The sequence below is a fragment of the Serratia marcescens genome (assembly GCF_029846115.1).
GTDB lineage: Bacteria > Pseudomonadota > Gammaproteobacteria > Enterobacterales > Enterobacteriaceae > Serratia > Serratia marcescens_L.
In genome coordinates this window covers 2,234,440-2,290,693 of the sequence record NZ_JARVZZ010000001.1, presented here as the reverse complement: position 1 = coordinate 2,290,693, position 56,254 = coordinate 2,234,440, and the positions used below count along the sequence as shown (strand labels likewise).

54 protein-coding genes and 1 riboswitch are annotated in these 56,254 nt (G+C 62.7%); of the genes, 25 read left to right on the top strand and 29 right to left on the bottom strand.

Annotated elements, in window-relative coordinates; all coding sequences use genetic code 11:
• Positions 1–94: 94 nt before the first annotated feature.
• The gene (ansP, locus tag QDT79_RS10715) at positions 95–1,561 is read left to right on the top strand and encodes an L-asparagine permease (protein ID WP_063991199.1); all 1,467 of its coding nucleotides are present in this window, start codon (positions 95–97) and stop codon (positions 1,559–1,561) included.
• Between the two features lie 38 nt (positions 1,562–1,599).
• Here ansP and QDT79_RS10710 read toward each other — a convergent pair whose 3' ends face one another.
• The gene (locus QDT79_RS10710; RefSeq protein ID WP_308316476.1) at positions 1,600–2,379 is read right to left on the bottom strand and encodes a HalD/BesD family halogenase; all 780 of its coding nucleotides are present in this window, start codon (positions 2,377–2,379) and stop codon (positions 1,600–1,602) included.
• A 116-nt stretch (positions 2,380–2,495) separates the two neighbouring features.
• Between QDT79_RS10710 and QDT79_RS10705 the strand changes: the two genes are divergently transcribed.
• Positions 2,496–3,395 carry a LysR substrate-binding domain-containing protein gene (locus QDT79_RS10705; protein ID WP_308316475.1) on the top strand — a complete coding sequence of 300 codons (900 nt, stop codon included), beginning with the start codon at positions 2,496–2,498 and terminating at the stop codon, positions 3,393–3,395.
• A 197-nt stretch (positions 3,396–3,592) separates the two neighbouring features.
• On the top strand, positions 3,593–5,413 hold the full coding sequence (locus QDT79_RS10700; protein ID WP_107227333.1) for a putative phage tail protein: 1,821 nt from the start codon (positions 3,593–3,595) through the stop codon (positions 5,411–5,413).
• Positions 5,414–5,444: 31 nt separating this feature from the next.
• Here the strand turns inward: QDT79_RS10700 and QDT79_RS10695 are convergent, their stop codons facing one another.
• Positions 5,445–6,197 (bottom strand): SDR family NAD(P)-dependent oxidoreductase, encoded by a 753-nt coding sequence (locus QDT79_RS10695; protein ID WP_107227332.1) that lies wholly within the window; start codon positions 6,195–6,197, stop codon positions 5,445–5,447.
• A gap of 151 nt (positions 6,198–6,348) precedes the next feature.
• On the opposite strand from QDT79_RS10695, the gene QDT79_RS10690 reads away from it, so the two are divergent.
• The 8 genes from QDT79_RS10690 to QDT79_RS10655 all read left to right on the top strand — a co-directional run bounded on the left by QDT79_RS10690 (position 6,349) and on the right by QDT79_RS10655 (position 16,245).
• On the top strand, positions 6,349–7,113 hold the full coding sequence (locus QDT79_RS10690; RefSeq protein WP_308316474.1) for an arylamine N-acetyltransferase family protein: 765 nt from the start codon (positions 6,349–6,351) through the stop codon (positions 7,111–7,113).
• Between the two features lie 827 nt (positions 7,114–7,940).
• Positions 7,941–8,570, top strand: coding sequence for a response regulator transcription factor (locus tag QDT79_RS10685; RefSeq protein ID WP_063991159.1), 630 nt, complete (start codon positions 7,941–7,943; stop codon positions 8,568–8,570).
• Complete coding sequence (locus tag QDT79_RS10680; RefSeq protein WP_130017453.1) at positions 8,570–10,111, top strand: MASE1 domain-containing sensor histidine kinase; 1,542 nt, start codon at positions 8,570–8,572, stop codon at positions 10,109–10,111. The genes QDT79_RS10685 and QDT79_RS10680 overlap by 1 nt, the downstream gene beginning before the upstream one ends.
• Before the next feature lie 60 nt (positions 10,112–10,171).
• Positions 10,172–11,500, top strand: coding sequence for an MFS transporter family glucose-6-phosphate receptor UhpC (uhpC, locus tag QDT79_RS10675; RefSeq protein ID WP_255413746.1), 1,329 nt, complete (start codon positions 10,172–10,174; stop codon positions 11,498–11,500).
• On the top strand, positions 11,497–12,528 hold the full coding sequence (locus QDT79_RS10670) for an ABC transporter substrate-binding protein (RefSeq protein WP_063991156.1): 1,032 nt from the start codon (positions 11,497–11,499) through the stop codon (positions 12,526–12,528). The genes uhpC and QDT79_RS10670 overlap by 4 nt, the downstream gene beginning before the upstream one ends.
• A gap of 67 nt (positions 12,529–12,595) precedes the next feature.
• A complete protein-coding gene (locus tag QDT79_RS10665) occupies positions 12,596–14,674 on the top strand; it encodes an ABC transporter permease (protein ID WP_107227327.1) in 2,079 nt (692 codons plus the stop codon).
• Positions 14,675–14,685: 11 nt separating this feature from the next.
• Positions 14,686–15,732, top strand: coding sequence for a ferric ABC transporter ATP-binding protein (gene fbpC / locus QDT79_RS10660; protein WP_130017449.1), 1,047 nt, complete (start codon positions 14,686–14,688; stop codon positions 15,730–15,732).
• A 246-nt stretch (positions 15,733–15,978) separates the two neighbouring features.
• A complete protein-coding gene (locus QDT79_RS10655) occupies positions 15,979–16,245 on the top strand; it encodes a hypothetical protein (protein WP_004939738.1) in 267 nt (88 codons plus the stop codon).
• A gap of 42 nt (positions 16,246–16,287) precedes the next feature.
• Here QDT79_RS10655 and dusC read toward each other — a convergent pair whose 3' ends face one another.
• From dusC to rhlE, 3 genes are all read right to left on the bottom strand, one after another.
• On the bottom strand, positions 16,288–17,220 hold the full coding sequence (dusC, locus tag QDT79_RS10650) for a tRNA dihydrouridine(16) synthase DusC (RefSeq protein ID WP_038879839.1): 933 nt from the start codon (positions 17,218–17,220) through the stop codon (positions 16,288–16,290).
• Between the two features lie 84 nt (positions 17,221–17,304).
• Positions 17,305–18,264, bottom strand: a complete 960-nt coding sequence (locus QDT79_RS10645; protein WP_060420938.1) for a D-2-hydroxyacid dehydrogenase family protein — start codon at positions 18,262–18,264, stop codon at positions 17,305–17,307.
• A gap of 114 nt (positions 18,265–18,378) precedes the next feature.
• Positions 18,379–19,740: an ATP-dependent RNA helicase RhlE gene (gene rhlE, locus QDT79_RS10640; protein ID WP_063991153.1), complete on the bottom strand. Its 1,362-nt coding sequence runs from the start codon at positions 19,738–19,740 to the stop codon at positions 18,379–18,381.
• Between the two features lie 297 nt (positions 19,741–20,037).
• Between rhlE and QDT79_RS10635 the strand changes: the two genes are divergently transcribed.
• Genes QDT79_RS10635 through QDT79_RS10615 form a run of 5 tightly spaced genes read left to right on the top strand, consistent with a single transcriptional unit; the run spans position 20,038 to position 25,756 of the window.
• The gene (locus QDT79_RS10635; RefSeq protein WP_107227324.1) at positions 20,038–20,736 is read left to right on the top strand and encodes a CerR family C-terminal domain-containing protein; all 699 of its coding nucleotides are present in this window, start codon (positions 20,038–20,040) and stop codon (positions 20,734–20,736) included.
• An 18-nt stretch (positions 20,737–20,754) separates the two neighbouring features.
• Complete coding sequence (gene hlyD / locus QDT79_RS10630) at positions 20,755–21,741, top strand: secretion protein HlyD (protein WP_107227323.1); 987 nt, start codon at positions 20,755–20,757, stop codon at positions 21,739–21,741.
• 8 nt (positions 21,742–21,749) lie between these two features.
• Entirely contained in the window at positions 21,750–23,486 is a 1,737-nt protein-coding gene (locus QDT79_RS10625) for an ATP-binding cassette domain-containing protein (RefSeq protein ID WP_308316473.1), read from the top strand.
• Positions 23,483–24,637: an ABC transporter permease gene (locus tag QDT79_RS10620; protein ID WP_063991149.1), complete on the top strand. Its 1,155-nt coding sequence runs from the start codon at positions 23,483–23,485 to the stop codon at positions 24,635–24,637. Before QDT79_RS10625 ends, QDT79_RS10620 begins: the two co-directional genes overlap by 4 nt.
• Positions 24,638–24,649: 12 nt before the next feature.
• Positions 24,650–25,756 carry an ABC transporter permease gene (locus tag QDT79_RS10615; RefSeq protein ID WP_063991148.1) on the top strand — a complete coding sequence of 369 codons (1,107 nt, stop codon included), beginning with the start codon at positions 24,650–24,652 and terminating at the stop codon, positions 25,754–25,756.
• Between the two features lie 70 nt (positions 25,757–25,826).
• On the opposite strand, the gene QDT79_RS10610 is transcribed toward QDT79_RS10615, so the two are convergent.
• The 6 genes from QDT79_RS10610 to moaA form a co-directional block, all read right to left on the bottom strand.
• Positions 25,827–26,537: a Bax inhibitor-1/YccA family protein gene (locus QDT79_RS10610; protein WP_033637508.1), complete on the bottom strand. Its 711-nt coding sequence runs from the start codon at positions 26,535–26,537 to the stop codon at positions 25,827–25,829.
• 130 nt (positions 26,538–26,667) lie between these two features.
• A complete protein-coding gene (gene moaE, locus QDT79_RS10605) occupies positions 26,668–27,135 on the bottom strand; it encodes a molybdopterin synthase catalytic subunit MoaE (RefSeq protein ID WP_004939764.1) in 468 nt (155 codons plus the stop codon).
• 2 nt (positions 27,136–27,137) lie between these two features.
• Complete coding sequence (gene moaD, locus QDT79_RS10600; protein ID WP_019453985.1) at positions 27,138–27,383, bottom strand: molybdopterin synthase sulfur carrier subunit; 246 nt, start codon at positions 27,381–27,383, stop codon at positions 27,138–27,140.
• The gene (moaC, locus tag QDT79_RS10595) at positions 27,380–27,859 is read right to left on the bottom strand and encodes a cyclic pyranopterin monophosphate synthase MoaC (protein ID WP_049201144.1); all 480 of its coding nucleotides are present in this window, start codon (positions 27,857–27,859) and stop codon (positions 27,380–27,382) included. Before moaC ends, moaD begins: the two co-directional genes overlap by 4 nt.
• Before the next feature lie 3 nt (positions 27,860–27,862).
• Entirely contained in the window at positions 27,863–28,378 is a 516-nt protein-coding gene (gene moaB, locus QDT79_RS10590; RefSeq protein WP_025301928.1) for a molybdenum cofactor biosynthesis protein B, read from the bottom strand.
• Between the two features lie 147 nt (positions 28,379–28,525).
• Entirely contained in the window at positions 28,526–29,512 is a 987-nt protein-coding gene (gene moaA, locus QDT79_RS10585) for a GTP 3',8-cyclase MoaA (RefSeq protein ID WP_308316472.1), read from the bottom strand.
• Positions 29,499–29,643: riboswitch (molybdenum cofactor riboswitch) on the bottom strand. It overlaps the preceding gene by 14 nt.
• Before the next feature lie 259 nt (positions 29,644–29,902).
• Here moaA and yvcK point away from each other — a divergent pair.
• Entirely contained in the window at positions 29,903–30,820 is a 918-nt protein-coding gene (gene yvcK / locus QDT79_RS10580) for a uridine diphosphate-N-acetylglucosamine-binding protein YvcK (protein WP_063991146.1), read from the top strand.
• A 6-nt stretch (positions 30,821–30,826) separates the two neighbouring features.
• On the opposite strand, the gene QDT79_RS10575 is transcribed toward yvcK, so the two are convergent.
• The 3 genes from QDT79_RS10575 to QDT79_RS10565 all read right to left on the bottom strand — a co-directional run bounded on the left by QDT79_RS10575 (position 30,827) and on the right by QDT79_RS10565 (position 33,860).
• Positions 30,827–31,093: a VF530 family protein gene (locus QDT79_RS10575; protein ID WP_063991145.1), complete on the bottom strand. Its 267-nt coding sequence runs from the start codon at positions 31,091–31,093 to the stop codon at positions 30,827–30,829.
• Between the two features lie 100 nt (positions 31,094–31,193).
• Positions 31,194–33,206, bottom strand: coding sequence for an excinuclease ABC subunit UvrB (gene uvrB, locus QDT79_RS10570; RefSeq protein WP_107227308.1), 2,013 nt, complete (start codon positions 33,204–33,206; stop codon positions 31,194–31,196).
• 531 nt (positions 33,207–33,737) lie between these two features.
• A complete protein-coding gene (locus tag QDT79_RS10565; protein WP_308316471.1) occupies positions 33,738–33,860 on the bottom strand; it encodes a hypothetical protein in 123 nt (40 codons plus the stop codon).
• A gap of 452 nt (positions 33,861–34,312) precedes the next feature.
• Here QDT79_RS10565 and QDT79_RS10560 point away from each other — a divergent pair, with 452 nt between their 5' ends.
• Positions 34,313–35,035, top strand: a complete 723-nt coding sequence (locus QDT79_RS10560; protein WP_063991143.1) for an ATP-binding cassette domain-containing protein — start codon at positions 34,313–34,315, stop codon at positions 35,033–35,035.
• A gap of 27 nt (positions 35,036–35,062) precedes the next feature.
• On the opposite strand, the gene bioD is transcribed toward QDT79_RS10560, so the two are convergent.
• From bioD to bioB, 4 genes are read right to left on the bottom strand one after another with little or no spacing between them, the layout of a single operon-like run.
• Entirely contained in the window at positions 35,063–35,737 is a 675-nt protein-coding gene (gene bioD, locus QDT79_RS10555; RefSeq protein ID WP_308316470.1) for a dethiobiotin synthase, read from the bottom strand.
• A complete protein-coding gene (gene bioC / locus QDT79_RS10550) occupies positions 35,730–36,497 on the bottom strand; it encodes a malonyl-ACP O-methyltransferase BioC (protein ID WP_063991141.1) in 768 nt (255 codons plus the stop codon). Before bioC ends, bioD begins: the two co-directional genes overlap by 8 nt.
• On the bottom strand, positions 36,481–37,632 hold the full coding sequence (bioF, locus tag QDT79_RS10545; protein WP_107227306.1) for an 8-amino-7-oxononanoate synthase: 1,152 nt from the start codon (positions 37,630–37,632) through the stop codon (positions 36,481–36,483). The genes bioC and bioF overlap by 17 nt, the downstream gene beginning before the upstream one ends.
• Complete coding sequence (bioB, locus tag QDT79_RS10540) at positions 37,632–38,669, bottom strand: biotin synthase BioB (protein WP_025301918.1); 1,038 nt, start codon at positions 38,667–38,669, stop codon at positions 37,632–37,634. The genes bioF and bioB overlap by 1 nt, the downstream gene beginning before the upstream one ends.
• Before the next feature lie 88 nt (positions 38,670–38,757).
• Here bioB and bioA point away from each other — a divergent pair, with 88 nt between their 5' ends.
• Complete coding sequence (gene bioA / locus QDT79_RS10535; RefSeq protein WP_308316469.1) at positions 38,758–40,032, top strand: adenosylmethionine--8-amino-7-oxononanoate transaminase; 1,275 nt, start codon at positions 38,758–38,760, stop codon at positions 40,030–40,032.
• A gap of 4 nt (positions 40,033–40,036) precedes the next feature.
• Here the strand turns inward: bioA and QDT79_RS10530 are convergent, their stop codons facing one another.
• Complete coding sequence (locus QDT79_RS10530; RefSeq protein WP_038870940.1) at positions 40,037–40,438, bottom strand: YkvA family protein; 402 nt, start codon at positions 40,436–40,438, stop codon at positions 40,037–40,039.
• Between the two features lie 156 nt (positions 40,439–40,594).
• Here QDT79_RS10530 and QDT79_RS10525 point away from each other — a divergent pair, with 156 nt between their 5' ends.
• Positions 40,595–41,077 carry a kinase inhibitor gene (locus QDT79_RS10525; protein ID WP_197816974.1) on the top strand — a complete coding sequence of 161 codons (483 nt, stop codon included), beginning with the start codon at positions 40,595–40,597 and terminating at the stop codon, positions 41,075–41,077.
• A gap of 67 nt (positions 41,078–41,144) precedes the next feature.
• On the opposite strand, the gene pgl is transcribed toward QDT79_RS10525, so the two are convergent.
• On the bottom strand, positions 41,145–42,140 hold the full coding sequence (gene pgl / locus QDT79_RS10520; RefSeq protein WP_308316468.1) for a 6-phosphogluconolactonase: 996 nt from the start codon (positions 42,138–42,140) through the stop codon (positions 41,145–41,147).
• A gap of 178 nt (positions 42,141–42,318) precedes the next feature.
• Here pgl and QDT79_RS10515 point away from each other — a divergent pair, with 178 nt between their 5' ends.
• Positions 42,319–43,137 carry a pyridoxal phosphatase gene (locus QDT79_RS10515; RefSeq protein ID WP_308316467.1) on the top strand — a complete coding sequence of 273 codons (819 nt, stop codon included), beginning with the start codon at positions 42,319–42,321 and terminating at the stop codon, positions 43,135–43,137.
• 31 nt (positions 43,138–43,168) lie between these two features.
• Here the strand turns inward: QDT79_RS10515 and modC are convergent, their stop codons facing one another.
• The 9 genes from modC to QDT79_RS10470 form a co-directional block, all read right to left on the bottom strand.
• Complete coding sequence (modC, locus tag QDT79_RS10510; protein WP_107227304.1) at positions 43,169–44,236, bottom strand: molybdenum ABC transporter ATP-binding protein ModC; 1,068 nt, start codon at positions 44,234–44,236, stop codon at positions 43,169–43,171.
• A complete protein-coding gene (gene modB, locus QDT79_RS10505) occupies positions 44,237–44,926 on the bottom strand; it encodes a molybdate ABC transporter permease subunit (protein ID WP_015377003.1) in 690 nt (229 codons plus the stop codon).
• Positions 44,923–45,696 (bottom strand): molybdate ABC transporter substrate-binding protein, encoded by a 774-nt coding sequence (gene modA, locus QDT79_RS10500; protein WP_063991134.1) that lies wholly within the window; start codon positions 45,694–45,696, stop codon positions 44,923–44,925. Before modA ends, modB begins: the two co-directional genes overlap by 4 nt.
• A 158-nt stretch (positions 45,697–45,854) precedes the next feature.
• A complete protein-coding gene (locus QDT79_RS10495) occupies positions 45,855–46,004 on the bottom strand; it encodes an AcrZ family multidrug efflux pump-associated protein (protein ID WP_004939813.1) in 150 nt (49 codons plus the stop codon).
• Between the two features lie 146 nt (positions 46,005–46,150).
• Entirely contained in the window at positions 46,151–46,939 is a 789-nt protein-coding gene (locus tag QDT79_RS10490; RefSeq protein ID WP_107227303.1) for an ABC transporter ATP-binding protein, read from the bottom strand.
• Positions 46,936–47,961: a FecCD family ABC transporter permease gene (locus QDT79_RS10485; protein WP_063991132.1), complete on the bottom strand. Its 1,026-nt coding sequence runs from the start codon at positions 47,959–47,961 to the stop codon at positions 46,936–46,938. The genes QDT79_RS10490 and QDT79_RS10485 overlap by 4 nt, the downstream gene beginning before the upstream one ends.
• Before the next feature lies 1 nt (position 47,962).
• A complete protein-coding gene (locus QDT79_RS10480; RefSeq protein ID WP_063991131.1) occupies positions 47,963–48,718 on the bottom strand; it encodes a class I SAM-dependent methyltransferase in 756 nt (251 codons plus the stop codon).
• 1 nt (position 48,719) lies between these two features.
• On the bottom strand, positions 48,720–49,715 hold the full coding sequence (locus QDT79_RS10475; protein ID WP_308316466.1) for an ABC transporter substrate-binding protein: 996 nt from the start codon (positions 49,713–49,715) through the stop codon (positions 48,720–48,722).
• A 4-nt stretch (positions 49,716–49,719) separates the two neighbouring features.
• Entirely contained in the window at positions 49,720–51,882 is a 2,163-nt protein-coding gene (locus QDT79_RS10470) for a TonB-dependent siderophore receptor (RefSeq protein ID WP_308316465.1), read from the bottom strand.
• Between the two features lie 189 nt (positions 51,883–52,071).
• Here QDT79_RS10470 and modE point away from each other — a divergent pair, with 189 nt between their 5' ends.
• The 4 genes from modE to QDT79_RS10450 all read left to right on the top strand — a co-directional run bounded on the left by modE (position 52,072) and on the right by QDT79_RS10450 (position 56,098).
• Complete coding sequence (gene modE / locus QDT79_RS10465; protein ID WP_063991128.1) at positions 52,072–52,863, top strand: molybdenum-dependent transcriptional regulator; 792 nt, start codon at positions 52,072–52,074, stop codon at positions 52,861–52,863.
• A gap of 90 nt (positions 52,864–52,953) precedes the next feature.
• Complete coding sequence (gene modF, locus QDT79_RS10460; RefSeq protein ID WP_107227316.1) at positions 52,954–54,441, top strand: molybdate ABC transporter ATP-binding protein ModF; 1,488 nt, start codon at positions 52,954–52,956, stop codon at positions 54,439–54,441.
• Between the two features lie 95 nt (positions 54,442–54,536).
• Positions 54,537–55,109: a cysteine hydrolase family protein gene (locus QDT79_RS10455; RefSeq protein ID WP_063991127.1), complete on the top strand. Its 573-nt coding sequence runs from the start codon at positions 54,537–54,539 to the stop codon at positions 55,107–55,109.
• Between the two features lie 167 nt (positions 55,110–55,276).
• Positions 55,277–56,098, top strand: coding sequence for a CPBP family intramembrane glutamic endopeptidase (locus QDT79_RS10450; protein WP_308316464.1), 822 nt, complete (start codon positions 55,277–55,279; stop codon positions 56,096–56,098).
• The last annotated feature ends 156 nt before the right edge of the window (positions 56,099–56,254 follow it).

Here is a 56,254-nt window from a genome sequence, read left to right as displayed (position 1 = left end):
GCCACGACCTCATTCTCATTACGATTGCTGATGGCAATCGTTTGCCCTGTAGCTCAGGGCGGAGTTCATCATAGACAGGTAAACAGGACGGATAATGCACTCACAAAAAAAGTCGGCGGACGATAAACACGCCGCCAGAAGACGCTGGCTAGACTCTCATGAATCCGGTTATCACAAAAGCATGGGCAACCGGCAGATCCAAATGATCGCCATCGGCGGTTCGATCGGCACCGGCTTGTTCCTCGGTACCGGCGGCCGTCTCGAGTTGGCCGGGCCGGCGCTGGCGCTGGTCTATCTGGTGTGCGGGATCTTCTCTTTCTTCATCCTGCGTGCGCTGGGCGAACTGGTGCTGCATCGCCCTTCCAGCGGCAGCTTCGTTTCCTACGCCCGCGAGTTTCTCGGTGAGAAAGCCTCTTACGTCGCCGGCTGGATGTATTTCCTCAACTGGGCGATGACCGGCATCGTCGATATCACCGCGGTGGCGCTGTACATGCACTACTGGGGCACCTTTGCCGACGTGCCGCAGTGGCTGTTCGCCCTCGGTGCGCTCGGCATCGTCGCCACCATGAACATGATCGGCGTGAAATGGTTCGCCGAGATGGAGTTCTGGTTCGCGCTGATCAAGGTGGTCGCCATCGCGCTGTTCCTGATTGTCGGCGTCGTCTTCCTCGGCACCGGCACGCCGGTCGCCGGCCACACCACCGGCATGCACCTGATCACCGAAAACGGCGGCATGTTCCCACACGGCCTGTTGCCGGCGCTGGTATTGGTGCAAGGGGTGATCTTCGCCTTCGCCGGCATCGAGCTGATCGGCACCGCCGCCGGCGAGTGTAAAGATCCGGCCAAAATGATGCCCAAAGCAATCAACAGCGTGATCTGGCGTATCGGCCTGTTCTACGTCGGCTCCGTGGTGCTGTTGGTGCTGCTGCTGCCGTGGAATGCCTATCAGGCCGGCCAAAGCCCGTTCGTCACCTTCTTCAGCAAACTGGGCGTGCCTTACATCGGCACCATCATGAACATCGTGGTATTGACCGCCGCGCTGTCCAGCCTTAACTCCGGCCTCTACTCTACCGGCCGTATCCTGCGTTCGCTGGCGATGGGCGGCTCCGCGCCGAAGCTGATGGCCAAAATGAGCAGCCAGCAGGTGCCTTACGCCGGCATCCTGGTCACCTGCGGCATCTACGTGATCGGCGTGGTGCTCAACTACCTGGTGCCGTCGCAGGTGTTCGAGATCGTGCTGAACATCGCTTCGCTGGGCATCATCGCCTCCTGGGCGTTTATCATCGTTTGCCAGATGCGCCTGCGCAAAGCCGTGCGCGAAGGCCGCGCGCAGCCGGTCTCGTTCAAAATGCCGGGCGCGCCGTTCACCTCCTGGCTGACGCTGGCGTTCCTGCTGATCGTGGTGGTGATGATGGCGTTCGACTACCCGAACGGCACCTGGACCATCGCCACCATTCCGGTGCTGGCGGTGCTGCTGACGCTGGGCTGGTTCGGCCTGCGCAAGCGCGCGCAGGAAGTGAAGCTGGAGCAGCAGGCTCACGAAGAGCAGAACCCGCACTGAATCGACAAACCGCCCTTCGGGGCGGTTTTTTTTATCCGCTATAACCGGCCGTAGAACGTCATTCTGGCGCTTTCCGACAGCATCACGTCCGGCTGCGCATTGTAGGCCAGCACCACCAGCATGCGCGTAGTGTCGCCTTCGGTCGGCGTCACCCGGTGCATGGCGTTGTGCCCGCGAAACAGCACCAAATCCCCCTCCTCCATCGCCAGCCGTTTGACCGCCCGCTCGCCGTCCAGCACCTGCGTGACCCCGGCATAGTTCATCTCGCCGCGATCGGCGTCGCGCAGGTTCTCCACGTACTCGAAACGCCCACCCGCCGCCGGTTTCTGGATCAGCAGCGTGATGGCGAACGAGGAGTTGTCAAAATGCCAGCCCAGCTCCTGGCCGGTGTGGGCGTAATGCAGGTTGATCGACGACAGCCGATCGGCGTAGGGATACAGCTGCGCCTCATCCAGCACCGCGCAGAGAAACGCGCGAAACGCCGGGGCGTCGTACAGCGCGCGCAGCGGCGACTGCGGCGGAATATCTTCGTCGGTAATGCAGCCCTTGGACGACACCACCAGCCGGTTGCGCGCGTGATCGGCCGGCAGCGCGTCGTCCTGCGGCCGCAGATACACGTTGTGTTGGCTGGTGGCGTAAAACGCCGCGCGGTGCTGTTCGGCGCCTTCCAGCCTTACCGTCGCCAGCGCGGCGGCGCGCAGAAATCCCGGCAGCACCAGCGCGCCGGCGCGCTCCAGCGTTTGCCGGCAACGGGCGCGGAACGCGGCGTCGTCGATGGGATGGGCGGACAGATCGATAATATCGGCAAGTTGCGGCATGACGTTCCCCTCGTGTGCGATAGCCGGATGCCTCTCACTGTAGCGAATGGCGCATTGCCGCCATAACAAAAATACGTTATGGATAAGCTAACCAATTCTTAGCGATAGCCCTGCCCATGCACTCACCGTCCCGCGCGCGCTTGCCCAAGCTGAGCGCCATTCTGGCGTTCGAAACCGCCGCCCGCACCGGCAGCCTGGCCCGCGCGGCGGATACGCTGGCGCTGACCGCCGCCGCCGTCAGCCAGCAGATCCGCCAGCTGGAGCAACACCTGGGGATCACGCTGTTCATCCGCGCCAAAAGCGGCGTCACGCTGACCGAACAGGGCGCGGACTACCTGGCCTACGTGCAGGAGGCGTTCGAAACGCTGCGCGTGGCGCAGCAGCACGTCGAGCGCCAGCGCGGCAAACAGGCGCTGACGGTATTCGCCCTGCCGGCGTTGGCCTCCAAGTGGCTGAACCCGGCGCTGGGCGACTGGTTGGCGCAGTGCCCCGACGGCGATCTGCGGCTGCACGCCACTCATGCAGCGGTCGATTTCGCCCATTCGGCGGCAGACTTCGCCCTGTGCTTCGGCGATCAGGATTATCCGCTGCTGGAAAAGGTGCGGCTGTTTCAGGATCGGGTGCAGCCGGTGTGCAGCCCGGCGCTGCGCGATCGCGGCGACTGGACGCAGCTCCCGCTGATCCACGTCGACTGGGGCAAAGAGAGCCAGTTTCTGCCGGGCTGGCACGAGTGGTTCACCGCCGCCGATCAAATGCCGCCGGCGCGGCGCGGGCTGACCTATAACCTGACTTCGCTGGCCATCGACGCCGCCGTGCAAGGGCGCGGGGTGCTGCTCGGCCAGCGGCGGCTGATCGCCCGTGAACTGGCGGAAGGCCAGCTGGTCACCCTGGCCGAACCGGCGCTGCCGCTCAGCAAGCCCTACTACGTGGTTTACCCGCCGCGCACGCTGGAAAAACCTGGCGCAGCGGCGTTTCTGGCCTGGTTGCAAACCCTCGCATCTACAGACCAAGCCTGAACCCCGGCGGCGATGTTTGCTGGCGTCAGGCACAACCCTGAACGCTTAAGCCTCTCACCTCAGCCTGTTAATTTATCTCTGCCGACCGGGATCGCGAACCGATTCGCCCTTCGGCCACAATGCCATTTCCCTATGCCGCCGCCCCTGCAATCGCCATATTGCACCGGCCTCTTATTGTCCAAAACGAGGGCTATTCCATGATTTCATTAAATGATTACGCCAACCTGCGCAGCTATGCCGGTAGCGAAACCGCGGTGATGCTCGAAAACCGCTACCATCACGGCGTATTTACCCGAGACGATGCGGATACCACCAGCCAGGACAACGGCGTTACCCTGCTCGTCGACGCGCAAAACCGCCGCTGGAAGCGCATCATCAATGACGGCGATTACAGCATCGATTGGTGGCACCTGCCGGGCGATGAGCTGGATTACTCGCTGACCATTACCCGCGCGTGCAACTTCTTGCAGGTCAAAGGCGAAGAGTGGTGGCAGTTGCCTATCCCAACGACCCCGGCGGGGATTACCCTGGTTGGTCCCGGCGGCGTTCGCCCTTGTAAAACCACCGCCAACCTGAAGCTATGGAAAAATTCCGTCGATTTTAAGGGCACTATTCTGGACTTCAGCGGCGCCACCAACATCGAGTGCGTACGCGTACAATATTCGCTGGGGGCGCCGGCGATTTATAACCTGCGCATCGTGGGTGCCCCTGGCGCGGCGGCCAACCTGCGCGGCCTGTGCGTCTACAGCGATGCTTCTAACATGCACGGCTTGCCGGCCTGTCAGCTGCTGGTGCAAAACGTCTGGCTGACCAACCTGTATAAAGGTATCGTCTTTGGCAATAACGCCTATATCCAGAGTTGGCACAGCATCATGGTACGGGGCTGCTTCTGGCCGATCTGGTCTGAAACCACCGCCAACGCCGGCGAAAAAATCGTCTTCTACAAATGCCTGTTCGGCGACAGCAGAAACTATTATCAGGGGGTACATGCCCTGGCCTTCCGCGATTGTTCGTTCGACTACAGCGGCTTTAGCAATGAAACCGAACAGTTGGCCAATACCGACTATGGTTTGTTCGACCTTAAGGGCGGCACGCTGGACTTCAAAAATTGCCACTTCGAATGGGGCAACGCCAATTGCCGCAACTACCGGCCGGTCTTTACCAGCAACAACGGCGGTACGGTAAAAATCAAAGACAGCCAATGGCACAGCGTGATGACCAACAACACCGATGCCGGCAGCAACGTGCCCTACCAATACGTCGAGTATTTCTTCTTCGATAAGTCCAGCGATCTGAGCGGAAAATGTTATATCGACGGTTTCGATCTGGTGAACGCCGACATTAAAAAAGGCTGGTCCAACAACCATATTGAGATGAAAAAGATCGTCGCGCCCGGCTACATCAACATGTGGCGCCTGCTCTATCTGGGCGATGGCGTCAACCATCTGCCGGAGCCGAGCTGGAAAGAAAGCGGCGCGCTGGCATTGAATAACGTCTATGCCTTCGGCGGCGCACGCCTCTCGCAAACGGAGACCGCCGATCTGGCGGTGACGCTGCAAAACGGTGTGCTGACCGCTACCACCAAAACGGCGACGACAACAGACAAACGCGTCGAGATCTACTTCCCAATCGCGAAAAACGATCTGGTGCTGTGGCGCGCCACGCTGGCAAACCTGAAAGGCCAGAACAGCCTTGATGTCACCATCGGCACTTACCAAGGCAAGTATGTCCTGAACGGCGATGCCGGCGTCACTACCCTACTGGAAAAAGCTTGCCAGTGGGGGCGCACCGGCACGGTAACGCCGGCCGCGTCGGCAACGATGACCTCGGATCGCATCACTGCGCTTAACTCGTCGGAATATTTGCCGTTGCCTGAGGGCTATGTCAATTACGCCCGCATCGCCATCGTGCTGAAAAACTTTATCGGCAGCGCCGCTCAGCCCACCTCGGTGGACATCACCCAACTGTTGTGTCAAAAGATCGACATCGTCTCCCGCAACCCACGTAAATCCTGGTAACCGAACGGGCCCCGTAGGGGCCTGTTTTCCATTAACGCGCGGTATAACCGCCGTCGATGCTGTAAAACGCGCCGGTGGTGAAACTGCTGTCGTCCGAGAGCAGGAAAGCCACCGTTTTCGCCACCTCTTCCCGCGTCGCCATTCTCCCCATCGGGTGCGAAGCGGCCATCTGCGCCCGCGCCGACGCCGGCAGCGCCCCCATCGCCGGCGTATCCACATAGCCCGGCCCGACGGCGTTGACGCGCACGCCGCGCGTGGCGAATTCCAGCGCCGCCGAGCGCGTCAGGCCCAACACGCCATGCTTGACGGCGGTATAAGGCGCAATCCCGGCAATGCCCACCACGCCGTTGGCGGAAGAGAGGTTCACCACCGCCCCGCCGCCGCCGGCGACGATCGCCGGCAGGCCATACTTCATGCCGAAAAACGTGCCGCTCAGGCAGGTGGCGATCACCTCATGCCAGTCTTCGACCGCGTACCGATCGATGTCCACCTCGTGCGGGCCGGTGATCCCGGCGTTGTTGACCAGTAGATGCAGCGCGCCGCAGCGCCGCACCGTCTCTTCAATGCCCTGCTGCACCGACGGCGCATCACGCACGTCCATCCGCAACGTCATCACCCGTCGGCCCTCGGGATCGAGCCGCGCGGCGGCTGCGACGAGAGGCGCTTCGTGGCGGCCGGTCATCACCACCGTGGCGCCGCGCCGAAACAGCTCGGCGGCGATCGCTTCGCCGATGCCGGTGGAAGCGCCGGTCACCAGCGCCACCCGATGTTTGAAATCTTGCATAGCCATTCTCCTGCAACGTTGAACTCAGGGGAACAGGCTAGCACCGGCCAGTGACAGTTTGCGGCAGCAGCAACAGCGCAGCACGTAATGCGCTCACAAAAGCCGCAAAGCCCGCTATTTTATGCCTACTTTTTCTCATGCGAGACTCCCTGTGGATACCCAACGCTACCTGCAGCATATCGGCTTTACCGGCGCCGCCCGCCCTGACCTCCCCACGTTGCAACAGCTGCACCATCGCCACATGCTGAGCGTCCCGTTCGAGAACCTGAGCATTATTTATCATCAGGGCATTCAGCTGGCGCCGGAGGCGCTGTTCAGCAAGGTGGTCGAGCGCAACCGCGGCGGTTTCTGTTATGAGCTGAACACGCTGTTCGCCCTGTTGCTGCGGGAGATCGGTTTCAAGGTGAGCTTCATCTCCGGCGAGATCCGCGCGCGCGACGGCCATTTCGGCCCGCCCTACGACCATCTGGCGCTGCGGGTGGATCTGGCAGGCCTGGCCTGGCTGGTGGACGTCGGTTTCGGCGACTCCTTCCTGACGCCGCTGAAGATCGTCGCCGCCGAGCCGCAACCGCAGGCCAGCGGCACCTTCCACCTGGAGCAGGAAGGCGAGTATTACCTGCTGGAGCGCCGCAACGGCGACCAACGCTCGCATGCCAAAACCCTGTATCGCTTTACCGCCCAACCGCGCGAGCTGCACGAGTTCGACGAGATGTGCCGCTTCCACAGCACCTCGCCGCAGTCGCATTTCACCCAGCGCCTGGTGTGTTCACGGCCGACGGAGCACGGCCGGGTGACCCTCAGCGACATGAAGCTGATCGTGACCGAAGATCACCAGCGCCACGAAACGACGCTGCATTCGGAAGAGGAACGGCGCGCCGCGCTGTGGCAGCATTTCGCCATCGATTTGGATCGTTGACGGCGCCGGCGGCGTAATGCTGGTCAGTTAGCGTTTTTCTGAACGTATTTGTGCAGTTTTCGGTCGATAAAGGTGAGATGCGCCATGAGGCTCATACGCCTCGACCGAGCCAGGGGCCGAAGGCGCGGCCCCTGGCAACCCGCGCCTTTGCCCTATCAGACGGTTGGCTTTGCCAACTCCCCTCCCTCCGCCATAGCGCATTGAGGCCGGTTGCGACAGGCGTCCCTGCCTGTCTCACCTGAAACCGCCGTCCATGGCGGTTTCTCCTAATGCGCTATGCCTGCGTTCGGCGTCTTCAAGGGCGTCCAACCCTGCGTTCATCTCCAACTTCTCTGCCATAACCTCATAAAGGACGGGTTGCCCGGTAGCCGCCAGCTCAGGTGTTGACCTTTGGCGCGCATCACTGGCTGCTGAGCAAGACAGCGTTGTCAGGGGCAACCGGCCAGGGAAGGCCGGTTGAGGCGAGACTAACAGGGACGTTTGTCGCAGCCGACCCGCCCGACAATGCAGACGCGGCGAGGGTATCCGCACAGCGGACAGATGGTGTTAAGCGAAGGCGCGGGTGGAGGGGCCGCGCCTTCGGCCCCTCCAATTGCCGTTCATTGTAGTAACAGAGAAATTCTGGGCATTTACGGCAATTCATCCTGCACGCCACGTACAGAGACTGGATAAAAAAATGCCAGTCAGGCTTAAGTGACTAGCATTACGCACAGCGGCGCCCTTTTATTACGATTCTGTTACACCGATTGCATAACCGCGCTTGGCTGATTGCCAGCACCGCGCCGGCAGGCATCATAGGGTCATGATTCGGCAACAGAGTGCGAAAAATGATCCGTGTGATACTGGTGGATGACCATGTGGTGGTGCGCTCCGGCTTTGCGCAATTGCTCAACCTCGAGGACGATCTCGACGTGGTGGGGCAATACAGCAGCGCGGCGGCGGCCTGGCCGGCATTGCTGCGCGACGACGTCAGCGTCGCGGTGATGGACATCGCCATGCCGGATGAAAACGGCCTGAGCCTGTTGAAGCGCCTGCGGGCGCAGAAGCCGCAGTTCCGCGCGATTATCCTCAGCATCTATGACTCCCCCACCTTCGTGCAGAGCGCACTGGACGCCGGCGCCAGCGGCTATCTGACCAAACGCTGCGGGCCGGAAGAGCTGGTGCAGGCGGTGCGTTCCGTCGATATGGGCGGCCATTACCTGTGCGCCGACGCGCTGCGGGCGCTGCGCGGCGGCGAGCAGCCGGCCACGGCGCTGGAAGTGCTGACCCCGCGCGAGCGTGAAATCTTCGATCTGCTGGTCAAAGGCGACAGCGTAAAGGAGATCGCTTTCAAGCTCGATCTCAGCCATAAAACGGTGCACGTGCATCGCGCCAACGTCCTGGGCAAGCTGCAGTGCAACAGCACCATCGAGCTGGTGCATTTCGCCCTCGATCATCAGCTGCTGGCGGGGCATTGATGTCACCCCGTTTCCGGCCCTGGGTTATCTCGCTGTTTATCCTGTTGGCCTGGGGCAGCGGCTGGCTGATGCTGTGGACGCTCGGTTTCTATCTGACCCGCAACGGCAACCAGGCGGCGCTGTTTCTGCCGCACGGCGTCTATCTCGCGCTGCTGATCTTGCTGGTGCGCCGCTATTGGCCCGCTCTGATAATACCGCCGGTGCTGCTGCTGTTCTGGCTGCACGGCGAACGCCTGATGAGCGGCTACAGCCTGCTGGCCGCGCCGTTCATCACCCTGCTCCCGGCCGCGCTCGCGCAGCGATTCTGGCGCCGTTTTCCGCTCTACTGGCAGCGGCTGACGCTGCTGCTGGCTGCGGTGACCGCCGCCTCGCTGCTCAACACCGCCCTGCTTTCGCCGTTTGTGCCAAGCCCGGCGATGCTGCTTGGCCTGGCGTCGTTTACCGGCGGCGTCTTGCTGACCCCGTTCGTCTACCTGATCTTTGAATTTCTGCGCCAGCAGCACCGTTACCACCTGCTGGGCCTGGACACCCCCAACCCGCCGCTGCGCGCATCCTTAATCATCTGGTGCAGCCTGTTTTTCGTTATCGGCATCGGCACGCAGATGGTGCTGTCGCCGGAAATCGAACGCCTGCTGCTGATCGTGGTGTTTCTGCCGAACGTGGTGATGGCGTGGAAGTTCGGCTGGCAGGGCGGCGTGCTGTCCGGCCTGCTCGGCAGCATGATGATCACCCTCGCCCGGCAGGTCGGCGTGGGGTTCGGCAATCTGGTCGAGCTGGAAATCTTTCTGGCGACGCAGGCGCTGCTCGGCATCGGCCTGGGCATCGCCATCAGCCGCCAGCAGCACCTGGCGCAAAACCTGCACCACTATCAGCGTCGCCTGGAAGAAGAGCTGGCGGCGCGGCGAGCGCTGACCGAAAAACTGATCCACACCGAAGAAGACACGCGGAAAAACCTGGCGCGCGAGCTGCACGATGAAATCGGCCAGAACATCACCGCGATTCAAATCCAGTCGCAGCTGGTCAAACGGGCGCGCGATCCGGCGCAAACCCAGGCCGCGGCGCACCAGATAGGCGAGCTCGCCCGGCGCATTCATCACTCCACGCGCCAGCTGCTGCGCCAGCTTCGCCCGCCCGCGCTGGACGAGCTGGCGTTCAAAGAGGCGCTTCACCATCTGCTGAGCGAATTCGCCTTTGCCGAACGGGGCATCCACTGCCGTTTCGATTACCGGCTGAGCGACACGCCCGCCGGCGAAACGGTGCGCTTCACCCTCTACCGCCTGCTGCAAGAGCTGCTCAACAACGTGTGCAAACACGCCGAGGCCAGCGAGGTCGCCATCGTTTTGTATCAGCAAGGCGCGCTTTTGCACCTCGAGGTGCGGGACAACGGCATCGGCATCCGCGCGGACAAGGTGCCCGGCCTCGGCATTCAGGGAATGCGCGAGCGGGTCAGCGCGCTGGGCGGCGAGCTGACGCTGGAAACGCAGTGCGGTACGCGGGTAATTGTTAACCTGCCCACAAATTTGCAACAAATCGCCGACTAACTAGGAAAAAGTCTTAGCCACTCCAGACTTTCTCTCATCCCCTTTCCCTTTCACCTTCTTATAGTCACCACCAGGGAGGCGGCTATGCAGGCACGCTCGGCATCTGAAATCGATCATCGTTACCGCGCGCTGCGCCCGCGACTGCTGCTGTACATGGTCATCGGGTACGCCGCCTTTTACCTGACGCGCAAAAGCGTGAATTACGTGCTGCCGGCGCTGCAAACGGATTTGGGGCTGGATAAAGGGGACATCGGCCTGCTCGGCTCGCTGTTTTACCTGAGCTACGGCCTGTCGAAATTCGCCGCCGGGCTGTGGCACGACGGCCACGGGCAGCGCAGGTTTATGGGGATCGGCCTGTTCGCCACCGGCTTGCTGAACGTGGCGTTTGCCTTCGGCGAATCGCTGACGCTGCTGCTGGCGGTCTGGGCGCTGAACGGCTTCTTTCAGGGCTGGGGCTGGCCGCCCTGCGCGCGGCTGCTGACCCACTGGTATTCGCGCAACGAGCGTGGCTTCTGGTGGGGCTGCTGGAATATGTCGATCAACCTCGGCGGCGCGATCGTGCCGCTGATCAGCGCCTTCGCCGCCCAGCGCTGGGGCTGGCAGGCGGCGATGCTGATCCCGGGCGCCGTCAGCATGGTGTTGGGCCTCTGGCTCACGCGGCAACTGACAGGCACGCCGCAGGAAGAAGGCCTGCCGTCGGTCGGCCAGTGGCGCCACGATCCGCTGGAGCTGCGCCAGGAACAGCAAAGCCCGCCGATGGGGCTGTGGCAGATGTTGCGTACCACGATGCTGAAGAACCCGATGATCTGGCTGCTCGGTGTCTCTTACGTGCTGGTCTACCTGATCCGCATCGCGTTGAACGACTGGGGCAATCTCTGGCTGACGGAAAGCCACGGCGCCAACCTGCTCAGCGCCAACGCGACGGTGATGCTGTTCGAGATAGGCGGCCTGCTCGGCGCGCTGTTCGCCGGCTGGGGCTCGGATGTGCTGTTCGGTGGGCAGCGCGCGCCGATGATTTTGCTGTTCACGCTCGGGCTGATGGTTTCCGTCGCCGCACTGTGGCTGGCGCCGGTGCATCACTACGCGCTGCTGGCGGGCTGTTTCTTTACGGTGGGCTTTTTTGTCTTCGGCCCGCAGATGCTGATTGGCCTCGCCGCCGTGGAATGCGGGCATAAAGGCGCAGCGGGCTCCATCACCGGTTTTCTCGGCCTGTTCGCCTACCTGGGGGCAGCGCTGGCGGGCTGGCCGCTGTCGCAGGTCATCGAAGGCTACGGCTGGTCAGGCATGTTCAGTTTGCTGTCGATCGCCGCCGTTCTTATGGGTTTATTGCTGATGCCGCTGCTGATGGCGAGCGTCACCACCTCTACCGAGAGAAGGATAAAACAATGAAAAAAATGTGGGTCACGACCCTGATAGCTTCCGGCATCGCGCTGGCCACGCTGAGCGGCGCCGCGCACGCCAAGGGCCGCCTGGTGGTTTACTGCAGCGCCACCAATGAAATGTGCGAAGCGGAGACCAAAGCCTTCGGCGAGAAATATGACGTGAAAACCTCGTTCATCCGCAACGGCTCCGGCAGCACGCTGGCGAAAGTGGACGCCGAGAAGAAAAACCCGCAGGCGGACGTCTGGTACGGCGGCACGCTCGATCCGCAATCCCAGGCCGGTGAAATGGGGCTGCTGCAGCCCTACACATCGCCGAACCTCGACCAGGTGATGCAACAATTCCGCGACCCGGCGAAGCTGAAAGGCAACTACTCCTCGGCGGTCTACGTCGGCATTCTCGGCTTCGGCGTCAATACCCAGCGCCTGAAAGAGAAAAACCTGCCGGTGCCCAAGTGCTGGAAAGACCTGACCAAACCGGAATACAAAGGCGAGATTCAAATCGCCGATCCGCAGAGCTCCGGCACCGCCTACACCGCGCTGGCGACCTTTGCCCAGCTGTGGGGGGACGATCAGGCGTTCGATTACCTCAAGCAGCTGAACGCCAACGTCTCGCAGTACACCAAGTCGGGCATTGCCCCGGCGCGCAACGCCGCCCGCGGTGAAACGGCGATCGGCATCGGCTTCCTGCATGACTACTCGCTCGAAAAAGAACAGGGCGCACCGCTTGAGCTGATCTCGCCTTGTGAAGGCACCGGCTACGAAATCGGCGGCGTCAGCATCCTCAAGGGCGCGCGCAACCTCGATAACGCCAAGCTGTTCGTGGATTGGGTGCTGTCGAAAGAGGCGCAGGAACTGGCATGGCAGAAAGGCAAGTCCTATCAGATCCTGACCAACACCACCGCCGCTACCTCGCCGAACTCGCTGAAGCTCGACGACCTGAAGCTGATCAACTACGACATGGACAAGTACGGCTCGACCGAGGTCCGCAAGGCGCTGATCAATAAATGGGTCAGCGAAGTCAAGATGGGTAAATAAACCCGCATTCTGCGCCTGTTGCCGGGTAAGCCTCACGCCTTACCCGGCCTGAACATCCGGGAAACTTATGTCACATACACATGCACTCCATCTCGTGAAAAAACGAGATGCGATATTCCTTTGGGTCTTGCTTGGCTGGCTGGCGTTCGCCCTGCTGCCGAGCTGGAGCCTGGATTACGGTCTGCTGGAGTCCACCGGCGATGAGATCCTCGCGGCCTACGGCTGGTCAAACCGCAATGTCAGCTGGCTATGGTGCCTGTTGCCGAGCCTGCTGCTGCTTCGCCCTTACGCCCCGGCGGGCGGTGAACGGCGGCGGCGCCACGCGTTCGATGCCGGCTGGGCGCTGCTGTGCATGGCTTTTATCGTCGTCAGCGCCACGGTGGCGGGACGCGGCTTAGGCTACGCCACCCTGGTGCAATTGACCGCGCTGGGCGCCATCATGACGCTGGCGCTGACCCGCCTCGAATGGCTGGGCGGCGACCGTTTCGTTATCGGTGCGCTGGTCACCATCGTGGCGCTGATCGGCGTCTTCATCGTCTGGCCGAGCATCGCGATTTTCATTCCGATGTTCACCGACCAGGCGGGGGCATTCGCGCCGTTGGCGTTTATGAACGTGCTGTCGCAGGCGCATATCGTTCAGGTGATCCTCAACTCCATCGCCCTGTCGATCGCGGTGGGTGCCGGCTGCACCTTCTTCGGCCTGGTGCTGGCGATTTACACCACCCGCATCGCCAAGCGCAGTGCCATTATCGGCCGCATCTTCTCCATCCTGCCCATCGTCACGCCGCCGTTCGTCGTCGGCCTGGGCGTCACGCTGATGATGGGGCGCTCCGGCTACGTCACCGAGTGGATGGTGGCCTGGTTCGGCCTGACCAACACCAACTGGCTTTACGGCTTTACCGGTATCTGGCTGGCGCAGGTGCTGGCATTCACCCCGATGGCGTTCATGATCCTCGACGGCGCGATCAAGACCATTCATCCTTCGCTGGAAGAGGCCTCCTACACCCTGCGCGCCAGCCGTTGGCAAACCTTTAACGGCGTGTTCGTGCCGCTGCTGAAACCGGCGCTGGCCAACGCGTTTCTGATCGTGGTGGTGCAATCGCTGGCCGACTTCAGCAACCCGCTGGTGCTCGGCGGCAACTTCGACGTGCTGGCGACGCAAATCTATTTCTACATCACCGGCTCGCAGCTCGACTATCAGGCCGCCAGCACCCTCGGCGCCTTCCTGCTGCTGTTCTCGCTGTTGGTGTTCTGCATCCAGTACCTGTGGATCGGCAAGCGTTCCTACGTCACCGTATCCGGCAAATCCTACCGCGGCGACGTACAGCCGCTGCCGGTCACGCTGGTGTGGGGCGTGATCGCGTTGCTGGCGGTGTGGATCGCCTTTAACGCCCTGCTTTACGGCAGCATTTTCTACGGCAGTTTCACCGTCAACTGGGGGGTGGATTACACGCTGACGCTGGATAACTTCATCAAGCTGTTCGGCCAGGGCATGAGTGACGGCGCGTGGCCTTCGCTGCTCGACACGCTGCTGTACGCCGGGATCGCCGCGCCGATCACCGCCGCCTTCGGCCTGCTGATCGCCTGGATCGTGGTGCGCCAGCAGTTCAGGGGCAAAAAGACCATCGAGTTCACCACCATGCTGTGCTTTGCGGTGCCGGGCACCGTGGCGGGCGTCTCTTACATTCTCGCCTTCAACAGCGCGCCGGTGTACCTCACCGGGACGGCCGCCATCGTGATTATCTCGATGGTGATGCGCAACGTGCCGGTGGGCATTCGCGCCGGGATCGCCGGGCTGGGCCAGATAGACAAATCGCTGGACGAAGCCTCGCTCAGCCTGCGCGCCGGCTCGCTGCGCACCATTACGCACATCCTGCTGCCGCTGCTGCGCCCGGCGATCCTGTCGGCGCTGATCTACAGCTTCGTGCGCGCCATCACCACCGTCAGTGCCATCGTCTTCCTGGTCACCCCCGATACCCGGGTGGCCACCGCCTACATCCTCAACCGCGTGGAAGACGGCGAATACGGGGTGGCGATCGCCTACGGTTCCATTCTGATCGTGGTGATGCTGGCGATTATTTTCCTCTTTGACTGGCTGATCGGCGAGGCACGCATCTCCCGTTCAAAAGCCAAAAACCAGGCGTAATGGAGCCCATGATGAGCCAGAAAAATTTCGTTGAACTGCGCAACGTCTCCAAACGGTTCGGCAGCAACACGGTGATCGATAACATCACGCTCACCATCCCTCGGGGGCAAATGGTGACGCTGCTCGGCCCTTCCGGCTGCGGCAAGACCACCATTTTGCGCCTGGTCGCCGGGCTGGAAAAGCCGAGCGACGGGCAGATATTCATTGATGGCGAAGACGTTACCCATCGTTCCATTCAGCAACGTGACATCTGCATGGTGTTTCAGTCTTATGCCCTGTTCCCGCACATGTCGCTGGGGGAAAACGTCGGCTATGGGCTGAAGATGCTCGGCATTCCGCGCGCCGAAGTGAAAGCGCGCGTGCAGGAAGCGCTGGCGATGGTGGACCTGGCGGGGTTCGACGATCGCTATGTCGATCAGATCTCCGGCGGCCAGCAACAGCGCGTGGCGCTGGCGCGCGCGCTGATCCTCAAGCCGAAAGTGCTGCTGTTCGACGAGCCGTTGAGCAACCTCGACGCCAACCTGCGCCGCAGCATGCGCGAAAAAATCCGCGAGCTGCAAAAGCAGTTTGATATCACATCGCTGTATGTTACCCACGATCAGAGTGAGGCTTTCGCGGTTTCAGACACCGTGCTGGTGATGAACAAAGGGCATATCATGCAGATGGGTTCGCCGCAGGATCTCTATCGGCAGCCGGCGTCGCGCTTTATGGCGAGCTTTATGGGGGACGCCAACCTGTTCCCGGCCAGCTTCAGCGCGGACTATGTCGATATCAGCGGCTATCGCCTGCCGCGCCCCGCGCACTTTGCCACCGAAGGCGCCGGCACGGTGGGCGTGCGGCCGGAAGCGATCACGCTGAGCGAGCACGGCGAGGAAAGCCAGCGCTGCGTGATCCAGCATGTCGCCTACATGGGGCCGCAGTATGAAGTGACGGTGGCGTGGCATGGGCAGCAGATTTTGCTGCAGGTTAACGCCACTCGCCTGCAGCCCAACGTCGGCGAACAGTATTATCTGGAAATTCACCCCTACGGCATGTTTATGCTGGCGGACGCGGCATAATAAGCATCACTCTTAAGCGTTAGAATAACGGCCATTCCGCATGGAATGGCCGGAAATAACCGTCAAAAAAACGTATTTATCTATTTTTACAATTCACCCCAAGTCCTTGTTCAACCGAGAAAATAAATATATCCGCATTCATTAAAAAATAACCACCTGGGCCGCCAAGGGTGATATTTTTATTTAGATGGGGTAAGCTTAATCCCGTAGTCGAAATTATTTAACGGCCAACTCAAGGAGAAATTCATGAGCAACAATGCAAACGCACAGGCGCAGCTGGATAATTTACGCAACGTCGCTTCCCAGCTGAAGGAAATGCGCCACTATGCGCAGGCGAATACCGAGACGCTCTCCGCACACTGGCTGGCCTTCGATCAGGGGGAATGCAAAAATAAGGCGTTCGCCGAAGCCATTAACGACCTGTTGAATAAACAGGGCGCCTGCCTGGAAGGGCTGGAAAAAACCATTCAGGATATTGAGATAGAATTGAACCGTCTCGACAAAGCCGCCTGATAATACCGATTTAAAATAAACCCGCCGCGTGCGGGTTTATTTTTAGCTACGGCAGATGACGCGCGCAATATCCCCTGACGTCGTCAGCGCGCGTATTTCGCTAAACAGTTCGGTGGCTTCGTCATATTCTTTGCGCAAATAGCCCAGCCACTGTTTGATGCGCGCCACATGATACAGGCCGGTGTCGCCCTGCTTTTCAAGATGGACGTATTTTTGCAGCAGCTCAACCACCTGCGGCCAGGGCATGCGCGGTTCGTTGTACTTCACCACCCGGCTCAGGTTCGGCACGTTGAGCGCGCCGCGCCCCAGCATGATGGCGTCGCAGCCGGTCGCCTGCAGGCAATCCTGCGCGCTCTGGTAATCCCAGATCTCGCCGTTGGCGATCACCGGGATGCTCAGCCGTTGGCGGATCTCGCCGATCGCCGCCCAGTTGATGCGATCCGCCTTGTAGCCGTCCTCTTTGGTGCGGCCATGCACCGTCAGCTCGCTGGCGCCCGCCTGCTGCACCGCATCGGCGATTTCAAAACTGCGGCTGGAGGAGTCCCAGCCCAGGCGCACCTTCACCGTGACCGGCAGATGGGCCGGCACCGCCGCGCGCATCGCTTTGGCGCCCTGGTAGATCAACTCCGGATCTTTGAGCAGCGTCGCCCCGCCGCCGCTGCCATTTACCAGCTTGGACGGGCAGCCGCAGTTGAGATCGACCCCGTAAGAGCCCAATTCCACCGCGCGCGCGGCGTTCTCCGCCAGCCACTGCGGGTACTGCCCCAGCAGCTGCACGCGCACCAGCGTGCCCGACGGCGTACGGCTGGCGTGGCGCAGCTCCGGGCACAGCCGGTAGAACGATTTGGCCGGCAGCAGCTGATCGACCACGCGCAAAAATTCGGTGATGCACAGATCGTAGTCGTTCACGTCGGTGAGCAACTCACGCACCAAAGAATCGAGAACGCCCTCCATCGGAGCCAATAATACGCGCATGACCAATCCCAGCTAAAAAAAGACCCGCAATGATACGGGTGAATGCCCGCGCCAGACAAGCCTCTGCGGGCATTAAAAGCGCCGTCAGCCCAGCCGGCGGATCGGTTGGCCGGCGAGGAACGCCGCAATGTCCTCGACCGCCTCGGTGAAGTAGGCGCGGTAGTTGTCGTCCGCCACGTAACCCACATGCGGCGTCGCCAGCACGTTGGGCAGCTGACGAAACGCATCGTCGGCCGGCAACGGCTCCGTCTCGAACACATCCAGCCCGGCGCCGGCAATCTTCCGCTGTTGCAGCACGTCCACCAATGCCGCCCGATCGACGATCGCCGCACGCGAGGTGTTGATCAGGTAAGCGGTGGGCTTCATCGCCGTCAATTCGTCGCGCCCCACCAACCCGCGGCTGCGATCGCTCAGCACCAGGTGGATAGAGACAAAATCGCTCTGCTCGAACAACGCCCGTTTGGACGGCGCCAGTAGGGCCCCCTCCTGCGCCGCCCGTTCCGCCGTCAGGTTCTGGCTCCAGGCCAATACCCGCATGCCGAACGCCTGCGCCACCCGGGCCATCTGGCCGCCGATCTTGCCCAGCCCCAGCAACCCCAGCGTTTTCCCCTGCAGGGTAACGCCGAGATCCCGCTGCCACGGGCCGTTGTTTTTCAGCCCGACGCTTTCCGGCACGATATGCTTCGCCAGCCCGAGCAGCAGCGCCCAGGTCAGCTCCATCGGCGCCGCCGACCCGCTGCTGGTGCCGCACACCACGACGCCGCGCTCGGCGGCGGCGGCCAAATCGATAGAAGCGTTGCGCATGCCGGAGGTGATCAACAGCTTCAGCTTCGGCAGCCGCGCCAGCAGCGAGGCGGTCATCGGCGTGCGCTCGCGCATGATGACCAGAATGTCGCACTCCTGCAGATGCACCGCCAGCTCCGTCTCATCGGTAAAGTGTGCGCTGATGGCGGACACCTCCACCCGATCGGCCAGCGCCGACCAGTCCGCCATCTTGAGCGCCACCTGCTGGTAATCATCGAGAATTGCGCACTTCAATTTCATCTCCGTCTCCTGGAATGTAGGGTTAGCCACCGTCCAGCCTAGTACGAAAATGCCGTTCCGCCAGGCAAAAAAAAAGCCGCCCGTATCGGCGGCTTACTCTTTGAGCAATCAGGCTTATTCAGCCGGTTTGCGACTGCGTGGGCGACGCGAAGCCGGCGCGCCGGAACGGCGCTGGCCATCACCCTGCGGGCGGGCGTTACCGTTGCCGCGGTTTTCACGTTGGCCACCGTTCGCGTTGCCGCTGCGCTGACCCCCGCCGTTACCGGAACGTTGACCGCCGCCGTTGCCGCGCCCGCCACCCTGACGGCCGTTGATGATCGGCTCGGCCTTGATGGTCGGATCCGGCTCGTAGCCCGGCAACGCGATACGTGGAATTTCACGCTTCAGCAGACGCTCGATGTCGCGCAGCAGCTTGTGCTCATCCACGCACACCAGCGAGATAGCTTCGCCGGTGCGCTCCGCGCGGCCGGTACGGCCGATACGGTGTACGTAGTCTTCCGGCACGTTAGGCAGCTCGTAGTTCACCACGTGCGGCAGCTGGTCGATATCCAGGCCGCGCGCCGCGATGTCGGTCGCCACCAGCACGCGGATGCGGCCGTCTTTGAAGTCGGCCAGCGCACGGGTACGGGCGCCCTGGCTCTTGTTGCCGTGGATCGCCGCAGCGGTGATGCCGTCTTTGTTCAGCTGTTCCGCCAGGTGGTTGGCGCCGTGCTTGGTGCGGGTAAACACCAGCACCTGTTTCCAGTCGCCTTCGCCAATCATCTGCGACAGCAGTTCCCGCTTACGCTTCTTGTCGACGAAATGCACGCTCTGTTCAATCTGCTCAGACGCGGTGTTGCGGCGCGCCACTTCTACCGAAGCCGGGTTGTGCAGCAGCTTATTGGCCAGCGCCTTGATGTCGTCGGAGAAGGTGGCGGAGAACAGCAGGTTCTGACGCTTGGCCGGCAGCTTGGCCAGCACGCGGCGGATGTCGTGGATAAAGCCCATGTCCAGCATGCGGTCCGCTTCGTCCAGCACCAGAATTTCGATTTTGGACAGGTCAACCGCGTTCTGATGTTCCAGATCCAGTAGACGGCCCGGCGTTGCCACCAGGATATCGACGCCGCCGCGCAGCTTCATCATCTGCGGGTTGATGCTCACGCCGCCAAACACCACCAGCGAACGCAGGCGCAGGTGTTTGCTGTAGGCATCGACGTTTTCGCCGATCTGCGCCGCCAGCTCACGGGTTGGCGTCAGGATCAGCGCGCGCACCGGGCGACGGCCCTTGACCGGATGGTCATGCTTGCTCAGCAGCTGCAACAGCGGCAGGGTAAAACCGGCGGTTTTACCGGTGCCGGTCTGGGCGCTGGCCATCAGGTCACGACCTTCCAGCACGACAGGGATAGCCTGACGCTGAATTGGCGTCGGTTCGCGATAGCCCTGTTCTTCAACAGCGCGCACAATTTCAGCACTTAAGCCGAGGGTTTCAAATGACATAAAGAGAAAAACTCCAGATCCCCCCTAACCTAACGGTGTTCGGTGCAGTTTCCTGGGAGGATGATCAGACGGGGCATTAAGCATGACCACGAGGGATTGGCACAAACTGCAGTGCACCAGGCGGCGATTGTAACAGAAGTCGCGTAATAAAAAGCACTTTTACGCACCCAGAGCACAATCTGCCGTAAATTCAGCATTGTCTGAAGCCGATCACATAACTCATTGTGATTAGCGGTTGCGTTTTAAGCAATCTGGCATAAAGTTAATCATATGATTGATTAACTTTGAGCGTGACCCATGCCAGCTTCCGTCCCTCATCAGGCCGCCGGCCGAGCGCGCGGCGAGCAAACGCGCCGGCAGCTGCTCGCCGCGGCGACCGAACTGTTCGGCGAATGCGGCCTGCAGGGCGCCACCACCCGCGACATCGCCCAGCGCGCCGGCCAGAATATCGCCGCCATCACCTATTACTTCAGCTCCAAAGAGGGGCTGTACCTGGCCGTGGCGCAGTCGCTCGCCGATTTCATCCAGCAGGCGTTCGCCCCGCTGGCCGACGAGGTCGATCGCTTCTGGCAACAGCCCGCCGCGCAGCGCTCACCCGACGCGGCGCTGCGTTTGCTGCAGCGTGGCCTGCTGGCTTTCAGCGACCTGATGACCCAGCCGCACACGCTGAACCTGAGCAAAATCATGTCGCGCGAACAGCTCGCCCCGACCGAGGCCTACCCGCTGATCCACAGCCAGGTGATCGCGCCGATGCACGCGCGGCTGTGCCGCCTGCTGGCGGCCGCGACCGGCATCGACGAACAGGCGACCCGCCTCGTGTTGCATACCCATGCGCTGATCGGCGAGGTGCTGTCGTTCCGCGTGGCGCGCGAAACCATCCGCCGCCAGGCCGGCTGGCAAGCCATTGGCGAGGACGAAGCGGCGCAGATCGGCGCCGTGCTGAGCGAACATATTGAGATTCTGGTTACCGGGCTGCGCCAACGTCATGGCGCGTAAATTCAGGCAGGGAGTGTTATGAACAAAAAACGCAGTGCCTTGATCGTATTGTTAATTCTGCTGATCGCGGCCGCCGCTTACGGGGTATGGCATTACCAACAGCAGCAAGATAAGCCGTTGACGCTGTACGGCAACGTCGACATCCGCACGGTAAACCTCGGCTTTCGCGTCGACGGCCGCCTGGCGTCGCTGACGGTGGATGAAGGCGATGCCGTTCAGCCGGGCCAGTTGCTCGGTAAGCTGGACGACGCCCCTTACCGCAACGCGCTGCAGCAGGCCGAAGCCAACGTCGGCAGCGCGCGCGCCAAACTGTCGCTGCTGCAGGCCGGCTACCGCAGCGAAGAGATCGCCCAGGTACGGTCGGAAATGGCGCAGCGCCAGTCCGCCTTCGCCTACGCCGACAGCTTCCTGAAACGCCAGCAGGGGCTGTGGGCGAAAAACGCCACCTCCGCCGACGCGCTGGAGGATGCGCGCACCGCCCGCAATCAGGCGCAGGCCAACCTGCAGGCGGCGAAGGACAAGCTGTCGCAATACCGCAGCGGCAACCGCCCGCAAGAAATCGAACAGGCCAAGGCCGACGTGGCGCAGAGCGAGGCGGCGCTGGCGCAGGCGCAGTTGAACCTGCAAGATGCCACGCTGGTCTCCCCTTCCGCCGGCACAGTGCTGACCCGCGCGGTGGAGCCGGGCACCATGCTCGGCGCCGGCGGCACGGTCTTCACCCTGTCGCTGACCCGGCCGGTGTGGGTGCGCGCCTACGTCAACGAAACCAGCCTGAACCAGGCGGTGCCCGGCACCGAACTGGAGATCTACACCGACGGCCGCCCCGACAAGCCTTACCACGGCAAGATCGGTTTCGTCTCGCCGACCGCTGAATTCACGCCGAAAAGCGTTGAAACGCCGGATCTGCGCACCGATCTGGTGTACCGCCTGCGGGTGATCGTCACCGACGCCGACGACGCGCTGCGCCAGGGCATGCCGGTCACCCTGCGCTTCGCCAAACCCTGAGGCCGGCCATGGAACAGGCGCACACCATTGAGCTGGAAGAGCTGGAGAAGCGCTTCCCGTCGCTTGAGAAACCGGCGGTCGCCAGCCTGACCACCACCCTGCGCAGCGGCGCGGTGATCGGGCTGGTCGGCCCGGACGGCGCCGGCAAAACCACCCTGCTGCGCATGTTGGCCGGGCTGCTGCAACCCAGCAGCGGCAAACTGCGGGTCGCCGGGCTGGATCCGATCGCGCAGGATCGTCAACTGCACGCGATCCTCGGTTACATGCCGCAGAAGTTCGGGCTGTATGAGGATCTGACGGTGATGGAGAACCTGACGCTGTACGCCGATCTGCGCGGCGTCACCGGCGATCTTCGCCGCCAGACCTTCGAGCGGCTGTTGAAATTCACCGATCTGACCCGCTTCACCGAGCGCCTGGCGGGCAAGCTGTCCGGCGGCATGAAGCAGAAACTCGGCCTGGCCTGCACGCTGGTGGGCGAACCTCAGGTGCTGTTGCTGGATGAGCCGGGCGTCGGCGTCGATCCGATCTCGCGCCGCGAGCTGTGGCGCATGGTGCACGAGCTGGCCAACGACGGCATGTTGATCCTGTGGAGCACCTCTTATCTCGATGAGGCCGAGCAGTGCCGCGAAGTGCTGCTGCTCAACGAGGGCGAGCTGCTGTTCAGCGGCGCGCCGCAGGCGCTGACCCGCCGTATGGCCGGACGCACGGTATTGATCGCCGCGCCCCCCGGCAGCCATCGATCGCTGCTGCAGCGGGCGATCTGCCTGCCGGCGGTCACCGACGGGGTGATCCAGGGCAAGTCTCTGCGCCTGATCCTGAAGGAAGGCGAAGATCACCGGCAGCTGTTGCAGGCGCTGGATCTGCCGGACGCCGAACTGGACGAAGCGGATCCGCGCTTCGAGGATGCGTTTATCGATCTGCTCGGCGGCGGCCCCAACCACCGCTCGGCGCTGGCGGAGATCATGCCGACCGTCAACGGCGCAAGCGGTGAAACGGTGATCGAAGCGGTGCAACTGACCAAGAAATTCGGCGATTTCGCCGCTACCGATCACGTTGATTTCCAGGTGCGGCGCGGCGAAATTTTCGGCCTGCTCGGGCCGAACGGCGCCGGCAAGTCCACCACCTTCAAAATGATGTGCGGCCTGCTGATCCCCTCCAGCGGTAAGGCGCTGGTGCTGGGGATGGACCTCAAGACCAGCTCCGGCCAGGCGCGCCAACGCCTCGGCTACATGGCGCAAAAATTCTCGCTGTACGGCAACCTGACGGTGGCGCAGAACCTGAAGTTTTTCTCCGGCGTCTACGGCCTGAGCGGCAAGGCGCAGCGCGACAAAATCGACGAGATGTCCCGCGCCTTCAACTTCGCGCCGATCCTCGATCAGACACCGGACGCGCTGCCGCTCGGCTTCAAACAGCGCCTGGCGCTGGCCTGCGCGCTGATGCACGAACCGGATATCCTGTTCCTCGACGAACCGACTTCCGGCGTCGATCCGCTGACGCGGCGCGAGTTCTGGTTGCACATCAACGGCATGGTCGACAAGGGCGTCACGGTGATGGTGACCACCCACTTTATGGACGAGGCGGAATACTGCGATCGCATCGGCCTGGTATACCGCGGCAAGATCATCGCCGCCGGCACGCCGGACGATCTCAAACAGCAGGTGGCGCGCGACGACAATCCCAACCCCTCGATGGAACAGGCGTTTATCGAGCTGGTGCAGGGTTACGATGAGGAGGAATCACGGTGAGCGATAACCGCACCCCAATCGACGACGGCGGCTTCTCCTGGCGCCGGCTGCGCGCGCTGTGCCTGAAGGAAACGCGGCAGATACTGCGCGATCCCAGCAGCGGCCTGATCGCCTTCGTCATCCCGCTAATGCTGCTGTTTATCTTCGGCTACGGCATCAACCTGGACTCCAGCAAGCTGCATCTGGGCATTCTGATGGAGCAACAGAGCGAAGACGCACGCGATCTGGCCCAGGCGTTCGCCGGTTCCCCCTATATCGAACCGACCATCAGCGACAACCGCCAACAGCTGATCCAGCAGATGCAGGCCGGCACGATCCGCGGCCTGGTGGTGATCCCGGTCGATTTCGACCAGCGCATGGCGCGCCCGCACGACAGCGCCCCTATCCAGATCATCACCGACGGCAGCGAGCCGAACACCGCCAACTTCGTGCAGGGCTATGCCCAGGGCGTATGGCAAATTTGGCAGCAGCAGCGCGCCACCGATCGGGGCAACAGCGACAAACCGCTGATTGACGTGCAGATGCGCTACTGGTTCAACCCGGCGGCCATCAGCCGGCACTACATCATTCCCGGCGCCATCACCATCATCATGACGGTGATCGGCGCCATCCTCACCTCGCTGGTGATCGCCCGCGAATGGGAGCGCGGCACCATGGAGGCCCTGCTGTCCACCCAGGTGACGCGCAGCGAGCTGCTGCTCTCCAAACTGATCCCTTATTACTTCCTCGGCATGGCCGCCATGGCGCTGTGCATGGCGGTGGCGGTGTGGGTGCTCGGCGTGCCCTATCGCGGCTCCCTGCTGATCCTGTTGCTGATCAGCAGCCTGTTCCTCGCCAGCACCCTCGGCATGGGCCTGCTGATCTCCACCCTCACCCGCAATCAGTTCAATGCGGCGATGGTGGCGCTGAACGCCGCCTTCCTGCCGTCGATCATGCTGTCCGGCTTCATCTTCCAGATCGACAGCATGCCGGCCATCGTACGCGCGGTGACCTACATCATTCCGGCGCGCTACTTCGTCAGCACGCTGCAAACGCTGTTCCTGGCGGGCAACGTCGGCACCGTGCTACTGATCAATCTGCTGTTCCTGATCGCTTCCGCCGTAGTGTTCATCGGCCTGACGGCCTGGAAAACCCAGCGCCGGCTGGATTGAGGAGAAAGAGCGATGTTTCATCGTCTGTTGACGCTCATCATCAAGGAAATGCAGGCGCTGCTGCGCGATCCACAAACCCGCGCCATTTTAATCATGCCGGTGATCCTGCAGGTGCTGTTGTTCCCGTTCGCCGCGACGCTGGAAGTTACCAACGCCACCATCGCGGTCTACAGCGAGGACAGTGGCCAGGCCTCGGTAGAGCTGACCCAGCGCTTCGCCAAAGCCAAGGCCTTTCAACACGTGCTGCTGCTGCGCAGCCCGCAGGAGATAAAGACCACCATCGACAACCAGCGAGCGCTGCTGCTGATCCGCTTCCCGGCGCAGTTCTCGCGCGATATCGCCGCCGGCAACACCGCGCCGCTGCAGCTGCTGCTCGACGGGCGCAACTCCAACAGCGCGCAGATCGCCGCCAACTACGTGCAGCAGATCGTGCAGGAATATCAGAACGAGCTGCTCGGCAACCGCGCCAAACCCAACAACAGCGAGCTGGTGGTGCGCAACTGGTATAACCCGAATCTGGACTACAAATGGTTCGTGGTGCCATCGCTGATCGCCATGATCACCACCATCGGCGTGCTGATCGTCACCTCGCTGTCGGTAGCGCGCGAACGCGAACAGGGCACGCTGGAACAGCTGCTGGTCTCGCCGCTCACCACCTGGCAGATCTTTATCGGCAAGGCGGTGCCGGCGCTGATCGTCGCCAGCTTCCAGGCCAGCATCGTGCTGCTGATCGGCATCTTCCTGTACCAGATCCCGTTTGCCGGATCGCTGCTGCTGTTCTATGCCACCATGCTGATCTACGGGCTGTCGCTGGTCGGTTTCGGCCTGCTGATCTCGTCGCTGTGCGCCACTCAGCAGCAGGCGTTCATCGGCGTGTTCGTGTTCATGATGCCGGCGATCCTGCTCTCGGGTTACGTCTCGCCGGTGGAGAATATGCCGGTGTGGCTGCAGGATCTGACCTGGGTCAACCCGATACGCCACTTCACCGACATCACCAAGCAGATCTACCTGAAGGACGCCAGCTTCAGCATCATCTGGCACAGCCTGTGGCCGCTGCTGGTGATCACCGCCACCACCGGCAGCGCCGCCTACGCGCTATTCCGCCGCAAAATCGCATAAAAAAAGCTCTGCATGTCACATGCAGAGCTTTTTGATCGCCAGATACCCTATGGCTTGAAAGACGACGGGTTTAGCGGCGGTTGCCGAAGATACGCAACAACATCAGGAACAGGTTGATGAAGTCGAGATACAGCGTCAGCGCGCCGACGATGGCGTACTTGCGGAAGCTGTCTTTATCATCGGCGTTCAGCTGCTCGCCCATCGCCTTGAGTTTTTGCGTGTCGTACGCGGTCAGGCCAACGAACACCACCACCCCGATGTAGGTAATCGCCCACATCAGCGCGGTGCTTTTCAGCCAGATGTTCACCAGCGAGGCCAGCACGATGCCGATCAGCGCCATGAACAGCATGCTGCCGAAGCCGCTCAGATCTCGCTTGGTGGTGTAACCGTACAGGCTCATGGCGCCGAACATGCCGGCGGTGACCACGAAGGTGCTGGCGATCGAGCTGTAGGTGTAGGCGATGAAGATGCTCGACAGCGTCAGCCCGGTCAGCGCCGAGTACAGCATGAACAGCGAAGTGGCCACCGCGCCGCTCAGGCGGTTGACCATGCCGGAAATCACGAACACCAACGCCAGTTGGGCGATGATCAGGCCGAAGAAGGTGATCTGGCTGGAGAAGATGAAGTTGAGGATCGCGGGCGTGTTGGCCGCATACCAGGAAACGAACGCCGTCAGCAGCAGACCGCAGGTCATCCAGCCGTAAACCTGCGCCATGTAGGCCTGAATGCCGCTGTTGGCACGTTCGACGATTGAACCATTAGAGCGTGGATATCGGTCCATGACGGTTACCTTTTGCGTTGTAAACAAGATTCCGAAGCCCCGCGAACGGGGCTTCGCCTGCTATAAGCGTACCACAGAATATGCCGGGCGAAAGCGGCAAAGGTCTTGATTTGTTTCCGCTGTTGACGCGTTATTTAGCCGCGTCGTGCCAGCGCTGCGCGGCCTCGCGATCGCTGTCGCGGGCGTCTACCCAACGATCGCCCTGGCCGGTCGCTTCGCGCTTCCAGAACGGCGCGCGGGTCTTCAGGTAGTCCATGATGAACTCGCTGGCGGCGAACGCCATGCTGCGGTGCGCGCCGGTCACGCCAACGAACACGATCTCGTCGCCGGGATACAGCGCGCCGACGCGGTGGATCACCGTCACCCGCTGCAGCGGCCAACGGCTGCGCGCCTCGGCCACGATCTCCGCCAGCGCCTTCTCGGTCATGCCAGGGTAGTGTTCCAGCGTCAGCGCGCTGACGTCGTCACCCAAATTATGGTTGCGCACCTTGCCGGTGAAGGTCACCACCGCGCCATCGGCGTCGCACTGCGCCAGCCACTGATACTCGTCGCCGACGTTGAACGGCGCTTCGCCCACGCGAATGCGGGTATTTTCCATGCTTATCCCCCGGTAACCGGCGGGAAGAAGGCCACTTCATCGCCGGCGCGCAGCGGATGATCCGCCGCCACCAGCGACTGGTTGACCGCCGCCAACAGCTTGCCGGATTCCAGCGCCAGCGCCCAGCGATCGCCGCGCGCGCACAGCGCCTGGCGCAGCGCCTCGACGGTCGGGTAATCCGCCGGCATCGACAGGCCGCCGGTGCCCACCAGTTCGCGCACCTGCGCGAAGAAAAGAATATCGATCATACGTTCACCTTAAAATCGCCGGATTTGCCGCCGCTTTTCGCCAGCAGGCGTACCGGGCCGATCACCATGTCTTTCTGTACCGCTTTGCACATGTCATAGATGGTCAATGCCGCCACCGAGGCGGCGGTCAGCGCCTCCATTTCGACGCCGGTTTTGCCGGTCAGCCGGCAGCAGGTTTCGATGCGCACCCGGTTGTGCTGCGTTTGCGCCTCAAGCTGCACTTCGACCTTGCTCAGCATCAGTGGGTGGCACAGCGGGATCAGCTCCCAAGTGCGTTTGGCCGCCTGAATGCCGGCGATGCGCGCCGTGGCGAACACGTCGCCCTTGTGATGGCTGCCGTCGACGATCATCGCCAGCGTGGCGGGCAGCATCTCGACGAAAGCTTCGGCGCGCGCCTCGCGCACCGTTTCGGCCTTGGCGGACACGTCAACCATATGGGCTTCGCCGGCGGCGTTAATGTGGGTTAGCTGTGTCATGACTCAGGGCTTCTTCAAGTGAGGCTGGAAGTTGCACGGGCGATGGCGCGCGTCCAACTGCTCTTCGATAATCCGCTCCCAGGCGGTGCGGCAGGCGCGGGTGGAGCCCGGCATGGCGAAAATCACCGTGCGGTTGGCCAGGCCGGCCAGCGCGCGCGACTGGATCGTCGCAGTACCGATCTCTTCGTACGACACCATGCGGAACAGTTCACCGAACCCTTCCACCTCTCTGTCGAACAGCGGCAGCAGCGCTTCCGGCGTGTTGTCGCGCGCGGTAAAACCGGTGCCGCCGGTGATCAGCACCGCCTGCACGTTGTCATCGGCGATCCAGGCGGAAACCCGCGCGCGGATCTGGTAAATGTCATCTTTGACGATGGCGCGATCCACCACCTGATGGCCGGCTTCCTGCGCCGCGTCCTGCAGATATTGCCCGGAGGTGTCTTCCGCCGCGCCGCGGCTGTCGGACACGGTCAGGATGGCGATATGCGCCGGAATAAACTCGCTGCTCGCATGGCTCATGGTTCAATAGGCTCCTATTCTGAGATACCCCACAGATTTCAAGTTGCAGCCAGGCGGCCAGTGCGTAAATCCCCAGGAGCTTACTCCGGTAAGTGACTGGGGTGAGCGCACGCAGCCAACAACGCTGCGGCTTGAAATATGTGGGTATCAGCCGCCGATAAACGACAGGTTCTGGGTGATCCCGCTGTTGCCCTGATGCAGGAAATGGGTCTGCTTCTTGCTCAGCAGCCCGCTCTGGATGCGTGCCTTCAGCGCGTCGAGCTGGCCGTCGTCCGCCAGCAGATCGCGTAGGGGCACCCCCTGCTCGCCGAACAGGCACAGGTGCAGATTGCCGATGGAAGAAACGCGCAGCCGGTTGCAGCTGGCGCAGAAGTCTTTCTCATACGGCATGATAAGACCCACCTCACCCTGGTAGTCCGGATGGCTGAACACCTGCGCCGGGCCGTCGCTGCGGCCGCGCGCCTGGCGCTGCCAGCCCTGCTGCTCCAGCTGCCGGCGAATCACTTCGCCGGAAACGTGGTGTTTGCGAAACAGCTCGCCGCCCTCACCGGTTTCCATCAGTTCGATAAAGCGCAGTTGGATCGGCCGGTCTTTGATCCAGGCGAGAAAGGCGCCGAGCTGCTGGTGGTTAACGTCGCGCATCAGCACCGCGTTGACTTTGACCTTGCTGAAACCGGCGCTGAAGGCGGCGTCGATGCCGTCCATCACCTGGCGGAACTTATCCTGACCGGTGATGGCGTGAAACTGGCGGGGATCCAGGCTGTCGATGCTGACGTTGATCGCCGTCAGACCGGCGTCACGCCAGGCGGTGACGTCGCGCGCCAGACGGTAGCCATTGGTGGTGACCGCCAGGGTACGGATGGCCGAGTTTTCCCGCACGGCGGCGATGATCTCGGTAAAATCGCGGCGCAGCGAAGGCTCGCCGCCGGTCAGGCGCACCTTTTCGGTGCCCAGTTCGGCGAACGCGCGGCTGACGCGACGGATTTCATCCAGCGACAGGAAGCTTTTCGGACTGCCGCTCGGCTTGTAGCCATCGGGCAGACAATAGGTGCAACGAAAGTTGCACACGTCGGTGATCGACAAGCGCAGGTAATAGAACTTGCGCTCATAAGCATCAATGAGTTGCGGCACCATAACACCTTTCCAAAGTCGGGAGATGCGAGCGTTTCCCCTCTGCACCCTGGTGGCTGACTTCGCCACGGCCCAGGCACCATATCGTTCCGGATGAACAACGTAGGCGCAGGGGCTAGGAGTTTGATTTCTCTTCCCGCTACCTTGAGTAGCCGGAACGAAACCGTGGTTTTCAGCAGAATTCTAGCGCTAATCGGCAACGATAGCCAACGCGTAAATTCGCTATATAATTGTCTATACAGCGTTTTTAGACGCCGCGTATTCAGGTAAACCATGATAAACGTCACTTGCGCGGACGAATTGACCGGAATCACGCAAATGACACTCTTATCGCGTTTTTATGCCGGATCCGCTACCTTATGCGGGCAGTTCAGCCCCTTTGTAAGGAAATTTATGCGTAATCGTACCCTGGCCGATCTCGACCGCGTGGTGGCGTTAGGCGGCGGACACGGCCTGGGCCGTGTGATGTCGGCCCTGTCGTCCTTAGGCTCCCGCCTGACCGGCATCGTCACCACCACCGACAACGGCGGTTCTACCGGCCGCATCCGCCGTTCGGAAGGCGGCATTGCCTGGGGCGATACCCGTAACTGTCTCAACCAGCTGATCACCGAACCGAGCGTCGCCTCGGCGATGTTCGAATACCGCTTCAGCGGCAACGGCGAACTGGCCGGCCACAACCTCGGCAACCTGATGCTAAAAGCGCTGGATCACCTGAGCGTGCGCCCGCTGGAAGCGATCAACCTGGTGCGCAGCCTGCTGAAGGTGGACGCGGCGCTGATCCCGATGTCGGAGCAGCCGGTGGATTTGATGGCGCACGATCACGAAGGCAATCACGTTTACGGTGAAGTGAATGTCGACCAGCTGGCCCATATGCCGCAGGAGCTGATGCTGTCGCCCCCGGTCAGCGCCACGCGCGAAGCGCTGGACGCCATCGCGCAGGCCGACGTGATCCTGATCGGGCCGGGCAGTTTCCTCACCAGCCTGATGCCGCTGCTGCTGCTGGACGATCTTACCCAGGCGCTGCGTCGCAGCAGCGCCAGCATGATCTATATCGGCAATCTCGGCCGCGAGCTGAGCGTGGCCGCCGCGGCGCTGTCGTTAAAGGATAAGCTGACGCTGATGGAAGAGAAGATAGGCCGCCGGATGATCGATGCGCTGATCGTCGGCCCGGCGGTGGACGCCAGTGAAGTGCAGGATCGGGTGGTGATTCAGCAACCGCTGGAAGCGAGCGACATCCCCTACCGCCACGATCGCCAACTGCTGCGCCAGGCGCTGGATCGGGCGCTGGTGGAGCTGGCCGCCCGCCGCTGACCGGATTTAACCATCTCGCCCGCGCAGCCAGGGATTATCGCTGGCTGGGGCGGGATGGCTGACCATATCGATATACAGGTCTTCCACCTCTTTGCGCGCCCAGGGCGTGCGACGCAAAAACTTCAGGCTGGACTTGATGCTCGGATCGCTGAGGAAGCAGTTGATGCGAATGCGCGCGCCCAGTTCGGACCAACCGTAGTGATCCACCAGTTTATTCAGCAGTTGCTCCAGCGTCACGCCGTGCAGCGGGTCTTTGGACTGGTGTTGGCTCATGTTCGGTACTCTTCGTGGTCAAATCGGGCCGCACACCATAACAGCTTTGACGCGGCCGACAAGGAATTTTGACGCCCATGGCGCGGGCGCCATCCAACGGTCAGGAAATCGCGATGAACTGCTCGCGCAGCTGGTGGATCTCGTCGCGTAGCGCAGCCGCCTGTTCGAACTCCAGGTTTTGCGCGTGGGTGTACATTTGCGCCTCCAAATCGCGGATTTTCTGATCCAGCGCTTTCGGCGTGAGGTTCTGCAGCGGGGCGCCGCCGTCCAGCGCCTTGCCCCTGCCTTTGCTCTTGGCACGGTTGACCGGCTGGCCGATCTGCAAAATGTCGCCGATCTTCTTGTTCAGCCCCTGCGGCACGATGCCGTTGGCTTCATTATACGCCTGCTGCTTGGCGCGGCGCCGCTCGGTTTCGCCGATCGCCTTGGCCATCGAATCGGTGATGCGATCGCCATACAGGATCGCCTTGCCGTTCAGGTTACGCGCCGCGCGGCCAATGGTCTGGATCAGCGAACGCTCGGAACGCAGGAAGCCTTCCTTGTCGGCGTCCAGAATCGCCACCAGCGACACCTCAGGCATGTCGAGCCCCTCACGCAACAGGTTGATGCCCACCAGCACGTCGAACTCGCCCAGACGCAGGTCACGGATGATTTCGACCCGTTCCACGGTATCGATGTCCGAGTGCAGGTAGCGCACGCGCTCGCCATGTTCTTCCAGGTATTCGGTCAGGTCTTCCGCCATGCGTTTGGTCAGGGTGGTCACCAGCACGCGCTCGTTGATCGCCGCGCGTTTGCGGATCTCGGAAAGCAGATCGTCCACCTGGGTGCCCACCGGCCGCACTTCCACGATCGGATCCAGCAGCCCGGTCGGCCGCACCACCTGATCGATCAGATCGCCGCCGGATTTCTCCAGCTCATATTTGCCCGGCGTCGCAGAAACATAGATGGTCTGCGGCGCCAGCGCCTCGAACTCCTCGAAGCGCAAGGGGCGGTTGTCCAGCGCCGAGGGCAGGCGGAAGCCGTACTCCACCAGCGTTTCCTTACGCGCGCGGTCGCCCTTGAACATCGCGCCGATCTGCGGAATGGTGACGTGGGATTCGTCGACCACCAGCAGGCCGTCCGCCGGCAGGTAGTCGAACAGCGTCGGCGGCGGCTCGCCCTCGCCGCGCCCGGACAGGTAGCGCGAGTAGTTTTCGATGCCCGAGCAGTAACCCAGCTCGTTCATCATCTCCAGATCGAACTGGGTGCGCTGCGTCAGGCGTTGCTCTTCCAGCAGCTTGTTGTTGGCCAGAAGCACCTTGCGGCGGTCCGCCAGATCGACCTTGATCTCTTCCATCGCCTGCATGATCCGCTCGCGCGGCGTCACGTAGTGCGATTTCGGGTAGATGGTAAAACGCGGCACCACCTGCTCTATCTGCCCGGTCAGCGGATCGAACAGCGACAGCCGCTCCACTTCTTCGTCGAACAGCTCGACGCGCAGCGCCAGCTCGTCCGATTCCGCCGGGTAGATGTCGATCACCTCGCCGCGCACGCGGAAGGTAGCGCGCTGAAAAGCCTGATCGTTGCGGGAATATTGCAGTTCCGCCAGGCGGCGCAAAATGGATCGTTGATCGATGATCATGCCCTGGGTCAGGTGCAGCATCATCTTCAGGTAAAGATCCGGATCGCCCAGGCCGTAGATCGCCGACACCGACGCCACCACCACCACGTCGCGCCGCTCCAGCAGCGCCTTGGTGGCGGACAGGCGCATCTGCTCGATATGCTCGTTCACCGAAGCGTCTTTTTCAATGAAGGTGTCGGAGCTGGGCACGTAGGCTTCCGGCTGGTAGTAGTCGTAGTAGGAGACGAAGTATTCCACCGCATTCTCCGGGAAAAACGCTTTCATCTCGCCGTACAGCTGCGCCGCCAGCGTCTTGTTCGGCGCCAGCACCATGGTCGGCCGATTCAGATCGGCTATCACATTGGCGATGGTGAATGTCTTGCCCGAACCGGTGACCCCCAGCAGCGTCTGATGCGCCAGGCCGTCTTCCAGCCCCTCTTCCAGCTTGCGGATGGCTTCCGGCTGATCGCCGGCCGGTTTGAACTCGGAATGCAGTTTGAAAAGTTTACTCATTGCTCGGCTACCCTGTGGAGATGCGCGCGCTCAGGCGGCCAGCCGACTCTGCGCCGGACGTGGCCCCTAATTATGGAAAGTGTCGGCGATTTGCGCCAGTGCCCATGATACTGGATATAAAACCAGCTTCAAGCGGATTCGTCGCTGCGCCCGGCACTGCGGCAACGCCGCTGCACCGTGACGTTACAGCCGGGTGACATTTTTATTGTCAATAACAGATTTATCCCCAGAACTTGCCGCGAATTAACTTATTGATAGCACCGCGTCGAAAAATCATACATAGAGACCTGATCAATAACCCTGCGTCTTGATTTTAATTAATATATTGATATATAACAAATTTAATAAAAAGACGAGAATGCGGGCAAAGCGAACAGAACCCGCGTCCGCTCTCGCTTTACAGCGTTTTTCTAAATCTAATACACAAGGTTATCCACAGGAATAGTGGATAACTCTCACCGCCCCGCCCGGGGCGGGAGTTACAGAAAGAAAGCTTTTCGCCCTTTACACCCGCTAAAATGGCTTTTTTAGTTATTTTTTCATAAAAATATCGCTTTGTTTATGCCGATTAATACTAAAAATCCCCATTGCCAAAATCGCATCGACCCCTTTCTCGCGGATCGCTCTTGACGGCGGCGCAATGCCTTGCACCATGCCCCCACCGAAGAGCACCACAAGAGTGCAAAAAACGTCCGGGTTAACTTCCCCGCGTATTTTCGGGCCGCCACGGCAGCGCACGTCAGGCCTGGTTAGCGGTTAACAAGGCGATAACAATCCCCGTTTTCACCCGGCGATAAAACTGGCCTGAGAGTTGCTTTATCTTCCTGCGCATAAATGCGGTGCGGCAGCATGATGCGCTGCCTGCCGCGACGTGTAACCACCGCGGCGCTATCGCCCGTAAAAGCGCAAGAACGACACCAAGTCGTCACAAGCGTCGTTTTTAACGACATATTGACTGTCATTCCGTCCACCGCAGACCTTGCTCTGGCTCATCGGACGGACGGCATTTTGTTCCAGACATTGCCACACTCGGGAAATTCGCCGCGCATGCGGCCTTTGCAGTCCCCGCCAACGAGTGAAACGGGCGTCTATGAGGAGAATGCCAAATGCTGAGCCTGAGATCGGTCAATCAATTTTACGGGCAGAACCACACCCTGTGGGACATCAACCTGGAGCTGCCGCGCGGCCAGTGCACCGTGCTGCTCGGCCGCAACGGCGTGGGCAAGACCACGCTGGTCAACTGCATCATGGGGCATGTGCCGGTGGTAAGCGGCAGCATGACCTGGCAACCGGCGGATCAGCCGCCGCAAAATCTGCTGCTGCAGCCGATGGAGCGCCGCGCCGCGCTGGGCATCAGCCACGTGCCCCAGGGGCGGCAGCTTTTTTCGCAGCTGAGCGTGGAGGAAAATCTGCAGGTGGCGCAAATGGCCGGGCGCGGCGCCCCTCGCCGCATTCCGCCGCTGATCTACAACCTGTTTCCCCATTTGCGTCAGATGCGCGCGCGCCGCGCCGGCGATCTGTGCGTGGGCGCCCAACGCCAGCTGGCGATTGGTCGGGCGCTGGCTCAGGAGCCGGCGCTGCTGATCCTCGACGAACCGACGGCGGGCGTACCGCCCTCGATCGCCGCCGACATCGGCAACGTGATCCGCTGGCTCAACCGCGAATTGGGCATGACCATTTTACTGGTGGAGCATCAGCTGTCGTTCGTGCGCCGGGTGGCGGACCGCTTCTGCCTGTTGGACAGCGGGCGCACGGTGGCGCACGGCGCGCTGGCGCAGCTGGATGAGGCGTTGATCGGTACCGGGTTGACAGGGCAAGAAGAAGGATGAGGGAGAGAAGCCCCCCTCATGGAGAGTTTACAGCAGGCTGATATCCAGGTACTCCCCCAGCGGCGCCCGCTCGGCCTGCGGCAGGTGCGGGATTTCGCCCAGCAGCGGCGCCGGCAGCATACGGCGCAGCGTGGCCAGGTATTCCTGATGCCGCCGCCCCGGCGGCGTCACGTCGTTGGCGATCCAACCGGCCAGCGTCAGCCCCGCCTGTTGCACCGCCTGCGCCGTCAGCACCGCGTGGTTGATGCAGCCCAGTTTGATGCCCACCACCAGGATCACCGGCAGCTGCTCCTGCTGCACCCAGTCGGCGAAGGTGTACTGCGCCGACAGCGGGGTAAACCATCCGCCCGCGCCCTCGACCAGCACCCAGTCGGCGCGCTGCTCCAGCCGGCGCAGGCCGTCGGACAGCCGCGCCGCCTCGATCGGCCGGCCTTCATCGGCGCTGACGATATGCGGCGAGGTCGGTTCGGCAAAAACGTAAGGGTTCACTTCGTCGTAGCGGAGCGCCACGCCGCTGTTGGCCTGCAGCGCCAGCGCGTCGCCGTTGCGCAGCCCCTCGGGGGTCATCTCGCTGCCGGAAGCCACCGGCTTATAACCGGCGCTGCGGTAGCCCGTCCGGTTGGCGGCCTGCAGTAAGGCGCTGCTGGCGACGGTTTTTCCGACCTCGGTGTCGGTGCCGGTCACGAACCAACGTTTAATCACGATAAATCACTCCATAAACCAGATGATAGCTGAGCGGGAACTGCCCCTGCCGGCACGGGTAAGCCGCCTGCAGCGCGGCGAGACGGCCGCGCGACATCAGGCCGCCCTCACGCCCCTGATGCAGATGCGTGGCCCCGATGCCCTTGAGCGAACGCATCAGCGTCATCACGTCCGGGTAGTTCAGGGTGCGCAGCTCCGTGACCAGCTCGTGTCGGTAGTCAGCACAGGCGGCGCGGATCTGCGCCAGCGGCAGAAAGGCGTTCACGTGGCGCTCGCCGTCCACCTGTTGCCAGGCGTCCCCCAGCTCCTGCAGCGATCCCGCCGCCAGCGTGGAAAACAGGATCGCGCCGCCGGGGCGGGTGACGCGATACAGCTCCGCCAGCGCGGCGGGCAGATCGCTGCACCACTGCACCACCAGGCTGCTGAAACAGATGTCCATCGCCGCATCGGGCAGCGGCACCTGTTCGATATCGCCCAGCAAATAATGATGCGCCGCCTGCCGTTGGCGGGCGACGTCCAGCATGCCCGGCGCCAGATCGAGCGCGGTTACCTGCATGCCGCGCTCGCGCCACAGACGGCTGAAATAACCGGTGCCGCAGCCGGCATCCAGCAGCCGTTCGCCCGGATGGGCACTCCCCATCCCCAGTAAGCGCTCGCCAACGTCACGCTGCAGCGCGGCGGCGGCGTCGTAGCTGCCGGCGGCACGGCTGAAGGCCGAAGCGACCGCCTGTTTGTTCACCGCGTCATTGGCTGACGTCATGTAATACCTCCAGCAGGCGATCGATGTCCTGCGGCTGATGCGCCGCCGTCAGGGTAATGCGCAGCCGCGCGCCGCCCGGCGGTACCGTCGGTGGGCGGATGGCGCTCACCCACAGCCCGCGCTCGCGCAGGCGGGTCGCCAGATCGAGCGCGCGTTGATTGTCCCCCACCAGCAACGGCTGGATGGCGGTGTCGGAATCCGTCAGGGTTAGCGCCAGCGGCGCCGCGCCCTGGCGGAAACGCCGAATGTTGTCCTGCAGCCGGGCGCGCAGTTCATCGCCCTCTCGAATGCAGGCCAGCGCCGCCTGCAGCGCACAGGCCTGCGCCGGCGGCATCGCGGTGCTGTAGATCAGATGGCGGGCGAACTGCAGCAGATACTCGGCGGTCGCCTCATCGCACAGCACTGCCGCGCCGCTGACGCCGAACGCCTTGCCGAAGGTCGCCACCAGCAGTTCAGGGCGCACGCCCTGCTGCCAGCAGCTGCCGCGGCCTTGCTCGCCGCGCACGCCGACGCCGTGGGCATCGTCCACCATCAGCCAGGCGCCCGCCGCGCGGGTTAAGCGATGCAGTTCCGTCAACGGTGCGCCGTCGCCGTCCATGCTGAACACCCCTTCGGTCACCGCCAGCCGCTGCCCTTCACAGGGTTTGGCCAGCAGATCCGCCAGCGCCTGCGGCTTGTTGTGCTGGAAGCGGCGCAGCTCGGCCGGCGACTGCGCCGCCGCCTCCAGCAGCGAGGCGTGGCTGAGGCGATCGGCTAAAATGCGATCACCTTTCTGCATCAACGCCGCCAGCACCGCCTGGTTGGCGGCGTAACCGGAGATAAACAGCAGCGCGCGCGGATAGCCGAGCCACGCCGCCAGTTGCTCCTCCAGCGCCTGATGCGCCGCGCTAAAGCCGGTGACATGGCTCGAACCGCCGCTGCCGACGCCATAACGCTGCGCGCCCTGCTGCCAGGCGGCGATTACCCGCGCGTCCTGGCTCAGCCCCAGGTAGTCGTTGCCGGAGAAGTTCAGGTAGAGGCGATCGCCGAGCCGGATCTGGCGGCCATTGCCGCCCTCGGTGGTCTGTCGCCGACGGTAGGCGGCGTTGAGGCGCCGCTCTGCCAGCGCCTGCTCGATGCGTTGTGGCCAGCTCATCACAGCGCCGCGTTGTAAAACTCGGCGGTATCGGCGTTCAGCAGTTGCTTAGCCAGCACTTGCTGTTGCTGATTGTCGCCGTGTTCGGTGGCGGTCTGCTGCGGGTTCAGCCCCAGCTTGCGGAACAGCTGCAGGTCTTTGTCTTCTTCCGGGTTCGGCGTGGTCAGCAGCTTGCAGCCATAGAAGATCGAGTTGGCGCCAGCCATAAAGCACATCGCCTGCGTCTGTTCGTTCATCTGTTCACGGCCGGCGGAGAGGCGAACATAAGAGGACGGCATCATGATGCGCGCCACCGCAATAGTGCGGATGAAGTCAAACGGATCGACGTCGTCGTTATCCGCCAGCGGCGTGCCTTTTACCTTCACCAGCATGTTGATCGGCACGCTCTCCGGCGGCTTCGGCAGGTTGGCCAGCTGCACCAGCAGCCCGGCACGGTCGCGCACCGTTTCACCCAGCCCGACGATGCCGCCGGAGCACACTTTGATGCCGGCGTCGCGCACTTTGTCGAGCGTATCCAGGCGTTCCTGGTAGCTGCGGGTGGTGATGATGCTGCCGTAGAACTCCGGCGAGGTATCGAGGTTATGGTTGTAATAATCCAGCCCGGCTTCCGCCAGCCGCTCGGCCTGAGTGCCGTCCAGTGTGCCCAGCGTCATGCAGGTTTCCATGCCCATCGCTTTCACGCCCTGCACCATCTGCTGCAAATAAGGCATATCGCGCTCGTGCGGGTTCTTCCACGCCGCGCCCATGCAAAAACGGGTCGAGCCGTTCGCCTTGGCCTTGCGCGCCGATTCCAGCACCTGCTCGACCTGCATCAACCGCTCCGACTCCAGGCCGGTCTTGTAGCGCGAACTCTGCGGGCAGTATTTGCAGTCTTCCGGACAAGCGCCGGTTTTGATCGACAGCAGTGTGCTGACCTGCACCTGACGCGGGTCGAAGTGTTGGCGGTGTACGGTTTGCGCCTCGAACAGCAGTTCAAGCAGCGGTTTATCAAACAGGGCCTGGGCTTGCCCTACTGTCCAGTGAATGCGGTCGGCCATCATGGCGTCTCCAAAACGAAAAAGTGTCGCCAGTTTAAATATTGTGGATATACTGTCAACCAATCTTAATTCAATTTGGTTTACAAGTATGTCCGTCACTGCTTCCGACCTGGCGTTTGACCAACGTCATATCTGGCACCCCTACACCTCCATGAGCCGCCCGTTACCCTGTTACCCGATCGAATCGGCCAGCGGCGTCGAACTGCAGCTGGCGGACGGCCGGCGTCTGGTGGACGGCATGTCCTCCTGGTGGGCGGCGATCCACGGTTACAACCACCCGCGCCTGAATCAGGCCGCCAGCCAGCAGCTGGAGAAGATGTCGCACGTGATGTTCGGCGGTATTACCCATCCGGCCGCCATCTCGCTGTGCCGTCGGTTAGTGGAGATGACGCCGGAAGCGCTGCAGTGCGTGTTCCTGGCAGATTCCGGTTCGGTGGCGGTGGAAGTGTCGCTGAAGATGGCGCTGCAGTATTGGCAGGCGCGCGGTGAGCGGCGGCAGCGCATCCTGACGCTGCGTCATGGCTATCACGGCGATACCTTCGGCGCGATGTCGGTCTGCGATCCGGACAACTCGATGCACAGCCTCTATCAGGGCTACCTGGCGCCGCACCTGTTCGCCACCGCGCCGCAGTGCCGCTTCGACGAAGAATGGCGCGAAGAGGACATCGCCCCGTTCGCCGCGTTGCTGGAGCAGCACGCCGGTGAAGTGGCGGCGGTGATCCTGGAACCGGTGGTGCAAGGTGCCGGCGGCATGCGCATCTACCACCCGACCTACCTCAAGCGGGTGCGCGAGCTGTGCGATCGCTATCAGGTGCTGCTGATCGCCGACGAGATCGCCACCGGCTTCGGCCGCACCGGCAAGCTGTTCGCCTGCGAGCACGCACAGGTGGTACCGGACATTCTCTGCCTGGGCAAGGCGCTGACCGGCGGCTACATGACGCTGTCCGCCACCCTGACCACCCGCCACGTGGCGGAGACCATCAGCAACGGCGCGGCCGGCTGCTTTATGCACGGCCCAACCTTTATGGGCAACCCGCTGGCCTGCGCGGTGGCGGACGCCAGCCTGGCGCTGCTGGCGGAAAATCGCTGGCAGGCGCAGGTGAGCGCCATCGAATCCCAGCTGAAACAGGAACTGCTGCCGCTCGCGGCGCTGCCGAAGGTGGCGGACGTGCGGGTGCTGGGCGCGATTGGGGTGGTGGAGATGCGCGAACCGGTGAACGTCGCCGAGCTGCAGCGCGGGTTCGTCGAGCGCGGGGTGTGGATCCGGCCGTTCGGCAAGCTGATTTACCTGATGCCGCCTTACATCATCGAAGCGGAACAGCTCAGCCGCCTGACCGCCGCCATGGCCGCCGCCGCGCGTTAATAGCTTACCAATGCTGGTCCAGATAGCGGGCCAGCAGGCCCAGGCACAGCAGCCAAAGTAAAATGATCATCGCCGCCGCCATGCGGCCGGTGGGGTTATCGACGCGCTTTTGCGCCTTCTCGCGCAGCTCGGCCATCAGCGGCTTGGGGATCAGGCGCACCGCCAGCATGATGCCCAACGGCACGATGATCACGTCATCCAGATAGCCCAGCACCGGAATGAAGTCCGGGATCAGATCGATCGGCGAGATCGCATAGCCGGCCACCAGCAGCGCGATCAGTTTGGCGTACCACGGGGTGCGCTTATCACGGGCGGCCAGCCACAGCGCATAAATATCGCGCTTAATGCTTTTGGCCCAACGGCGCAGCCAGCCGAACCACGGCGTGCGTTTTTTCAGTGAGATCATGGTGGCGTTGTTTGGCTATCCGGCGGTCTGTAGGGAGGAAGATGCGGCCATGGTAACCGATCCGCGCCGCCGTTGGCGAATGGCAATCCCACTTGTATTGTCACGGCGAAACGATCTAGCTTAAGGGTCCGCGTTTACCGACAACTGGGAGTCACTATGGCTTTTCGTTTGTACAGCAACGATCTGCAGGACGGCGGCAAACTGCCGCAGCCGCAGGTCTTCAACGGCATGGGCTACCACGGCGATAACCTGTCGCCCCATCTGGCCTGGGACGGCGTGCCGGCCGGCACCAAAAGCTTCGTGATCGCCGTTTACGATCCCGATGCCCCGACCGGCTCCGGCTGGTGGCACTGGATCGTGGCCAATATTCCCGCCGACGTGCGCGAGCTGCCGCAAGGCGCGGGCTCCGGCAAAGCCCCACTGCCCGCCGGCGCGCTGCAGACCCGCACCGACTTCGGCTCGGCCGGCTACGGCGGCGCGGCACCGCCAGAGGGCGAAAGCCACCGCTACCAGTTCACCGTGCATGCGCTGGACGTGGAGCGTATCGAAGTGGATGAGGGATCCAGCGGCGCGCTGGTGGGCTTCAACGTCCATTTCCACAGCCTCGGCAGCGCCACGCTGACGGTGACGTTCAACTGATTCCCCGCCAATAAAAAAGCGCGATTCAACCGAACCGCGCTTTTTCCATACTCGTCTGACCGCCGAATTACTTCGCCAGCACGCTCACCCACATCGGGCCTTTGCCCACCGGATAGCGCGCCAGCGTGGTCAGCTCGCCGCTGCGCTGGTCAATCTCATGCACCGCGATGTGATCGGATTTCTGGCCGGACGAAATCACGAAGCGGCCGCTGTGATCGATATTGAAACCGCGCGGCTGCGCTTCGGTCGGGTGATAGCCGACCACGCTCAGCGTGCCGCCGTCTTCGGAAACGCTGAAAATGGTCAGAATGCTGGCGGTGCGATCGCTGGTGTACAGGAAGCGGCCGTTCGGGGTGATATGGATGTCCGCCGCCCAGCGGGTGCCGTCGAAGTCGGCCGGCATGATGTCCAGCGTCTGCGTCACGGTGTAGTGGCCGCCGTTTTCCGAGATGGCCAGCACGTCCACCGTGCCGTCCAGCTCATTGACGCAGTAGGCGAACTTGTCGTTGTGGTGGAACGCCATATGGCGCGGGCCGGCGCCGGCGGCGGTCACCACCGCTTCCTGCGCGTGCGGCGTCAGCTGGCCTGCCAGGCTCAGGTTGAACAGGCGGATGCGGTCTTCTTTCAGGCACGGCACCAGCACCAGCTGGTTGGTCGGATCGATGTTCGCCGAGTGCGGCGCGGTCAGGCCGTCGATCTGCTGAATAGGCGCCGTCACCACGCCGTCATGGCCAATCGGGCTGATGCTGGCGCAGTTGCCGCTGTAGGAGGCGGAGAACAGGTAACGCCCCTGCAAATCGGTGGAGATATGGGTCGGGCTGCCCGGCAGCGGCGCCATGCCGGCCTGCTGCAGCGTGCCGTCCGCCTCGATGCGGTAGCTGACGATGCCGAACGCCGGACGTACGCCGACGTACAGGTGGGTCTTGTCCGGATGAAGGGTCATCGGCTGCACCTGGCCCGGCACATCAACGGTTTGCAGCAGCGCCAGCGCGCCGGCGTCGTCCAAATGCCAAACGTGGATCTGCTGGCTCTCCGGGCTGGCGACATAAACGATTTGCTTCATGTGTTCTCCTTGCAAAGGGTAAAAGAGGAACCGGTTTCAGGCCGTTCGATTGCCCCTAGCTTACCGCACATCCGTCGCATGGCAACCCCACTTAGCACCGGAAGCTCACGCGGTTTTCTCCGTTGGCTATCCGGTGTACCATCGAATTAATTTTATGGCTAACGATAACGAGAACCCTATGAGCTACCGCGTCATCGCCCTCGATCTTGACGGCACCCTGCTGGACAACCAAAAACGCATCTTACCGCAGTCGCTGGAAGCACTGACGCAGGCGCGCGCCGCCGGCGTCCAGGTGGTGGTGGTCACCGGCCGCCATCACGTCGCCATCCATCCTTTCTACCAGGCGCTGCAGATAGACACCCCGGCCATCTGCTGCAACGGCACCTACCTGTATGATTTTCAGCAGAAAAAGGTGCTGGCCGCCGATCCGCTGGCGAAAGATCAGGCCAAGCAGGTGCTGCAGATGCTCAAACAGACCGACATTCACGGGCTGATGTACGTTGACGACGCCATGCTGTACCAGGAGCCGAGCGGCCACGTGACCCGCTCGCTGGCCTGGGCCGAAACTCTGCCGGCGGCGCAGCGCCCGACGCTGCTGCAGGTCGGCAGCCTGGCGCAGGCGGCCGACGACGCGCAGGCGATCTGGAAATTCGCTACCTCGCACGCCGATACCCTGGCGCTGCGCGAGTTTGCCTACACGGTGGAGAAAGAGCTGGGGCTGGCGTGCGAATGGTCCTGGCACGATCAGGTGGATATCGCCAAAGGCGGCAACAGCAAAGGCAAGCGCCTGCGCCAATGGGTAGAGTCGCAGGGGCTGAGCATGGATCAGGTGGTGGCGTTCGGCGACAACTACAACGACATCAGCATGCTGGAAGCGGTCGGGTTGGGTGTGGCGATGGGCAACGCCGATGACGCGATCAAGGAACGCGCCGATCTGGTGATCGCCGATAACCTGCAGCCGGGCATCGCCGAGGTGATCCGCACCCGCGTACTCTAGTTTTTTCGCCCTCCCGCCGGGAGGGCCTGTCTTAGCGGCTCTCGCGACTGATCGACACGCTCTTCACCTGCGCGTACAGCCACTGCCCGGGGCGGATCGCCAGTTCATCGCGCGCCCACGGCGTGATCCGCGCCCACAGCACGTGCTCCCCGACCGCCAGCTTCACTTCCACCTGCCCGTCCACCTCCAGATACTCGCTCACCTTGGCCGGCAACACGTTGCGAATGCTGCTGTTGACCGGCGGTTGCAGCACCAGCGAGACGTCGGCGGCGTTGATGCGAATGCGCAGTTGGGTGCCCAGTTCGGCGTCGATGCCGCTGACCCACAACCTTTGATCGCCAAGCGCCAGCGCGGTCATGGCATAGCGTTGATGATGCTCAATCACGCTGACGCGCAGCACGCTGCTCTGATCTTCACGCTGCAGCCACGGCCGCAGCGCGCTGCTGGCCCAGACGGCTTCCAGCCCGCCGAACGCAAGCACCTCGCCGCGATCCAGCACCATCACCTGCTCGGCCAGGCGCAGGATCTCGTCCAGGCTGTGGCTGACGTAGAGGATGGGGATGTTGACGTCCTGCGCCAGCCGCTCCAGATACGGCAGCAGCTCGCGTTTGCGCGGCAGGTCGAGCGAGGCCAGCGGTTCGTCCATCAGCAGCAGCTCCGGCGCGGTCAGCAGCGCGCGGCCGATCGCCACCCGCTGTTTTTCACCGCCGGAGAGCGTCAGCGGCAGCCGATTGAGCAACGGCCCGATGCCCAGCAGCTCGACGATGGTATTGAACTGCGCGCGCATGCCGGCCGCCATGCCGTACTGCAGGTTGCCGCGCACCCGATAGTGCGGGAACAGCCGTGCATCCTGAAACACGTAGCCGATGCGGCGCTTTTCCGGCGGCAGGCAAAGGCCCGCGGCGGTATCCACCAGCGTACGGCCATTAAGTGCGATGCGCCCCTGCTGCAAGCGGGTCAGGCCGCCGATGGCGTTAATCAGGGACGTTTTGCCCGCGCCGGACAGGCCGAAAATCGCGGTGATGCCCTGCGCCGACAAATCGGCGCGGACGTTGAGATTAAGGTCGCCCAGCTGCTGCGAGAAATCCAGCTCCAGCATTTACACCCCCATCCGTTTGCGGCCCCAGCGGGCCAGCCATTCGGACACCATCAGGGAAGCCAGCGACAGCACGATGGCGATCACGCACAGGCGCGCGGCGGCGGCTTCCGCCCCCGGCGTTTCAATCAGCGTATACATCGCCAGCGGAATGGTGCGGGTTTCACCGGGAATGTTGGAGACGAAGGTGATGGTGGCGCCAAACTCCCCCAGCGAGCGGGCGAAGGCCAGCACCACGCCGACAATGACGCCGGGCAGCGACAGCGGCAGCGTGATGGTGAAAAACACCCGCCACGGGTTGGCGCCCAGCGTGCGCGCCGCCTGCTCCAGCCGGGTATCCACCGCCTCCAGCGCCAGCCGGATGGCGCGCACCATCAGCGGAAACGCCACCACCGCCGATGCCAGCGCGGCGCCGCGCCAACTAAAGCTAAAGCTGAAGCCGAACCAGTCGTACAGCCACTCGCCGATGACGCCGCGCCGCCCCATGGCGATCAGCAGCAAATAGCCGACCACCACCGGGGGCAGCACCAGGGGCAGGTGAATGACGCCGTCCAACAGCGCCTTGCCGGGAAAGCGGCAACGCACCAGCACCCAGGCCATCAGAATGCCGAACGGCAGGCTGCAGACCACCGCCAAACCGGAGACTTTCAGGCTCAGCTCAACCGCCTGCCACTCGTACTCACTCAGAATCATTTACGCGGGGTGAATCCATAATGTTCGAAAATAGCGGCCGCTTCCGGGCTCTTCAGATAGGTATAGAAAGCGCTGACCGTCGGATTTTGACGATCTTTCACCATCGCCATCGGATATTCAACCGGTTTGTGGCTGTCTTCCGGGAACACGCCCACCACTTTCACCTTGTCGCTGGCGACCGCGTCGGAGCCGTAGACGATGCCGAGCGGCGCTTCACCGCGCTCCACCAGCGCCATGGCGCTGCGCACGTTGTTGGCGCGCGCCAGTTTCGGCTCCAGCGCGTTCCAGGCGCCCAGGTGCTCCAGCGCCTCTTTGGCGTAGATGCCGGCCGGCACGTGATCCGGATCGCCCACCGCCAGGCGGCCGCCGTTGAGCAGCTTGGCCCAGTCGGTCTGCTTGTCGATGGCGATCTTGTCTTGCTTATCGCTCTTGGCGGCGATCAGCACCAGTTCGTTGCCCAGCAGCGTGTAGCGGGTGTCTTTCACCATCTGCTGCTTGTCGATGGCGTAATCCATCCACTGTTGATCGGCGGAGATGAACAGATCGGCCGGGGCGCCCTGCTCAATTTGGCGCGCCAGCGTCGAGGACGACGCAAAGGAGGAAACCACCTGCACATCCTTGCCTTTTTGATACTGGGTGGCGATGTCCTGCAGCGCGTTGGTCAGCGACGCGGCGGCGAACACGGTGATCTTTTCCGCCGCCGAAGCCTGTGCCACCAGGCCCGAGGCCAACACGATCCCGCCAACCCATTTGGTCCATTGCTGTTTCATTGTTTTTCTCCGCAAGTTAACGTGCATTATCACTCTTCGTTATATAAAAAATAATATAACGTTGCGCGAAAGCTTGTCATGCGGTTTATCGGCAAAGCGTGAGATAACTTGAGGAATGCCCGCCGGGCGACGCCGGCGGGTATCGGGATGGGGAACGGTCAGTGCTGGGTGCGGTTTTCTTTCGAACGGCCCACTTTGGAGAAGACGTTGAACACTTCGCCAAAACCGTAGATCAGGCCGAGGATCAGCGCCATGACCACCGGCACCATGACTACGGCAAACAACAGACTTTTCAATAATTCCAACATGATAGCCTCGCTTAACTGCCCATTGAGCGGCAAATGCCTTTCACCGCATATCGGGTTATTCTAACCCAAAAAAATCGCTAAAACCGGAGTTATTTTAGCCAGCGGGGCGAAATTGTGATCGGCCAAACGTGCCCTTTTGACCGATCTCATCCCGCCGCGGGATAGTAGATCAACGGTGGCGCGTAGCCGGCGGGCGCCGCCAGCCGGGCCTCCACCCCGTACACCGCGCGAATGTGTTCCGGCGTCAGCGCCTGCTGCGGCGCACCCGCCGCGCAGACCCTGCCTCGCTGCAGCAGCGCCACCCGATCGCAATAACAGGCGGCCAGATTCAGATCGTGCAACGTCACCACCACGCTAAGTTTCAGCCGCCGCAGCAAGGCCATAAACTGCTGCTGATGGGCGATATCCAGATGGTTGGCGGGTTCGTCCAGCAGCAGCCACGGCGTTTGCTGCGCCAGCGCGCGCGCCAGGTGCACCCGCTGCCGTTCACCGCCGGACAGCCGCTGCCAATCGCGATCGGCCAGGTGGCTAATGCCCACTTGCTCCATCGCCTGCCCGGCGAAGCGGCGATCCTCGGTACCAAAACCGCGCCAGCGGCCGATATGGGCCAGGCGCCCCAGTAGCACCGCCTCCTTCACCGGCAGCGCGAAGGCGCCGGGGGCGGATTGCTCGAGAAAAGCGATGCGCCTGGCGCGCTCCCGCCCGGAAAACGCGGCGATCTCGCGCCCTTCCAGCCAAACGCGGCCCCCGGCGACGGGCTGCAACCCGGCCAACAGCTTGAGCAACGTGGATTTACCGCTGCCGTTGACGCCGAGCACGCCGGTGACCTCACCGTGCAAGGCGCAGAAACTGAGATTTTCCAGCACCGTGCGTTCGCCCGCCCGCCAGCTCACCCCCTCGGCGCACAGGCCGGATCGCGCTTTTTCAATCGTCATGCATTGACCTTCCGATACAGCAACAGCAGGAATACCGGCACCCCCAGCAGCGCGGTCAGCACGCCGACCGGCAGCTCGCGCGGGGCAAACAGCGTTCTGGCCAGCGTGTCCGCCGCCACGGCGAACAGCGCACCGCACAGCGCGCTGGCCGGCAACAGCCGCCGATGCCGCGAGCCGACCAGCCGCCGGGCGACGTGCGGCACCGTCAGCCCGATAAATCCCACCGCACCGCTGAACGCGACGATCGCCGCCGTCAGCGCGGTGGTCACCACATACAGCAGCAGCTTCAGCGGAGCCACCGCCACCCCCAGCGAAGCGGCGGTCACGCCGCCGAACGCCAGCGCGTCCAGCTCACCCGCTCGCAGCCAACAAAGCAGCAGCGCCGCCGCCAGCGCCAGCCCGCACAACCCGACCTGCGGCCAGCGCGCGTCGCTGAACGATCCCAGCAGCCAGAACATCACGCCGCGCGTGGCGTTGGCATCCGCCTGCCAGAGGGTGATCAGCGAAGTCAGTGCGGAGAGCAGCTGCGTCACCGCCACCCCGGCCAGAATAAACAGCGTGGACTCCCCCTGCAGGGAACGCCCGGCCAGCAGCATCACCAACGCAAACGCCCCCAGCGCGCCGATAAACGCGCCGCCGGACACCGACAACAGGCCGCCCCCCAGTCCCAATATCAACACCGTTACCGCCCCCACGCCGGCGCCGGAGGAGATCCCCAGCACCCAGGGATCGGCCAGCGGGTTGCGGGTCAGCGACTGCAGCACGGTGCCCGCCAACGCCAGCCCGGCGCCGGCCAGCGCCGCCAATAGCGCGCGCGGCATCCGCAGCGACCAGATGATGCGCTGATACACCTCGGCATCGGTCGCCGCGCTGCCGCTGACGCCGAATACGATGCGCCAGGCGTCGTGCCACGCGATCGGCGCAGGCCCCGACAAGGTGGCGCCCAGCAGGGCCAGCGGCAGCGCTGCCGCCAACAACAGCAGCCAGCCGGCCTCACGGCCGGGCAGTAACCGCCGGATCATGCTATTTCCAGCCTGCGATCACATAGTCGTCCAACAGCTGCCACACCGTCCCCGCCTCGCTGAAACCGGCCTGCCTGAGGGCCGCGAGCTGGAAATCCACCGGCGTCGGCGGCGGCACCGGGCGGCCGGCGAACAGCGCTTCACGCTCGGCCTGATAAGCGGCCAGCGCCGGTGATTGCAGCGCGCCCGCGAACCAACGATCCCAATCCTCGACGCCGTTGTCCCAGGCGCGCTGTTGGGTCTGCTCATCATGCCGCTCCGCCAACGCTTTCAGCCGCGGCTGACGCGGGTCATAGCGCTGATGATCGGCGTTGAGGAATACGCCGCCGTCGGCCAGCAACCCGGCGACGTTGCGGTACAGCGCCAGCTGCTGCTCTGGCATCAGCCAGTGCAGCGCCGTGCTGGACACCGCCGCCTGCGGCGCGGGGCCGGACAGCGCGGAAAAACAGGCTGGATCCGCCAGATCGGCCTGCAGAATGCGGATCCGATCGCCGTATTCCGCCAGCGCGCCGCGCGCCACCGCCAGCAGCAGCGGATCAAGATCGATGGCGGTCACTCTGGCCTGTGGAAAGCGCTGTAAAATGCGCAGGCTCAGCGAGCCCGGGCCGCAGGCCAGATCCACCACGTGAAAATCCTGGCCGGCAGCCAGCGCCAGCACGTCCAGCTGGGCGTTAAAACGCGCTTCCCGTTCGGCGATGTAGGCCGCCTGCTGGCGATCCCAGGAGTCCAGCAGCGAAGAGAATGAAACGGCAGTCATATCAAGGTTCCTTGTTGGAAAAAGTCGGAGCCTGCGGCGGCAAGGCCGCCAGGCCCCGAATCAAACGGCCCAGCGCCGCCACGGTGCGGGCGGAAGGGTCCATGTCGTAACCGGGGAGGATCACGTAGCGCCGCTGGCGCACGGCGCGCAGCGTCGCGGTCAGCGGGTGATGTTCCAGAAAGGCGATCTTGTCGGCCGCGCTGTCGCCGAGGCCGCCGCGCGGCAGATCGCCAAGCACGATCGCATCCGGATCGCGGGCGGCGATGATTTCCCAGGACACCGTCGGCCACAGCTCGGGCCGATCGCCGAACAGGTTCTCGCTGCCGACGCTGCGGCTCAGCAAGCCTGGCGCGCCGCAGCAGCCCGCCACATAAGGCGTCTGCGCGCCGGCATACCACCACAGCAGACGCCAATGCGGCAGCGGCGCGCGCTGCGCCTCAAGTGCCCTCAGCTGCCCGCGCAGCCGTTCGATCAGCGCTTCACCGGCGCGGCTGACGTTGAAAATACGCGCCAGCTCCCGTAGCTCGGTGAAAATGTCTTCGAACGTCAGCGCCGCGGCGATCGCGCTTTGCTGACCGCTGCAGGCGCCGGGAGAGAGATAAGTGCCGATGCCCCATTCCGCCAGCCGCACCCGGTCGGGCGTTTCCGGGCTGTGCAGCCAGTAATAGCTGGCCGAATAGACAAAATCCGGCCGCATCAGCAGCAACGCTTCCGCCGTGGGCGGCGCCGGGCTGGTGGGCGCCCGCAGCGCATCGGCCGGCGCCGTCGGCGCGGGATCGCGCGCGCGGTCATACCCGACCACGCCGATCGCGCGGGCGGCCAGCCCCAGCGCCAGCAGATTTTCCAGCGCCGGGTTGGCGTAAACCAGCACCCGCTGCGGCGGCTGCGGGTAATCGCGCGTTACCCCGCAATTTTGCAGGCTGACGGCATCGGCACGCAGCGGCGCGCCCCCGCCCAATCCCAGGGCGCACAACAGCAGGGCAAGCCAGCGTTTCACGCCGTTAAAACCTGACCGACACGAAGGTTTCATAGCTGCGCGGCGGCGCGATCAGCGCCTGATCCGGGTAGGTGCGCTGATAGGCGTACAGCTGGTTGGTGGCGTTGCGAATGCGAAAACCGACATCGACGATCGGCGTCAGCTGATAGTCTGCCGCCAGATCGAGCGTGGTGTACGCGCGCATCTTGCGCCGGTTGGCGTCGTCGTTGTAGCTGCTGCCGACGTAGCGCAGCGAAGAAGCCAGCCCCAGGCGCTCCGTCGCCTGATAATGCACGCTGAGGTTGGCGGTCCAGTCCGGGATATAGGCCGGGCGATTGCCGTTATAGCTGCGCAGCGGGCTGCCGCCGCGATAGTCGTCGTAGCGGGCGGGCGTGTAGGCGGCGTTGCCGGCCAGCTCCCAGCGCTCGTCGGGGCGCAGCACCACGCCAAGCTCAATGCCGCGCGACGTCTGCCGGCCTACCGCGTTCAATGCATCCGGCCGCTGCGCGTCGGGCACAAACAGGTTGTCCTTGCGCAGTTCGTACAGCGCCAGCGTCGCCTCGCCCTTGTTACCCCAAAACTGCCCTTTGGCGCCGGCCTCCCACTGACGCGCTCGCGTCAGCGGCAGATCGGTCTGCGTTGGGCTGAGGAAGAACAGATCGTTGCCCGGCTCCTGGCCGGTGGTGTAGTTGGCGTAGAGCGTGAGGTTATCGGTCAATGCATAACTGGGGCCCAGGCTCCAGGTACTGAAAACGTAGGTGTGCGCGCGGCTCTCTTCCTGCGGCCCCTGGAAGCGCCAGTCCATGTTCATATGGTTGTAGCGCAACTGGCCCAGCAGCGCTAAACGCTCGGTCAGGCTGAAGCGATCCTCGAGAAAGGCGGCGTACTGGTTCTGGGTGACGTGGCGCACCGGCGCGCGTTGCCGGTCGGTACCCTGGGCGAACGGCTCTCTGGGCGGCGCGCCAAGCGGCACGTCTTCCGAACCGGGGAAACCGTTGGAGTAATACTGAAAATGCCGCTTGCTCAGATCGAGACCGACCAGCAACCGGTTATCGAAACCGGCGATGGCGCGGTCGAACACCAGCGAACTGCGGTTGCCGATCAGATCGTCGTCGTGCGCCAGAGCGCCGAAGGAGTCACGGTTGACGTCGCCGGGCCGGGCCGCCGCCGCGACGCGGAAACGCTCGACGTTGCGCCATTCGCGAAAGCCGCTGTAGTAATAGAATTGGTTATGCCATTCCACTTCGGGCGTCATAAACCAGTCCAGGCTGGCCTGAAATGCGGTGGCGTTGCTCTGGATGCGGCTGTCGGTCAGGTTGTTGTAATTGATGTCGCGTAGTTCGCCGGCAATGCGACCATCCAACAGCGGCGTGCCGTAGTAAGGGTTGTTGGTGCGGTTGAGCATGCGGTCCAGGCTCAGCGTCAACAGCGCATCGTCCGTCAGCTTAAACAGCAGCGAGCCGGAAACCCGCTTCTGCCGATCGCGTTCATACTGCACGTTGCTGCCGCTGTCGTTGCCGCTGACATCCAACCGGTACGCCACCGCATCGTCCACCAGCGCGCCGCCGGCCCCCAGATGCAGACGCTGGCTGCGGTAGCTGCCGAAGCCATAATCGAGCTCGAGCGGCTGGCGGCTGAAGGTCGGTCGCCGCGAGATCAGGTTGACGCTGCCGCCTGCGGCGCTCAGGCCGTTCAAGGCCGATCCCGGCCCGCGCAGTATCTCGATACTGTCGTAATGCGCCGGATCGCCCAGCTGCAGCGTGCTGCCGGGCATCTCTACGCCGTTATACAGCCAGGCGATCGGCCGAAAACCGCGCGCGGAAAAGTTGTTGGACAACGTTGGCGAAGCGACGCCGGACAAGCCGGTGACGTGCTCGACGGCGGCGGCCAGCGAGCGATCGCCCCGCTGTTGGATCGCCCTTGCGCTGATGATATCGACGCTTCGCGGCGTCTCCCGAGCGGTCAGCCCGAGCTGCGAAGCGCTGCGGCTCACGGCGCTCAACGCATCGTAGCGCCCGGCGGGGGCCGCCGCCTCCACGGTGAGCTGTTCTTCGCACCCCGTGGCATTGCGGGCTTTATCGCAGTCGGCGGCGAAAGCCAGCGGCGCCGTCAGTGCGCCGCCGACCCAAGCGGCGGCAAGGCATAAAGATTTTCTGGGCGTGCCAAGACGCCGGCGTGTCGTACTCATGTGGAGCATCCCTGTGGTGAAATAAAAACCGGCCGTAAGCCGGCGTAAAGCCTTATCGTTTTTCTGTTATGTTATATTATAACAATAAAACAATACCAGTCTTTATTGCCCCGCGCTCCACCGCACTGCGTTTGGCGCTTTGCCGCCAAATCGGCGACAATAAGATTTTTGCCGCCGACAGGATGCGCTATGCAGGCCGAAATTCTTCTGACTCTCAAACTCCAGCAAAAGCTGTTCGCCGATCCGCGCCGCATCGCGCTGCTGAAACAGGTGCAGCACACCGGCTCCATCAGCCAGGGCGCCAAACTGGCGGGTATCAGCTACAAAAGCGCCTGGGACGCCATCAATGAAATGAACCAACTGGCGGAACACACGGTGGTGGAACGCGCCACCGGCGGTAAAGGCGGCGGCGGCGCGCAGCTGACGCACTATGGCCAGCGGTTGATCCAGCTGTATGACCTGCTGGGCCAGGTGCAGCAAAAAGCGTTCGACGTATTGCAGCAGGACGATCTGCCGCTCGACAGCCTGCTGGCGGCCATCTCGCGCTTCTCGCTGCAAACCAGCGCGCGCAATCAGTTCTTCGGCACCGTCATCGAACGCGATCATCAGCAGGTGCAGCAGCATCTGGCGATTTTGTTGAACGACGGCACCACTCGCCTGACGGCGGCCATTACCCAGCAAAGTGCCGACCGGCTGCAGCTGACGCCGGGCAAAGAGGTGCTGGCGCTGATCAAGGCGCCCTGGGTGCGGTTAAGCGTCGAGACGGCGGATCATGCCGGTGCGGATAACGTGCTGGCGGGCGTGGTGGCCGGCATTCAGCCAGGCGCCGAACACAGCGAGGTGCTGGTAACGCTGGCGGGCGGAGAAACCCTGTGCGCCACCCTGACGACGGCGGAGTTGCAGCGTCTGCAACTGAGCGTCGGCGCCGCCGTACACGCCCTGTTCAACGCCGATCGCGTGATTGTCGCCACGTTGTGTTAAGCGCAACGTGACGTTGCGTTTTTGTTGATTGACATCCCCCTGCAATGCGCCTATTTCTAAGGCAAATAATTGCAAAAAAAGGAACAGGTGATGTCGTCGTTGCATATTTCGCAAGGTTCATTCCGCTTAAGCGATACACGCACCCTGACGCTGGACGCGCTGGAAATCCAGGCCGGCGACAGCTGGGCCTTCGTCGGCGCCAACGGCAGCGGCAAATCCGCCCTGGCGCGCGCGCTGGCGGACGAACTGGTTCTGCTGAGCGGTGAGCGCCGCAGCGATTTTCGGCACGCGGTGCGCATCTCTTTCGAACAGCTGCAAAAAATGGTCAGCGACGAGTGGCAACGCAACAACACCGATCTGCTCAGCGCGGACGAGGACGACACCGGCCGCACCGCGGCGGAAATCATTCAGGAAGAGGTGAAAGACGCCGCACGCTGTGAGCGGCTGGCCGCGCAGTTCGGCATCACCGCCCTGCTGACGCGCCGCTTCAAATACCTCTCCACCGGCGAAACGCGCAAGACCTTGCTGTGCCGGGCGCTGATGCCCGAGCCTGACCTGCTGATCCTCGACGAGCCCTTCGACGGGCTGGACGTGCACTCGCGCGCGCAGCTCGCCGCGTTGCTGAGCGAGCTTTCCGCCCAGGGCCAAACCGTGGTGCTGGTGCTCAACCGTTTCGACGAAATCCCGGATTTTGTCCGACAGGTGGGCGTGCTGGCGGACTGCACCCTGACCAGCCGCGGGCCGCGCCGCCAAGTGATGGCGGACGCGCTGGTGGCACAGCTGGCGCACAGCGAAAACCTCAGCGGGCTGGCGCTGCCGGAAACCGAGGATCCGACGCAAAAAGTGGCCCTGCCGGCGGATCGGCCGCTGATCGTCCTGCGCGACGGCGTGGTCAGCTATAACGATCGGCCGATCCTCAATCATCTCGACTGGCAGGTTAACCCCGGTGAACATTGGCAGATCGTCGGCCCGAACGGCGCCGGCAAATCCACGCTGCTCAGCTTGATCACCGGCGACCATCCGCAGGGCTACAGCAACGATCTGACGCTGTTCGGCCGCCGCCGCGGCAGCGGGGAAACCATTTGGGAAATCAAACGCCATATCGGCTACGTCAGCAGCAGCCTGCATCTGGATTATCGCGTCAACACCAGCGTGCGCAACGTGGTGCTGTCGGGGTTCTTCGACTCGATCGGCATTTATCAGGCGGTCTCGGATCGTCAGCGGCAGCTGACCGAGCAGTGGCTGGCGCTGCTCGGGCTCGACGGCGCGCGCGGGGATGCCCCGTTCCATAGCCTTTCCTGGGGCCAACAGCGGCTGGCACTGATCGCCCGCGCGCTGGTGAAACACCCGGCGCTGCTGATCCTCGACGAGCCGCTGCAAGGGTTGGATCCGCTCAATCGCCAGCTGGTGCGCCGCTTCATCGACGTACTGATCGGCCAGGGCGCCACCCAACTGCTGTTCGTCTCGCACCATGCCGAAGACGCGCCGCAGTGCATCACACACCGCCTCAGCTTCGTGCCCGACGACGAAGGCGGCTACGGCTACCAACAGCAACGGCTGGAGGCGGCCTCCGCCTGAAACGCGGCGTAAACATATCCGGCAACACTTCACCGCAGCACATCACATTTGGCCTTTTATCATAGAAAGAAAGAAGGCCATTTCCTGGAGACGCCATGTCCGCTGCGTTGATTATTATCGACCTGATCGAGGATCTGATCGGGTCCAAAGGGCGCGCCAATCACTGCCGCGAACAGGGGGTGGCGACCCACCTGCTCGCCAACGTCAATGCCGCCACGGCCTATGCCCGGGTGCGAAAAATTCCGGTGATTTGGGTGCGGGTGGGTTTCGCCGACGATTATCATGACATCCCGCCCCACTCGCCGCTGTTCAACCATCTCAAGCAGATAGGCGCGCTGCGTTTAAACAGCCCGGGCTGCCGCTGGGTGCCCGAACTGCATCAGGAAGAGACCGATCTGCAGTTTGAAAAAACGGCGGTCAGCGCCTTCTCCGGTAACAATTTGTTAGCCTGGCTGCGGCAACATCGGTGCCACCATTTGCTGCTGGCGGGCATCAGCACGCCGCTCGCCATTGAGAGCACCGCGCGTCAGGCGCACGACGCCGGCTTTCAGGTGACCGTACTGCACGATCTGTGCGCAGCCCCCACGCAAGAGATCCACCAGCAGAGCCTGGATACCCTGCAAAATCTGGCCGAAATCACCCGTTCGCAGGCCTGGATGAAAGGCTAACTCCCATCGCCCCCGGTCATGTGGGCCGGCATCATGCACGAATGCGTCACTGCCCCGACCTTTAGCGTCATCTTGGTGTGCTACTATCCGCTTTAGCGCTCAATCTCGCCATCATCGCACGCCGCAAAGGCGCTGAGCGCCGTGTACATATTTTAAAGGGACATATTATGTGGGGCGTACTGGCTGCTTCGTTATTTTTCTTGCCGTTTAACCGGCTGATCGCCTGGGTGATCCTGGCCGCCTCGGCGGGCATGGGGCTTTATCATGGGGTACTGACGCCACTCAGCCTGAGTTATCTGCTGGTGATCGTAGCGTTGGCGGGGCTGCGTCACCATTTTCGCGAGCAGCGTAATCTGGCGATCGCATTCGAAGGGTTGGTGGTCGCCGGCTGCGTCGCGCTGTTCTTGCATCTGGTGCCGGGCATCCACAACCAGCTGATGATCGACGGCGAAAAAGCCGGCCCGCTCAGCGCGCCGTTCACCATGTATTACAACTTCGACAAGGCGATGGTGCCCTTCCTGCTGTTCGCCTGCTTGCCCTCGCTGTTCAGAACCGATAAAGCGGAAAAAAGCATCGCCTCGGGTTCCTGGATTGCATTGATCATCAGCGTACCGGCATTGTTGCTGCTGGCCGTAGCGCTGGGTGGCTTAAAAATCGAGCTGCATGCGCCCGCCTGGATGCTGCCTTTCGTGATGGCAAACCTGTTCTTCGTCTGTATGGCCGAAGAAGCGCTGTTTCGCGGTTACCTGCAACAGCGCCTCAGCCAATGGCTGGGCGCCTGGCCGGCGCTGATCGTCGCCTCTTTGGTGTTCGGCGCCGCGCATTTGGCCGGCGGCATGCTGATGGTGATCTTCGCGACGCTGGCCGGGGTGATCTACGGCCTGGCGTGGATGTGGAGCGGCCGCCTGTGGGTGCCGATTCTGTTCCATTTCGGGCTTAATCTGACCCATCTGCTGTTCTTCACCTACCCGCTGTATCAGCATCCTTAACGGCTGAAGCCGGCAGAGAGCCCCTCTTTGCCGGCTAGCTGGGTGAAAACGCTATCACCGTTATCTCATCGCAATGCCCTCAATTACGTTGCCTCCGGCTTTCCTTCGCCCATCCTGCGCATTTCAATGAAGTGTAAACGATTCCATTTTTCGCGT

Bases quoted from the DNA above. Each gene is read 5' to 3' on its own strand.
- QDT79_RS10615 (WP_063991148.1), top strand. From the start codon at position 24,650: ATGTTTCATCGTCTGTTGACGCTCATCATCAAGGAAATGCAGGCGCTG.
- fbpC (WP_130017449.1), top strand. From the start codon at position 14,686: ATGAGCCAGAAAAATTTCGTTGAACTGCGCAACGTCTCCAAACGGTTC.
- QDT79_RS10495 (WP_004939813.1), bottom strand. From the start codon at position 46,004: ATGTTGGAATTATTGAAAAGTCTGTTGTTTGCCGTAGTCATGGTGCCG.
- QDT79_RS10705 (WP_308316475.1), top strand. From the start codon at position 2,496: ATGCACTCACCGTCCCGCGCGCGCTTGCCCAAGCTGAGCGCCATTCTG.
- QDT79_RS10450 (WP_308316464.1), top strand. From the start codon at position 55,277: ATGTGGGGCGTACTGGCTGCTTCGTTATTTTTCTTGCCGTTTAACCGG.
- modB (WP_015377003.1), bottom strand. From the start codon at position 44,926: ATGATTCTGAGTGAGTACGAGTGGCAGGCGGTTGAGCTGAGCCTGAAA.
- QDT79_RS10610 (WP_033637508.1), bottom strand. From the start codon at position 26,537: ATGGACCGATATCCACGCTCTAATGGTTCAATCGTCGAACGTGCCAAC.
- QDT79_RS10710 (WP_308316476.1), bottom strand. From the start codon at position 2,379: ATGCCGCAACTTGCCGATATTATCGATCTGTCCGCCCATCCCATCGAC.
- pgl (WP_308316468.1), bottom strand. From the start codon at position 42,140: ATGAAGCAAATCGTTTATGTCGCCAGCCCGGAGAGCCAGCAGATCCAC.
- QDT79_RS10645 (WP_060420938.1), bottom strand. From the start codon at position 18,264: ATGAAATTGAAGTGCGCAATTCTCGATGATTACCAGCAGGTGGCGCTC.
- QDT79_RS10485 (WP_063991132.1), bottom strand. From the start codon at position 47,961: ATGATCCGGCGGTTACTGCCCGGCCGTGAGGCCGGCTGGCTGCTGTTG.
- QDT79_RS10470 (WP_308316465.1), bottom strand. From the start codon at position 51,882: ATGAGTACGACACGCCGGCGTCTTGGCACGCCCAGAAAATCTTTATGC.
- hlyD (WP_107227323.1), top strand. From the start codon at position 20,755: ATGAACAAAAAACGCAGTGCCTTGATCGTATTGTTAATTCTGCTGATC.
- QDT79_RS10565 (WP_308316471.1), bottom strand. From the start codon at position 33,860: ATGGTGCAAGGCATTGCGCCGCCGTCAAGAGCGATCCGCGAGAAAGGG.
- QDT79_RS10665 (WP_107227327.1), top strand. From the start codon at position 12,596: ATGTCACATACACATGCACTCCATCTCGTGAAAAAACGAGATGCGATA.
- moaC (WP_049201144.1), bottom strand. From the start codon at position 27,859: ATGACACAGCTAACCCACATTAACGCCGCCGGCGAAGCCCATATGGTT.
- QDT79_RS10525 (WP_197816974.1), top strand. From the start codon at position 40,595: ATGGCTTTTCGTTTGTACAGCAACGATCTGCAGGACGGCGGCAAACTG.
- bioF (WP_107227306.1), bottom strand. From the start codon at position 37,632: ATGAGCTGGCCACAACGCATCGAGCAGGCGCTGGCAGAGCGGCGCCTC.
- bioC (WP_063991141.1), bottom strand. From the start codon at position 36,497: ATGACGTCAGCCAATGACGCGGTGAACAAACAGGCGGTCGCTTCGGCC.
- rhlE (WP_063991153.1), bottom strand. From the start codon at position 19,740: ATGTCATTTGAAACCCTCGGCTTAAGTGCTGAAATTGTGCGCGCTGTT.
- modC (WP_107227304.1), bottom strand. From the start codon at position 44,236: ATGCTGGAGCTGGATTTCTCGCAGCAGCTGGGCGACCTTAATCTCAAC.
- modA (WP_063991134.1), bottom strand. From the start codon at position 45,696: ATGAAACAGCAATGGACCAAATGGGTTGGCGGGATCGTGTTGGCCTCG.
- QDT79_RS10635 (WP_107227324.1), top strand. From the start codon at position 20,038: ATGCCAGCTTCCGTCCCTCATCAGGCCGCCGGCCGAGCGCGCGGCGAG.
- dusC (WP_038879839.1), bottom strand. From the start codon at position 17,220: ATGCGCGTATTATTGGCTCCGATGGAGGGCGTTCTCGATTCTTTGGTG.
- modF (WP_107227316.1), top strand. From the start codon at position 52,954: ATGTCGTCGTTGCATATTTCGCAAGGTTCATTCCGCTTAAGCGATACA.
- bioB (WP_025301918.1), bottom strand. From the start codon at position 38,669: ATGGCCGACCGCATTCACTGGACAGTAGGGCAAGCCCAGGCCCTGTTT.
- QDT79_RS10530 (WP_038870940.1), bottom strand. From the start codon at position 40,438: ATGATCTCACTGAAAAAACGCACGCCGTGGTTCGGCTGGCTGCGCCGT.
- QDT79_RS10575 (WP_063991145.1), bottom strand. From the start codon at position 31,093: ATGAGCCAACACCAGTCCAAAGACCCGCTGCACGGCGTGACGCTGGAG.
- QDT79_RS10490 (WP_107227303.1), bottom strand. From the start codon at position 46,939: ATGACGATTGAAAAAGCGCGATCCGGCCTGTGCGCCGAGGGGGTGAGC.
- QDT79_RS10480 (WP_063991131.1), bottom strand. From the start codon at position 48,718: ATGACTGCCGTTTCATTCTCTTCGCTGCTGGACTCCTGGGATCGCCAG.
- QDT79_RS10515 (WP_308316467.1), top strand. From the start codon at position 42,319: ATGAGCTACCGCGTCATCGCCCTCGATCTTGACGGCACCCTGCTGGAC.
- QDT79_RS10625 (WP_308316473.1), top strand. From the start codon at position 21,750: ATGGAACAGGCGCACACCATTGAGCTGGAAGAGCTGGAGAAGCGCTTC.
- QDT79_RS10560 (WP_063991143.1), top strand. From the start codon at position 34,313: ATGCTGAGCCTGAGATCGGTCAATCAATTTTACGGGCAGAACCACACC.
- uvrB (WP_107227308.1), bottom strand. From the start codon at position 33,206: ATGAGTAAACTTTTCAAACTGCATTCCGAGTTCAAACCGGCCGGCGAT.
- QDT79_RS10680 (WP_130017453.1), top strand. From the start codon at position 8,570: ATGTCACCCCGTTTCCGGCCCTGGGTTATCTCGCTGTTTATCCTGTTG.
- QDT79_RS10670 (WP_063991156.1), top strand. From the start codon at position 11,497: ATGAAAAAAATGTGGGTCACGACCCTGATAGCTTCCGGCATCGCGCTG.
- QDT79_RS10455 (WP_063991127.1), top strand. From the start codon at position 54,537: ATGTCCGCTGCGTTGATTATTATCGACCTGATCGAGGATCTGATCGGG.
- QDT79_RS10685 (WP_063991159.1), top strand. From the start codon at position 7,941: ATGATCCGTGTGATACTGGTGGATGACCATGTGGTGGTGCGCTCCGGC.
- bioA (WP_308316469.1), top strand. From the start codon at position 38,758: ATGTCCGTCACTGCTTCCGACCTGGCGTTTGACCAACGTCATATCTGG.
- ansP (WP_063991199.1), top strand. From the start codon at position 95: ATGCACTCACAAAAAAAGTCGGCGGACGATAAACACGCCGCCAGAAGA.
- QDT79_RS10700 (WP_107227333.1), top strand. From the start codon at position 3,593: ATGATTTCATTAAATGATTACGCCAACCTGCGCAGCTATGCCGGTAGC.
- moaB (WP_025301928.1), bottom strand. From the start codon at position 28,378: ATGAGCCATGCGAGCAGCGAGTTTATTCCGGCGCATATCGCCATCCTG.
- yvcK (WP_063991146.1), top strand. From the start codon at position 29,903: ATGCGTAATCGTACCCTGGCCGATCTCGACCGCGTGGTGGCGTTAGGC.
- moaA (WP_308316472.1), bottom strand. From the start codon at position 29,512: ATGGTGCCGCAACTCATTGATGCTTATGAGCGCAAGTTCTATTACCTG.
- QDT79_RS10655 (WP_004939738.1), top strand. From the start codon at position 15,979: ATGAGCAACAATGCAAACGCACAGGCGCAGCTGGATAATTTACGCAAC.
- modE (WP_063991128.1), top strand. From the start codon at position 52,072: ATGCAGGCCGAAATTCTTCTGACTCTCAAACTCCAGCAAAAGCTGTTC.
- QDT79_RS10695 (WP_107227332.1), bottom strand. From the start codon at position 6,197: ATGCAAGATTTCAAACATCGGGTGGCGCTGGTGACCGGCGCTTCCACC.
- moaE (WP_004939764.1), bottom strand. From the start codon at position 27,135: ATGGAAAATACCCGCATTCGCGTGGGCGAAGCGCCGTTCAACGTCGGC.
- moaD (WP_019453985.1), bottom strand. From the start codon at position 27,383: ATGATCGATATTCTTTTCTTCGCGCAGGTGCGCGAACTGGTGGGCACC.